Source organism: Bradyrhizobium sp. HKCCYLRH3059, from assembly GCF_051168035.1.
GTDB lineage: Bacteria > Pseudomonadota > Alphaproteobacteria > Rhizobiales > Xanthobacteraceae > Bradyrhizobium.
Genome location: NZ_JBNPUF010000006.1, coordinates 511,164 through 554,991, shown reverse-complemented (window position 1 = coordinate 554,991; position 43,828 = coordinate 511,164). Strand labels below are relative to the sequence as shown.

The 43,828-nt window shown below is 62.3% G+C and carries 30 protein-coding genes and 1 tRNA gene; 24 read left to right on the top strand and 7 right to left on the bottom strand.

The features are described 5' to 3' along the window. Nucleotides 1–818: 818 nt before the first annotated feature. From ACQR13_RS21660 to ACQR13_RS21645, 4 genes are all read left to right on the top strand, one after another. Nucleotides 819–2,027: a tyrosine-type recombinase/integrase gene (locus tag ACQR13_RS21660; RefSeq protein ID WP_434863229.1), complete on the top strand. Its 1,209-nt coding sequence runs from the start codon at nt 819–821 to the stop codon at nt 2,025–2,027. Next, nucleotides 2,024–2,776: a hypothetical protein gene (locus tag ACQR13_RS21655; protein WP_434863228.1), complete on the top strand. Its 753-nt coding sequence runs from the start codon at nt 2,024–2,026 to the stop codon at nt 2,774–2,776. Before ACQR13_RS21660 ends, ACQR13_RS21655 begins: the two co-directional genes overlap by 4 nt. Nucleotides 2,777–2,910: 134 nt before the next feature. Continuing rightward, nucleotides 2,911–3,138 carry a helix-turn-helix transcriptional regulator gene (locus tag ACQR13_RS21650; RefSeq protein WP_434863227.1) on the top strand — a complete coding sequence of 76 codons (228 nt, stop codon included), beginning with the start codon at nt 2,911–2,913 and terminating at the stop codon, nt 3,136–3,138. A 105-nt stretch (nt 3,139–3,243) separates the two neighbouring features. Continuing rightward, nucleotides 3,244–4,254: a helix-turn-helix domain-containing protein gene (locus ACQR13_RS21645; RefSeq protein ID WP_434863226.1), complete on the top strand. Its 1,011-nt coding sequence runs from the start codon at nt 3,244–3,246 to the stop codon at nt 4,252–4,254. A 452-nt stretch (nt 4,255–4,706) separates the two neighbouring features. Here the strand turns inward: ACQR13_RS21645 and ACQR13_RS21640 are convergent, their stop codons facing one another. Then, on the bottom strand, nt 4,707–5,372 hold the full coding sequence (locus ACQR13_RS21640) for a hypothetical protein (protein WP_434863225.1): 666 nt from the start codon (nt 5,370–5,372) through the stop codon (nt 4,707–4,709). A gap of 405 nt (nt 5,373–5,777) precedes the next feature. Here ACQR13_RS21640 and ACQR13_RS21635 point away from each other — a divergent pair, with 405 nt between their 5' ends. From ACQR13_RS21635 to ACQR13_RS21600, 8 genes are all read left to right on the top strand, one after another. Next, nucleotides 5,778–6,044 carry a helix-turn-helix domain-containing protein gene (locus ACQR13_RS21635; protein WP_434863224.1) on the top strand — a complete coding sequence of 89 codons (267 nt, stop codon included), beginning with the start codon at nt 5,778–5,780 and terminating at the stop codon, nt 6,042–6,044. A gap of 435 nt (nt 6,045–6,479) precedes the next feature. Continuing rightward, entirely contained in the window at nt 6,480–9,992 is a 3,513-nt protein-coding gene (locus tag ACQR13_RS21630; protein WP_434863223.1) for a helicase-related protein, read from the top strand. Continuing rightward, nucleotides 9,989–12,898, top strand: a complete 2,910-nt coding sequence (locus tag ACQR13_RS21625; protein ID WP_434863222.1) for a DUF1156 domain-containing protein — start codon at nt 9,989–9,991, stop codon at nt 12,896–12,898. The genes ACQR13_RS21630 and ACQR13_RS21625 overlap by 4 nt, the downstream gene beginning before the upstream one ends. A 9-nt stretch (nt 12,899–12,907) precedes the next feature. Continuing rightward, nucleotides 12,908–15,742: an ATP-binding protein gene (locus ACQR13_RS21620; protein ID WP_434863221.1), complete on the top strand. Its 2,835-nt coding sequence runs from the start codon at nt 12,908–12,910 to the stop codon at nt 15,740–15,742. Between the two features lie 60 nt (nt 15,743–15,802). Next, a complete protein-coding gene (locus ACQR13_RS21615) occupies nt 15,803–17,158 on the top strand; it encodes a hypothetical protein (RefSeq protein WP_434863220.1) in 1,356 nt (451 codons plus the stop codon). Nucleotides 17,159–17,184: 26 nt separating this feature from the next. Beyond that, the gene (locus ACQR13_RS21610) at nt 17,185–18,342 is read left to right on the top strand and encodes a 3'-5' exonuclease (RefSeq protein WP_434863219.1); all 1,158 of its coding nucleotides are present in this window, start codon (nt 17,185–17,187) and stop codon (nt 18,340–18,342) included. A 148-nt stretch (nt 18,343–18,490) separates the two neighbouring features. Beyond that, a complete protein-coding gene (locus ACQR13_RS21605; protein WP_434863218.1) occupies nt 18,491–19,168 on the top strand; it encodes a hypothetical protein in 678 nt (225 codons plus the stop codon). A gap of 230 nt (nt 19,169–19,398) precedes the next feature. Beyond that, nucleotides 19,399–20,576 (top strand): IS3 family transposase gene (locus tag ACQR13_RS21600; RefSeq protein ID WP_434863217.1). Its coding sequence is split into 2 segments (ribosomal slippage): nt 19,399–19,713 and nt 19,716–20,576, totalling 1,176 coding nucleotides; the frame shifts between segments, so codons are not numbered across the junction. A gap of 427 nt (nt 20,577–21,003) precedes the next feature. On the opposite strand, the gene ACQR13_RS21595 is transcribed toward ACQR13_RS21600, so the two are convergent. Then, nucleotides 21,004–21,093, bottom strand: a tRNA-Ser gene (locus ACQR13_RS21595). Between the two features lie 927 nt (nt 21,094–22,020). On the opposite strand from ACQR13_RS21595, the gene ACQR13_RS21590 reads away from it, so the two are divergent. Beyond that, a complete protein-coding gene (locus tag ACQR13_RS21590) occupies nt 22,021–22,938 on the top strand; it encodes a septal ring lytic transglycosylase RlpA family protein (RefSeq protein ID WP_315751571.1) in 918 nt (305 codons plus the stop codon). Between the two features lie 87 nt (nt 22,939–23,025). Here ACQR13_RS21590 and ACQR13_RS21585 read toward each other — a convergent pair whose 3' ends face one another. Next, nucleotides 23,026–27,660, bottom strand: a complete 4,635-nt coding sequence (locus tag ACQR13_RS21585) for a beta strand repeat-containing protein (RefSeq protein ID WP_315751570.1) — start codon at nt 27,658–27,660, stop codon at nt 23,026–23,028. Nucleotides 27,661–28,061: 401 nt separating this feature from the next. On the opposite strand from ACQR13_RS21585, the gene ACQR13_RS21580 reads away from it, so the two are divergent. The 4 genes from ACQR13_RS21580 (at nt 28,062) to ACQR13_RS21565 (ending at nt 30,345) form a co-directional block, all read left to right on the top strand. Next, entirely contained in the window at nt 28,062–28,604 is a 543-nt protein-coding gene (locus ACQR13_RS21580; RefSeq protein ID WP_315751569.1) for a phage tail protein, read from the top strand. A gap of 83 nt (nt 28,605–28,687) precedes the next feature. Next, the gene (locus tag ACQR13_RS21575; protein WP_315751568.1) at nt 28,688–29,215 is read left to right on the top strand and encodes a phage tail protein; all 528 of its coding nucleotides are present in this window, start codon (nt 28,688–28,690) and stop codon (nt 29,213–29,215) included. 49 nt (nt 29,216–29,264) lie between these two features. Continuing rightward, entirely contained in the window at nt 29,265–29,813 is a 549-nt protein-coding gene (locus ACQR13_RS21570) for a phage tail protein (protein ID WP_315751567.1), read from the top strand. A gap of 55 nt (nt 29,814–29,868) precedes the next feature. After that, entirely contained in the window at nt 29,869–30,345 is a 477-nt protein-coding gene (locus ACQR13_RS21565; RefSeq protein WP_315711946.1) for a GNAT family N-acetyltransferase, read from the top strand. Here the strand turns inward: ACQR13_RS21565 and ACQR13_RS21560 are convergent. Further along, the gene (locus tag ACQR13_RS21560; protein ID WP_315751566.1) at nt 30,342–31,295 is read right to left on the bottom strand and encodes an alpha/beta fold hydrolase; all 954 of its coding nucleotides are present in this window, start codon (nt 31,293–31,295) and stop codon (nt 30,342–30,344) included. The two genes, ACQR13_RS21565 and ACQR13_RS21560, sit on opposite strands and share 4 nt — an antisense overlap. A gap of 179 nt (nt 31,296–31,474) precedes the next feature. Between ACQR13_RS21560 and ACQR13_RS21555 the strand changes: the two genes are divergently transcribed. The 7 genes from ACQR13_RS21555 (at nt 31,475) to ACQR13_RS21525 (ending at nt 39,006) form a co-directional block, all read left to right on the top strand. Beyond that, entirely contained in the window at nt 31,475–32,734 is a 1,260-nt protein-coding gene (locus ACQR13_RS21555) for a D-alanyl-D-alanine carboxypeptidase family protein (protein ID WP_315827618.1), read from the top strand. Nucleotides 32,735–32,738: 4 nt separating this feature from the next. Further along, nucleotides 32,739–33,419 (top strand): dTMP kinase, encoded by a 681-nt coding sequence (tmk, locus tag ACQR13_RS21550; protein WP_315827617.1) that lies wholly within the window; start codon nt 32,739–32,741, stop codon nt 33,417–33,419. Continuing rightward, a complete protein-coding gene (locus tag ACQR13_RS21545) occupies nt 33,416–34,456 on the top strand; it encodes a DNA polymerase III subunit delta' (RefSeq protein ID WP_434863216.1) in 1,041 nt (346 codons plus the stop codon). The genes tmk and ACQR13_RS21545 overlap by 4 nt, the downstream gene beginning before the upstream one ends. A 70-nt stretch (nt 34,457–34,526) precedes the next feature. Beyond that, on the top strand, nt 34,527–36,611 hold the full coding sequence (gene metG, locus ACQR13_RS21540) for a methionine--tRNA ligase (protein WP_434863215.1): 2,085 nt from the start codon (nt 34,527–34,529) through the stop codon (nt 36,609–36,611). Continuing rightward, entirely contained in the window at nt 36,611–37,402 is a 792-nt protein-coding gene (locus ACQR13_RS21535) for a TatD family hydrolase (RefSeq protein WP_434863214.1), read from the top strand. Before metG ends, ACQR13_RS21535 begins: the two co-directional genes overlap by 1 nt. Then, a complete protein-coding gene (locus ACQR13_RS21530) occupies nt 37,399–38,196 on the top strand; it encodes an MBL fold metallo-hydrolase (RefSeq protein ID WP_316172039.1) in 798 nt (265 codons plus the stop codon). The genes ACQR13_RS21535 and ACQR13_RS21530 overlap by 4 nt, the downstream gene beginning before the upstream one ends. Before the next feature lie 180 nt (nt 38,197–38,376). Beyond that, nucleotides 38,377–39,006 carry an antibiotic biosynthesis monooxygenase family protein gene (locus ACQR13_RS21525; protein WP_316172038.1) on the top strand — a complete coding sequence of 210 codons (630 nt, stop codon included), beginning with the start codon at nt 38,377–38,379 and terminating at the stop codon, nt 39,004–39,006. Between the two features lie 119 nt (nt 39,007–39,125). Here the strand turns inward: ACQR13_RS21525 and ACQR13_RS21520 are convergent, their stop codons facing one another. The 3 genes from ACQR13_RS21520 to ACQR13_RS21510 form a co-directional block, all read right to left on the bottom strand. Further along, nucleotides 39,126–40,769 (bottom strand): acyl-CoA synthetase, encoded by a 1,644-nt coding sequence (locus ACQR13_RS21520; RefSeq protein WP_316172037.1) that lies wholly within the window; start codon nt 40,767–40,769, stop codon nt 39,126–39,128. A 28-nt stretch (nt 40,770–40,797) separates the two neighbouring features. Beyond that, nucleotides 40,798–42,684, bottom strand: a complete 1,887-nt coding sequence (locus ACQR13_RS21515; protein WP_316172036.1) for a TRAP transporter large permease — start codon at nt 42,682–42,684, stop codon at nt 40,798–40,800. Between the two features lie 88 nt (nt 42,685–42,772). After that, complete coding sequence (locus ACQR13_RS21510; protein ID WP_315711928.1) at nt 42,773–43,801, bottom strand: TRAP transporter substrate-binding protein; 1,029 nt, start codon at nt 43,799–43,801, stop codon at nt 42,773–42,775. Nucleotides 43,802–43,828: the final 27 nt, after the last annotated feature.

Sequence of the window (43,828 nt, the reverse complement as noted above, 5' to 3'; positions counted from 1 at the left end):
CCGCTACGACCGCCCGGATGGGCACATCAAACCGCCCGAACGAACTCAGATCTGGATAAAACTTGGGGGCAAGGTCACGGGTACTCAACCTCGCAGCCAACGGCTCCATTTGACACGCGGTTGATCAAACTTAGCACTGAGCCGGCCGGCGTTCTATGGTCGCCGCCAGTGACGATGGTATGCTTGGCGGAACGCTCACTTGAGACCATCGAGCCGAGCTTGGACTCGTGGAACGGACGTTAGAGCCGTGGCGAAAGCTTGCGCCCTGGTCGCTAATTCGGCATCAGGACCGACGACTATGAACCAGCGCTGGCGTTGCACGTAGGAACGCTATCCCGCTGTGCGGGCACGGAGACATTTGTCCGCAGAGTGATGAGGTTTCCGGCATCCGCCTTGTTGGAGAGCCAATCACCACAACGGCGCTACACAAATTCGCTGCTACGGTCCGTAAGCGGATGCGAATCGAAGGCGGGATATCGCCGCGATCGTCTTCGCGCCTAGCCCAGCGGGTTGAGGTGGACGACCGGGAGGCCCGAATCATGGGTCCAAAGAGCAACTTGCTCAGAACGCTCGCCGCCATTTCGGGCGTAGAATCGGCTTACAGGCGGGGTGCGCAGTTCTGTTCCGGACTGGCGGAAGGGGTGTCCGCCGATCTGGTGTCCAGCGACGTTTGGTGATGTACAATTTATCCCCATTTCTCAGGCACTTCATGAATTCGGTCGGTCAGCATCGTCTTGCCAAATGCTGCACGATCCCACATAAAATGTGGGGTTAAATGTGGGGTCTTAGCTCTTGCGAGCTAGGCGGGAACGATAGGCATGCGAACTCGAAAGAAGCATCCGGAAAAGGCGCTGACTGCGTTGAAGATCAGGTCACTGAAGAAGCCAGGCCGCTACGCGGACGGGAATGGCCTCTATCTGAAGGTAACTGAGTCCGGAGCTAAGCGATGGGAGCTGCGCACCGTTGTGCGTGGTAAGCGCTGTGACATCGGTCTGGGAGGTTTGAAGCTCGTCTCGCTGGCCGAGGCCCGCGAGCAAGCTGAGAAATACAGGAAAATCGCCCGCGACGATGGCGACCCCATCGCCGAAAAGCGCCGGGCCAAGCGAGTGGTGCCGACCTTCACTGAGGCGGCAGAATCCGTCCACAAGGATCATACAAAAGCTTGGAAAAATGCCAAGCACAGCGACCAATGGATCAATACACTCTCGACCTACGCCTTTCCGGTGTTCGGCGACCGCAAGGTCGACCAGGTTCAGACGCCGGACATTTTGAAGGCGTTGACACCCGTCTGGCTGGCCAAGCCGGAGACCGCGCGCCGCGTGCGCCAGCGCATCAAGACCGTGCTCGACTGGGCCAAGGCCGCCGGATTCCGGTCGGGGGACAATCCGGTCGACGACATCAACCGGGCATTGCCCCGGCAGCCCGACCGCAAAGGTCATTTTGCGGCGCTGCCGTACGCAGACGTGCCGGCGTTCATCCGGAAGCTGCACGATCCCGAGCCGACGATTGCCAGCCTAGCCTTCGAGTTCTTGATCCTGACCGCAGCGCGCACCGGTGAGGTGCTCGAAGCGAAGTGGAGCGAGATCGACGTCGACCGGACGGCCTGGACCATTCCGGCGAACCGAATGAAGGCGGGCCGGGACCACCGGGTGCCGTTAGCAACCCGCTGCGTCGAGATCCTGGAGCGGGCCAAGGTCCTCGCTGCTGGCAGCGACTTCGTTTTCCCTGGCAGGTCGAACGACAAGCCGATGTCGAATATGGTCCTGCTGATGATGGTGCGCCGGCTGAAGGTAGACTGCACGGTGCATGGTTTCCGATCGGCTTTCAGGGACTGGGCATCGGAGCGCACCAACTTCGCGCGTGACATTTGTGAGGCCGCCCTCGCTCATATTGTGAAGGACAAGACCGAGGCGGCATACCGACGAGGTGACTTGTTGGAAAAGCGGCGCGAGCTGATGACGACTTGGGCCGCATTTGCAACCGCCGCAGGCGCCGAAATCATTCCGTTGCGCCACTTGAGCTCATGAGCGAGGTCGATCCGGAGTTCCTGTTGATCTCCGAAGCGGTCGCACGCCTCGAGCGCGGCATGTATGGTGGTGACCTTAAGCGCCCGAAACCTGTTGAGATCGCAAAGAAATACTATCGCCGAGCATCAATTGGATTCGGCGTTCAAAAGCAAACGGCCGCTGCGGCGGTCAATGCAGCGATTACGTCCGGCGTTCTCTCTGTAAATGTATTCGTCCCTCTAGGTACGAATGAAGGGCATCGGCCGCTTCAGGTCCCGCTCGATGTTTTGGGCCAGTTGCTTAGGATACGCGGCAGTCTCCCGGATGAAGCGATCCGGCCCCCGGTTGGTCTTCTCCGCAACAGTGTTGTCGCGCCCGAGTTGTTTGCTGGGCTGTCCAATTCGCCGATGTACCTGAAAAAAAGTGAATTCGACGCCTGGTACGATAAGCAAAAAAGCCGGGGACGATGGCCGTCTCAGCGTGGAAGTAAAAAGTCCCGCATCGGGAGACCATCGAAGCAGAGGGACGGACTGCGTACGTCTATTATTGCGCGCATTGAGGAGGGGAGCTGGTCCGCCACGATGACCGTCGCCACGTTAGCGGATTTGCTCGTTTCAAAGGGTGTACCAACAAAGCGCAACACGCTGAAGCGTGCAGTCGATCAGCTGTACAACGAAACCGGCGATCCTCGGTACCGCATTGTCCAGCGACGCCGGACGCTTGCCACACCCACCAAGCACAACAAAACTGGTGCAAAACCATCTGAATAGAGGTGTTTCGTATAGCTCATAAGCACTTGTAATTACAGCGAGAATTTTTTGTTTTCCCCATTTTCAGCAATGGGTCCTCTGCCTGGGGCTTGAATGAGCGATCCGCTGACCTTCATCTCCAAGAGGGTTCAGCAATGTCTGACATTAAGCAATCCCGTCCAGCCGAGATCTGGTCCAATCGCGTCGGCTACGTGCGGTTGGCCGATATCCTGGCTCCTGTGGGGCCGATCCCCGTAGGAAGAAGCACTTGGTGGAAGGGAGTCCAGGAAGGACGCTATCCAAAGCCAGTTAAGCTTGGGCCGCGCATCACTGCTTGGCGTGTCGCCGACATCCAGAATCTGATCGAGCGGGGCGCCGACTAACATGACACAGCTCGCAAAGGAGGCGATCACCGCCCAAGTGACGATCTCTCTGCTAGAGAGCTCCCGTCCAGCTGAGTGCTCCCGAAGCGCAGGGGAGAGGCTGACATGAGCTGGTTAGTCACAGCCAGGGTCCAGAAGACGCGGATTGGCGGGTCTAGCGCCAAGGCCGTTCTCCTCGCGTTGGCAAACTTCGCAGATGATACGGGCGGAAGCTGCTTTCCGAGTCAACGCGTTGTCGCAGAGATAACGGAGCTTTCGCCGGATACCGTCCAACGCCAGATCCGGTTCCTGGTGGCCAACGGATTCATTCAAGCCGAGAAGGAGCGCCGCAAAGGCCATTGGGCTTCCTTGTCCTACCGAATCAACTTGGAAGCCTTAGCCAACCCGACCGCACCGTGCGGCACGGTCAACCAAGCCGCAAATTGCGGCAAGCTGAAAGAGGAGGATGCCGCATCATCCGAGGCGGCCGGGCCGCGTCGCGCGGCGCAGCCAAGCCGCACAATGCGGCAGAATCCTTCCAAAGATCCTTTCATTGAACCTGCAGAGGAGACGCTCGCGAAGGCGACGCCGATACCAAAGGATTTCAGACCGACCGAAGAATCCCTGGCCTTCGCAATCAGCCAGCTAGGATCCGGCGATGCCGCCGAGCGATCTCTGGAGCGGTTCCGAGCTCACCATCGTCAGGTTGCGGGCAAGCAAGCGCTTAGCCGCGACTGGAGCTCCCGCTTTCGGCTTTGGGTTGACGAGGATGCCAATCGGCTAGCCGCTCGATCGCAACCTCAACGTCTAGGTCGGTCCAACGTAGAGGAAGATCAGAGCCAAATTAGCGAAAAGGCTTGGGACGATGTGTTGGCAGTCTTTCTAAGTACCGGACATTGGACGAAACACGTGGGCACTTTCGGCGGCGAGCCCGGATCGAATTCCTGCCGTATACCCCCTCGCCTGATGATGAAGTACGGATTTATAGCTGCTGAAGGACCAAACCACGGATGTCGCCTTAGAGGGCGTTTGCAGCACCGTCTCGCCCCATGTGAAGGGACCAACGTTCGGATCGACAGACCCGGAACGGCACACGTGGCCCGTGGGACACAAAGCGATTCCCATGTCACACTGTGACATGTCACAACGGTTGACTGTGTCAGGAGCAAGATGGGCTACTGTAGTTGCTCATCTCGTCTGCACACTGCTCTAGATCGTCAGCTCCTCAGCTGTGCCAGGGCGATGTCCATCGGCCTTCAGATTTCGTGGGCCGAATGACAGACCAGCAGACCGGACTATGCTCGAAGCGCGACGCATTAAGTCAGGTTTGCTTCGCGTATGCTTGGAGCATTCCGGACGGATGCTAGTGCGTCCATCGGAGCGGCCCTCAGACCTTCTCCGCTGGAAGCTTTGAAACGTAAGCATCCGGCGTAGGCCGCCAGCAGTCCAGCAGTCAGCGTCATGCCGCTTGTGCGGAGCGCAATCGTCAAACAAGCTCGCGAGCAAGCCGGCAGTTTGCTACCCCATGATCACCGTCGGCTTGTTCGGTAAGCTTGACCGAAAGGTTGGCTGTGCGGACAATTCATGCTCTAGTGCGAAAAAATGGCCAAAAAAATGGAAAGAAAAATCGCTCCAACCAAAGCCATCCTGAAAAGTGATTCCGAAATCGTATACATTAGGGTCGATGGATCAAATATCTTTGCAGATCCACCTAATAGCTTCCCAGCGTATTGGATCTCTTCCGGGCTGAGATAGCCCACGGTATAGATTTCGTGGACCTCCGTCCTTAAGAAAAGCGCGCTGAGCTGACGTATAATAAACGCGTGAACAGAACGGGGACGGATCTCATTATATCGACCTCCGTCCAGGTAGATGTCTCTATATCCGAGGAGCATCGCCGTTAGATCAACCGCTTGCTCGGAGCCATGCAATGGGTGGCTTGTGCTGTCCAATACAAGGTGCGCGAGCTCGTGCGCAATGGCCATCGTGACCACTGCGCAACTGCTCTGTTGAAGAAACGACCGCCTAAGATAGATGGTGGCAGTAGTCTGCCGGAACTCGGGCGTTCCAAACGAAGGCATCGGCACTGGCCGTGACACCCATGCAGGCGCTTTCGATGGCCCACCCGAGCTAACAAGCCCGACGCGGACGCGCAATTCAAGCTTCATGCTGTTGCGCACGAACTTGACCATTTCGATATAGTCTTGGTCGCGGTGCTGTCGCTTCAGTTGATCGAGCGCGATCGGCATCTGCATGGGAAAGCTGCGCGTGAGCTGATCCAAATGAGCTCGAATCATTTCCCTTCTGATCGGCCGGTTCTTCATCCTTCGCTTGCGGGACTAGTCGCACATTGATGATCCTCAGCGCTCTGCCGAGATCGGAGGCTCCCAAGAAGGCCGACGATCGTCAGGCAAAGGAGCCACCCAGGTCCGGCGGCGAACCCGAAGATGACGGCCGCCCCCAAGGAACGGCCATCGATCAGAGCTCCACAGACGTTTAGGGCCATTACGATCGAAGCTATGGTCCATAAGCTTCGCCACGGAACGCTGCCTTTGGATATCGCGTAGAAAATCTTCATTGTTGCTTGCGGTCTGGACGGCGGCTAAATAGTAGCACTATTGTCCGTGGTTTGATAGTCCCCGCAGCAGTTTCTTGCGCCGATGAGGGCGCAGGCGCTGGTTGCCAGAAACATCAGACGGTTACGTGTTCGGCTCGGGCTCTCGCAGGAGGCGCTGGCCGTCGACGCTGCGATCGATCGGACTTACGTCAGTCGTCTTGAGCGAGGGTTAGAAAACCCATCGGTGCTGATTCTCGAGAAGCTAGCGGGAGCACTTCAGGTCTCAATACCCGAACTGTTCGTCCCTCCAGTCAAGGGAGAGGCGGCGCCGCAGCCGTTGAAGGGGGGCAGGCGGCCTCGAATGCGATGAGGGGCTCTCGCAAGTGGACGGCGAATCGCCAGAAATAGGGAGCGGGTTCGGCGGCCGATCGCCTTTCGGCGTCTCTGGCGACGCTCTTTGGGTGGAGGACCCGAAAGTGGCAGTTGATGGAGCTGCTTTTGCGAAACGTCCTCACCCACGTCTTCGAAGCTAGTGATTCCGACCGAAATCCATGCAGCGGAAGGTCCAAACTGTAGCTTTCTGAGCATCGGTTGGGCTAGCCTGCCTCGAACGCACGAGAAGTCTCCTGCAATCAAAGGCTAGACCGAAGTGGTTGCGGCAATGGTCAAATTTTCAGTTGAGTGACGTTCGCGGTCAGGTTTAATCATTCGAATCATTCTAGGTTGTGTTGATGTCTAACGAAAGCGAGATGGATACCCTTGTCCGAAGTTTGCGAGACTGGGTCTGGCAAGGGAGGTGGAGCGCATGAAGCTTGAAGAGCTTGCTGCCGGGCAGAGCCTCTCGGGAATCGAACCCGCAGATGTCGTATCAGTGGTCGCCCTGGTTCCGCTCGCGGAAGACTCGGTACAGCTTATTTACCGCACACCTGACGGCGCGATGAAGGAACGCCTGCTGGGCCGCGTCGACGAATCCGCAATCGGTATTGCCATCGCCGAGCGCCCGTTTTCCTTTGACGGCGATGGCGGTGCATTTCAGCTCGCATGCGAGGCCAAGCGGATCGACCTCGCCTTCCTTTTTGATCCGATGATGGCGGTGCACAGCTCGAACGTCGAGCCGTTGCCGCACCAGATCACCGCCGTTTACGAGTCGCTACTGCCAAGGCAGCCACTCCGGTTCGTCCTCGCCGATGATCCGGGCGCAGGCAAGACCATCATGGCGGGTCTTTATATCCGCGAGCTGATCATGCGCGCAGACTCGCACCGCATCCTGATCGTCGCGCCAGGTAGCCTAGTCGAGCAGTGGCGCGACGAGCTGTTCGAAAAATTCGGGCTGGAGTTTCACGTCTTTTCCACGCTGCTGGAACAGACCTCGCCGAGCGGTAATCCATTCGATGACTTTCCGCGCCTGATCGTCCGCCTGGACCAGATTTCCCGCAACGAGGAACTGCAGGACAAGCTCTGCGCGCCGGGCTGGGACTTGGCCGTGTTCGATGAAGCTCACAAGCTGTCCGCGCACTATTTTGGGTCCAAGCTCGAGAAGACCGCGCGCTTTCGCTTCGCCGAGAAGCTGGGCACCCATGTCCGCCATCTGCTGCTGATGACGGCCACGCCCCACAACGGCAAGGAAGCAGATTTTCAGCTTTTCATGTCGTTGTTGGATTCGGATCGGTTCTACGGAAAGTTCCGCGACGGGGTACACAAGGTCGATCCTTCCGACCTCATGCGTCGCATGGTCAAGGAAGAACTCCTGAAGTTCGACGGGACGCCGCTGTTTCCTGAGCGTAAAGCGTACACCGTCAATTACGAACTCTCACAGATTGAAGCAGCGCTGTACGATGCCGTCACGAATTACGTCCAGACAGAAATGGGTAAGGCCGACCAGCTCGAAGGCGCGCGCAAGGGCTCGGTTGGCTTTGCGCTGACTGCCCTGCAACGGCGTCTCGCCTCTAGTCCCGAGGCGATCTTCCAGTCGCTCAAGCGCCGTCGTGAGCGGCTAGAGAACCGGCTGCAAGAACTAAAGCTGGGCATCAGAGGTCGCCAGCCTATCGCGGAAACGCTTCCCGATGTTCCCGAAGACGATGACGATCTGAGCGCCGAAGAACAAGAATCACTTGAAGAAGATTTGATTGATGAAGCGACCGCGGCTAAGACCGTCACCGAGCTTGAGGCCGAGATAATCATCCTGAAGGGCCTTGAGAAGCAGGCCAAATCCGTGGTCGGATCGGGGCAGGATCGCAAGTGGGATGAGCTGTCCAGGATTTTGCAGAATAATCCCGAAATGCACGATGCTTCGGGGCGGCAGCGCAAGATCATCATCTTTTCGGAACATCGCGATACGCTGAACTATCTTCACGCGAAGATTGCCGGCGTCCTTGGCAATCCTGATGCCATCGTCACCATTCACGGCGGCACGCATCGTGACGAGCGCCGCCGCTTGCAGGCGCTATTCCGATCAGATCCCGATGTCCGCGTGCTGGTGGCGACCGACGCCGCCGGTGAAGGCGTGAACCTTCAGAACGCGAACCTCATGGTCAATTACGACCTGCCGTGGAATCCGAACCGGCTGGAGCAGCGTTTCGGCCGCATCCACCGCATCGGGCAAACCGAAGTCTGCCATCTGTGGAATCTGGTGGCCAAGGAAACCCGCGAAGGCGCTGTGTATCACCGTCTTCTAGAAAAACTCCGAGTGGAGAGCGACGCGCTCAAGGGCCGCGTGTTCGACATTCTCGGCGAAGTTTTCGAGGGCACCAGCCTTAAAGACCTACTGATCGACGCCATTCGTTATGGTGACCGGCCCGACGTGCGCGCTCGCCTGACGCAGAAAATCGACCAGGTGCTTGACCGCGATCATCTGAAATCCTTGCTCGACCGCAATGCGCTGGCACAGGAAACGATGAGCCCCGAACGGCTGTTCGCCGTGAAGGAGGAAATGGAAAAGGCCGAAGCAAGGCGCCTTCAGCCCTTCTTCGTCCGCGCCTTCTTCACGAAGGCGCTCGACGCCCTTGGCGGCACAGCGCACCCACGGGAGGCCGGGCGTTATGAAATCACCCACATACCGGCGGCGATCCGCGAGCGCGACCGCCGCCTGACCGGACGGAATCGCCGCGAGCATGAGCCAGTGCTACGGCGTTACAGCCGAATCTGTTTTGAGCGGAAGGCTATCCAACCGCTCGATAAGCCGGGGCTTGAACGCGCGGTTCTCATGCACCCCGGCCATCCTCTCATGCTCGCCATGTCGGACATAATTCTGGAACAACACGCTAACCTCCTGCGGCAGGGTGCAGTTCTGGTCGATCCGGCGGATGAAGGGCTCGCCCCAGCGCTGCTGTTTCTTCTCACCCACGAAATCAAATCCGGCGACGGTACCGTGCTGTCGAGGCGGTTGCAATTTGTCCGCGTCGGGCCGGACGGCAAGGCCGAATTCGCCGGATGGGCTCCGCATCTTGATCTTGAGCCGCTGGCCGAGAGCGCGCGCAGCTTGCTCAAGGATACGCTCAAGGCGCCGTGGCTTGCCTCGGGTCAGGAACAGCGCGCCTTGTCGCTGGCTGCGACGACGCTGGTGCCGGAGCATTATGGAGAAGTGGCGCAGCGGCGTATCGCCCATGTAGAAAAGACGCTTAGCGCCGTCCATGAGCGCCTGAGCAAGGAAATTGCCTTCTGGCAGGACCGCTGGCTTAAGCTCAAGGAGGATGGCGAGGCCGGCAAGGATGTCCGCCTCAATCTTCAAAATGTCGAGCGCACGCTTGCCGACCTGCAAAGCCGCCTTGAGAACCGCAAGAAAGAGCTGCAAGCCATGCGCCATGTCGTCAATGGCACCCCGGTTGTGCTGGGCACGGCGCTGATCGTTCCGGCCGGACTCATGAACAAGCTCCGCGGCGATGAGCCGGTCGATCCAGCCGCTACGACCTTCGCCGCCGATCCGGCGGCGCGCTCGCGCATCGAGCAGCTTGCCATGAAGGCCGTGCAGAAAGCCGAGGAGGCGCGCGGCTGCCGCGTCGTCGATGTGTCGGCCGCCAAGTGCGGGTGGGACTTGAGTTCATATCCGCCGTTGATTGATGGCAAGCAGCCAGATCCGCGCCATATCGAAGTCAAGGGCCGCGTGAAGGGGGCCAGCACTGTCACCGTCACCCGGAACGAAATGCTCTACGCTTTCAATCAAGGCGATAAGTTCGTCCTTGCCATCGCCCTCATTGGCGATGACGGCGCGATCGATGGCCCACATTACATTTGCAACCCCTTTGACCGCGAACCTGGCTGGGGTATTGCTTCCATCAATTTCAGCTTGGGCGATCTGCTCGCCAAGGCAGAGGGGCAATGATGGTAGCTATCAAAGCTCCTAAGAAACTGATCGAAGTCGCGCTGCCGCTGGACGCGATCAATGCCGCCTGCGCTCACGAAAAGCAACCTGGCATTGGCGCACATCCTCGCGGTCTGCATCTATGGTGGGCACGGCGCCCGCTGGCGGCAGCACGCGCTGTGATCTTTGCGCAGATGGTCAACGACCCTTCCTGGAAGTGGGAGCTTGAGCATCCGGGCGAAGTTCCGCCCAACAATATCAAAGCAAGCTGGGCCGCGAGCCGTAACCGGCTGTTCGCCATTATCAAAGACCTAGTGAAGTGGGAGAACACCACCAACGAAGCCGTACTCGAAAAAGCTCGCGCCGAAATCCGGAAATCTTGGCGCGAAACCTGCGACCTCAACAAGGATCATCAGCAGGCGGCGGAATGGTTCAATCCGGACAAGCTACCGGCCTTTCACGATCCCTTTGCCGGCGGAGGCGGGCTGCCGCTTGAGGCGCAGCGCCTGGGGCTGGAAGCCTATGCGTCTGACCTCAATCCGGTTGCGGTTCTTATCAACAAGGCGATGATCGAGATTCCGCCGAAGTTTGCAGATCGTCCGCCGGTGAACGCGCCAGCACTCGGCAAGCCAGATCTAGTTGGACATCAATGGAAGGGCGCTAAGGGCCTTGCTGACGACGTGCGCTACTACGGCCAATGGATACAGGAACAAGCAAAGAAGCGCATTGGCTACCTTTATCCCCCGATCGAGATCACGGCGGATATGGCCAAGGAACGGCCTGATCTGAAACCTCTCGTCGGCCAAAAGCTCAATGTCCTTACATGGATTTGGGTAAGGACCGTCAAAAGCCCCAATCCAGCATTTCGCCACGTCGATGTACCGCTAGCCTCGACATTTATCCTGGCAAGCAAAGCCGGGAAAGAAGCCTACGTCCAGCCTGTCATCAAAGGTGGCGGTTACGACTTCACCGTAAAGGTTGGGAAAGCTCCGCCCGGTGCGAAAGAAGGAACTACTGCTGGTAAGCGTGCCGCTTTTCGCTGCCTGCTGTCCGGCGTGCCCGTTGACTACAATCACATCCGATCTGAGGGGAAAGCCGGTCGGATGGGTACACGATTGATGGCGATTATAGCGGAGGGTGCGAGGGGCCGGGTGTATCTTTCTCCATCACCAGCCCATGAGGCTGTGGCTCTCGAAGCATGCCCAGAATGGAAGCCGGAGATTGCACTTCCAGACAATCCTCGCGATTTCAAGACACCCAATTATGGCCTGACTACCTTTGCCGATCTCTTTACACCTCGCCAACTCGTGGCGTTGACTACGTTGGGCGATCTCGTAGTGGAGGCAAATAGTAGAATTACCCGGGATGCTATCGTTGCGGGAATGGACGAGGGCATTGCTCTCAACGCCGGCGGTTCGGGTGCTCGCGCCTACAGTGAAGCAGTGGGAGTGTATCTGGCCTTTGCAATAGACAGATTAGCAGATTACGGAAGTTCAATTGCGACCTGGAAGCCTTCTGGCGAACAGGTCATGCAGACATACAAGCGGCAGGCTTTGCCGATGACTTGGGACTTCCCAGAGTCCAATCTTCTGGGGACTAAGGCGATATGCTGGGGGAACGCCGTCAAGTACACCTACGAAAACCTGCTCTCCGCCGCGGGTGCTATGAGCAGAGCCAGTGCGCATGCAGTACAAGATGATGCGCAGAACCAATCGCTAAGTGCTGGTAAGGTTGTATCAACTGATCCACCCTATTACGACAACATTGGCTATGCCGAGCTGTCTGACTTCTTCTATGTCTGGTTAAGGCGTACCCTTAAGCCGGTTTTTCCCGAACTATTCGCCACCCTTTCTGTGCCGAAAGCGGAAGAACTTGTAGCGACACCATACCGCCATGGCGATAAGGCTAAGGCCGAGGCATTCTTTCTCGATGGTATGACGAAGGCGATGCGGGGGCTCTGCAAACAGGCGCATCCTTCGTCTCCCGTGACCATCTACTACGCCTTCAAGCAAGCCGAAACTGAAACCGCCGAAGGAACTTCGAGTACAGGCTGGGAGACGTTTTTGGATGCCGTAATCCGCTCGGGATTTGCTCTCACTGGCACTTGGCCAATGCGAACGGAGCTTGAAAACCGCATGATCGGCGCAGGAAACAACGTCCTTGCGTCCAGCATTGTTCTTGTATGTCGTCCACGCCCGGCGACGGCCGAGACAATCTCGCGACGCGCCTTTCTGCGCGAACTGAATCAAATACTACCTGAAGCGCTTGATGAAATGACGCGTGGCTCCGGCGATGACCGCTCGCCAGTGGCGCCGGTGGATTTGTCGCAGGCGATCATCGGTCCCGGCATGGCAATTTTTTCCAAATACGCCGCCGTGCTCGAAGCGGACGGCACACCGATGACCGTGCAAACGGCTTTGCGCCTTATCAATCGCTTCCTGGCCGAGGACGACTTTGATCACGATACGCAATTCTGCCTGCACTGGTTTGAGCAGTTCGGGTGGAAAGAGGGTAAGTTCGGCGATGCCGACGTTCTGGCACGCGGGAAAGGCACCAGTGTTGATGGCGTGAAGCGGTCGGGCGTGCTGTTCGCCTCCGGCGGCATCGTGCGCCTGTTTAGGTGGAGCGAATACGATTCCGAGTGGAATCCGGCCGACACTGACCGGCTGCCGGTGTGGGAGGCTCTGCACCGCCTGATTCAGGTGTTCAGGATGGAAGGGGAAAGCGGCGCGGGCAAGATGCTGGCGTCGGTCGCGGACAAGGCTGAAGCAACACGGCAGCTCGCCTATCGTCTTTATACCTTGTGCGAGCGCGCAGGCTGGGCCGAGGATGCTCGCGGCTACAATGAAATCGTAACGAGCTGGAGCGCCATTGAATCCGCGGCCGCAGCGGTCCCGAAGGCGAGCCAGGCTGAGTTGTTCGGCTGAGGGGCTGATATGAAACCTTGGAGGGAAGTTGCTGTTCCCCATCAAGACGTTCTTGAAGGGACTTTCCAGCAATCGGAGTTCGCCGCCGACATCACGGCTGTCAGTACCGGCAAGGCCAGCCGCGAGTATCAGGATGCGGTCGCCTTCTTTGACCGGACATTCATTACCGAAGGCATGGCGCTTCTGCTGACGCAGGTGGCGCAACGGCTTGTCGGCAAGGCCAGCGAGCCGGTTATCCAACTTCAGACCGCGTTTGGTGGTGGCAAGACGCACACCATGCTTGCCGTCTATCATCTTGCCACGCGCAAATGCGCATTATCAGAACTTGCCGGCATCCCGGCGCTTGTCGACAAAGCTGGGCTGATGGAGGTGCCGCAGGCGCGCGTCGCCGTGCTTGATGGCACTGCGCATGCGCCGGGTCAGGCGTGGAAGCGCGGCAGCCAGTCCATCAAGACGATCTGGGGCGAACTCGCCTGGCAGCTTGGCGGCGCTGAAGCCTATGCGCTTCTGGCCGATGCGGACTCCACCGGAACCTCGCCCGGTAAGGATGTGCTGCGTTCGCTTCTTGAGAAATGTGCGCCTTGCGTCGTGCTTATCGACGAGCTTGTGGCCTATGTCCGGCAATTCCCGGAATCGCAGGCGATCAGCGGCGGCAGCTACGATAGCAATCTTTCTTTCGTGCAGGCCCTCACCGAGGCCGTGAAGCTGGTCCCGCGCGCCATCGTGCTTGCGTCGCTGCCGGAATCCGATCTTGAAGCCGGGAGCCAACGTGGCGTTGCCGCTTTGCGCGCTCTTGAGAAGACCTTTGGGCGTGTGCAGGCGCTTTGGAAGCCGGTCGCCACGGAGGAAGCGTTCGAGATTGTGCGCCGCCGCCTATTCGAACCGGTGCGAGATGAAAGGGCCCGCGAAATCGTCTGCCGCGCCTTTGCCGACCTCTATGTCGGCGAAGGCGTGAAGCTTCCCGCCGATACGCAGGAACGGCGCTATTACGAGCGGCTGTTGAGAGCCTATCCTATCCATCCTGAAGTGTTCGACCGGCTGTATGAGGACTGGACGACTGTCGACGGATTTCAGCGCACACGCGGCGTCCTTAAGCTCATGGCCAAGGTTATCTATCGCCTGTGGAAGGACGACAACAAAGACCTTCTCATCACGCCCGGAAGCCTGCCGCTTCATGACGGCAGCAGCCGCAACGAACTCACATACTACCTCCCCGCCGGCTGGGATGCCGTGATCGAGCGCGACATTGACGGTGAGCGCTCGGAAACTACCGCGCTTGAGAGCCGAGAACCGCGCTTCGGTCAGGTTGGCGCGGCGCGGCGTATCGCGCGAACAATATTTCTTGGCAGTGCACCATCGTCCGTTGTGTCCAAGACCGTCGCACGCGGGCTTGACCGCGCCCACATTATCCTTGGCTGTTTGCAGCCGGGACAGACTTCATCCGTCTTCGCTGACGCGCTTAGCCGGCTTGCCGACCAACTTCATTACCTCAACGCTTCGGGCGACAAGAGCCAGGACGCAACGCGCTTTTGGTTCGACACCCGTGCCAATCTTCGCCGCGAAATGGAAGACCGCAAAAGGAGGTTCGACGACAAGACCGAAGTGCGCGGTCGGATTGCCGAGGCCGTAAAAAAGGCCGTCGGCAGCGTATCGTTTTTTGACGGCGTCCACACTTTCACACCGCATGCCGACGTGCCAGACGACAGCGCCTTGCGTCTGGTCGTCCTACCGCCCGAGGCTTGGTACTCCAAGGAGGAAACCCGGCTCGCCTTCGACACCGTTCTCGGCTTCATCACCAAGAATGGACCGAAGCCGCGCTATCGAGCCAATCGCTTGATCTTCCTTGCCCCGGATCACGCCACGCTATCGCGCTTAGCCGACGTGGCCCGCGTGGTGCTCGCATGGGCATCCATAGTCGACGACGTGAAGGAGGGCCGTCTTAACATTGACCTTTTACAAAAGAATCAGGCCGAAAAAGAACTCAAGAGCGCAGAGGACGTTCTGCCCCGCGCTGTACGCGAATGCTACAAATGGCTTCTCTGCCCGGTGCAACATGCGCCGACAGACCCCAAGCCTGAGATCGAGGCGTTCGCCCTCAATACGACCGGCGCGGCCGGCACTGAGATTGAGCGAGTCTGTACGGACAATGAACTAGTTATCACCGCGTGGTCGCCCATCCATCTGCGAACCAAGCTCAAGGAACTTTATTGGAAAAGCGAGCAGATCGCCAAGGCCAGTGTGTTCTTAGAAGACACGCTGCGTTACCTATACATGCCGCGCCTGAAATCGAAGGAGGTTTTGGCGCAGGCGATCCACGCCGGCGCGAAGACTAAGGACTTCTTCGGCACAGCCTACGGCCAGACCGATGGCAAGTTCGATGGATTCGCTTTGGGCAACGGCCACGTTGTCTTTGATGACACGCTGCTTCTGATCGAACCTGAAGCGGCGCGTGCCTATGCCGAAGCGATCCGCCCGACACCGCCTCCCGGCGTTTCCGGTCCCGGCCAAGCCGTAACGAGTCCTGCCGCAACGCCGGAGTATCCGCTTCCCGGCAGTTCACCCATGGGAGGAGCGTCCGAGCCGGGAGGAAAGCCACTCGTGCCACCCCCAGCGAAGGTGAAGTCGTTTTTCGGTGCAGCCGACGTTCCGGCGGCCACAGCTAAGATGCGGCTGGTACAGCTTGCTGACGAGATCGTGTCTGTGCTCGCGTCGGATCCTAGTGCGCACATTCGGCTCACCGTGGAGATTTCAGCCGACTTTCCTGATGGGGCGAGTGACGCCGTCAAGCGAGCAATTTCCGAAAATGCGCGCAGCCTTGGCTTGAAAGCAGCAGACTGGGAATAAACGACAACAGGGCGCCTGTTTCTCGACGCTAGGGAGAATATATTGGGGGGTCGTTAATTAATGCCCATTTCCTATTTCAGAACAAAAGATTTCGATCGATCGCTTAGCTCAGCGACACAAGCCGGCGGTAGAAGCCAAAAGATCGCGAACAAGGTGAAGGCGATCTTGGGCGGCATCGCCTATCCAGATCCTTTCACCGGATATCCCGTTACCAATCACGGCGAGACCCGACTTCCAAGCTGTGTAAAATACGATCTCGGTGACGGATGGCGATTGGTTACCCAACAAACTAACAACGCTTGTTTCTTCCTTTTCGTCGGCGACCATGAGGATGCAAACCGTTGGTTGAATGGTCACAAGAATCAGCTGTTCGGGATTAAGGATGGTAGGACCATCCTCGTTCCCGGCTTCGGTGGCGAAACCCTGGCCGCGACCCATCATATTGCAGATCACCAGTACCAGCCGCTAGTCGACCGTCTCGGAACCGATGAGATGGACTATCTCCTGGATGGAGTATCTCGGAGTATTGCTCGCCAGCTTGAGGCGTTGGACGGGCAAAGCACGTCTCAAAAAGTTGCCTCAATTGCAGCCTCCATCAAAGACGTACAGAAGGCAGAACTGGTGCAAGCCGTGTTCTCGTTACTATTGGCAGGCAACTATGATGGCGCCCAAGCTCGCATTGGCCTCAGCATGGGACGCATCAAGAGCTTCGAGGATTGGGATCCGGCAGAGAGCATTGAGGTCCTTGATGGTGAAGATGTTCGAAGAATTCGGATCGGGTCTGCCGAATACGAGACGTGGCTGCGCACTTTCGAGAAGCAAAATGCCTGGTACGAGTGGTTCCTATATTTGCATCCAGAGCAAGAGAAGGTCGTCAATAAAGATTATCCTGGTGTTGCTCAGCTCTCTGGCGTCTCAGGTTCCGGCAAGACATGCGTCTGCGTGCGTCGCGCCCTCCGGCTCGCTCAGTCTGTCGGCTCGAATGTATTGGTGCTAACCCTCAACCGGAGCCTTGCCGGCTTGCTTACCTTGCTGATCGATGCTGCTTGCATTGATCCTGAGGTTCGATCACGCATCACCGTCGTTTCATTCTTTGAGCTTGCACAAAATCTATTGATCAAGTTTGAGCCCCAAAACGAGAAGCTGTACGCAGATGTGACGTGGAAACTTGGCGAGCACGTGGACGAGGTGTTTAGGGAATATTACCGCTGCTGGACCAACAACCGCGATGCAGAGGTATTGCTTCCGGTACATCGCATTATCACCGCGCGCGGGATCAGTGCGGAAACGTATATCCGCGAAGAGTTCGATTGGGTTCGGAGCGCAGTAGAGCCGCACAGCCGCGAAGACTATATAGCGATTGAACGAAAGGGCCGAAAATTCCCGATCATCGAGGAGCGGAGGAGGATGTGCTAACGGGACTGGCCGGCTGGGAGCGGAAAATGCGAAATGTCGGCGTTGTTGATTATCTCGGGCTAACCTCGGCTCTTAGCAATCATCTTTCCGACATCGCACCTGAGTACACAAACATTCTTGTCGATGAGGCTCAGGATTTCGGCACCACCGAGCTTGGAGTTGTAAGACGTCTGGTGCCATCTGGTTTGAATGATATTTTCCTCTGCGGCGACATCGCACAAACGATTCTGCCGAAACATCGGCTAATTGCAGAGGCCGGATTATCGCTGGTAACCCGAGAGCGGATCCGTCAAAACTACCGAAATTCGAGAGAGATACTGCGCGCTGCATACGACGTGCTCAAAAACAATCTGCATGAAGAAATCATTGGCGATGAAGACCTTGAGATCTTGGACCCGAAGTTTGCGAACTTTAGTGGGCCTATCCCAATGGCTCTCGCAGCGAACACGCTGGAGGAAGAGATCGCATATGCCTACAAATACGCCCAGACCCGTCTTAGCGACACCGCGAAATCCGCGTGCATCGCGTTCGCGGGCTTTTCGGCGCGAGATGTCGCGATGTTCGCGGAAAAGTACGGGGTGAGTGCGTTGGACGGGACCTACAATCCAACCCTGGTCCCCATCGTTTTTTGCGATCTTGAGCAGACCAAAGGATATGAGTTCGATACGCTGATCATCATTCAATGCGCGGATGGCGTGTTGCCGCCGCGTGACGCTCCCAAAGAAGAAGAGTTCCGCACCTCGTGCAAGCTCTACGTCGCGATGACCAGGGCAAGAAAGGAGCTCATCCTATCTTTTCACGGCGCCATTAGCTCCTGGATCAAGGCCGTTTCGACAACGATCGGTACCGGTTTTTGGAATGAATTCGAGGTCCTGGATCCGCAATTGATGCGTGGGATTCCGGACAGGCTCCCTGAATGCGAGCCGACTAGAGAGCTTGAAGATACAGGAGGTCTTACGGGCCGAGAGTTCATCTATACTTCTCAAGCGATCGGCCTCTCTTCGGATGCCCAGGATAAGCTCATTGAGGTAGTCGATGGGCGTGGTCTACGAGCAGCCGGTACCGGTGCCAGATTGAAATGGCCTGATATGAAATCGTTCTTCGAGGACTTGCGAGCCAGCAGACGAAGCGACCGGATTATCGGTTCAACCGTTGCCGACGAGCTAAGGCGGTTAACGTCTTAATACAGCCCGATCCTTCATCCACGAGCACGCCGAAGAGTCGATCGTATGTGGTCGTAGTGGCCTAATGTACCAAATTTTTGGCGCTCTCCGTAAGACCGTCAGCCGCGGGTTGAAGGTGGATGTGCCCAAACTCTTCGGGAGACGGAAGGTGAACGCTGACATCCCGGCAGACAAGGACGTCCTAAGCTTTGGGTCGGCGCACAATCCTGCGGTGTGGGAAAAGCATAGGTCGTTACTTTCCGACCCCCCGGGGCTAGATGCGGTGTTGCAGGTAATTCGGTCAAAAGCTGGGAAGGTGTCCCGCGGTGATATTTTTCATATCGTTGACGCCAACAGTAAGCTTGCCGCTATCGCCGCGATTGTTTGGGGCTTTCCTCGTGGCAGCCGGCCCGGAGGTGATTGGAAAAGTTTTGCGCATGCTTTCGAGGTTTCGTCTCAATTTGTTGTCCTGCTCGAAGAACTAAGGGGAAGCCTCGTTCCAGGTTCCGAGGGAATAGCACGTCTGAACGAAATTGTCGCGGGGGTAGGGTACGCTACTACAACGAAGATCGCCTACTTCTCCCGGATTGTTTTCCGCGAGGGGCCGGCGTTGATCTTGGATTCGAATGTCATTAAGGCGATCACAGCTCCAAACAGCCGTTGGACCGCCAATTTCCCGCGAACTCGCGCAATCCTTGGGTCGTCAAACTTCAACTCAAAAGCACTTACGTCGTACGGCGTCTATATAGAAGAAGCCGCACGCTGCGCAGCGAGAATGGGCGCACTGCCGCACTCTGTCGAATTGGCATTGTTTCGAGAAGCCGTAAGGCCAGGTTCTTGGAGTTAGTACGCTGCTGGTCCACTTTAGCGTTTTTCCCCACAGTCCCGATGAGGGCGCAACGGCCTAGCCTGTTATCCGAAGCCACTGCATGACTTTGTTTGCGACACCGGGGGCTGCTTACTCTAGGGGGCGCGTTTCAAACGGCCCATCATCAAGAGTTGCGCGAGATCCAGATTCTGAACCTCCTCCGAATTGATGGACACCTGTAGTAGGCTCGAGGAGCCAGGAGGTGTCGGATGGAAGGACGTCAACGTCGGTCGTTTACGGACGACTACAAGCGGCAAGCGGTTGATCTCGTGGCGTCGAGTGGCCGCTCGATCGGATCGGTGGCCAAGGAACTTGGCCTGCGCGATTCCGTGTTGCGGCGCTGGGTGGAGTTGCGTGGGGCAGGCCGAGAGCCGACGGCGGCGGCGCGGCGCCCCACAACGCAGGCGACGCTGCCGTCGGCGGACCACGCGGCGGAGGTCGCTCGTCTGCAGCGAGAGAACGAGCGGCTGCGCATGGAGCGCGACATTTTAAAAAAGTCGATCGCGATCTTTGCTGGAGTTCCGAAATGAGATTTCGCTTCATCGAAGATCGCCGCACTGATTACCCGGTGAGGATCCTGTGCGAGGTGCTCGAAGTGTCGCCGGCCGGCTATTATGCCTGGCGCTCGCGCCCGGAAAGCCAGCGCTCGGCCGCCAATCGCGAACTTGTCGACGACATCAGACGGGTTCATCGCGACACCTGCGGACGCTATGGCAGCCCGCGTATCCATCGCGAGTTGAAGGATCTGGGCCGCGGGGCGAGCCGCGGCCGCATCGAGCGATTGATGCGCCATCACGGGATCAGGGCCATCATGGCCCGGCCACGGTGGGTGCGGACCACCGACGGCCGCCACGACCTTCCGATCGCCCCGAACCTGCTCGATCGCAACTTCGTCGCCACTGCGCCGAACCGGATCTGGCTCGCCGATATCACCTACATCGAGACCGATCAGGGTTGGCTCTATCTCGCCGTGGTGATGGACCTCTTCAGTCGCAAGATTGTCGGCTGGGCGATGGCGGATCATTTGCGAGCCGACCTGCCGTTGGCAGCCTTGCGGATGGCGATATCGGCGCAGCGACCTGCTGTCGGCCTGATCCACCATTCAGATCGCGGCGTTCAATATGCCTCGGCCGAGTATCGCAAGCTGTTGCAATCCGTCGGGTTCAAGCCGTCGATGAGCCGCAAGGCCGACTGCTATGATAACGCCCCGATGGAGAGCTTCTTCCATACGCTCAAAACCGAGCAGGTCTATCAAACACATTATGCAACCCGGGCAGAAGCCGCCCGTGACACCTTTGCTTATATCGAGGGCTTCTACAATCGGACCCGTCGTCACTCGGCGATCGGCTATATCAGCCCCGTCGAGATGGAACTAAAAGCAGCTTAACCCTGTCCATTTTTTCGGGGGAAGATCATTCCGCTCTCGCCGCGAGCCCACTGGGCAAAGCGGAAGCAGGGTAATCAATAGCCGTCATCGAGCGTCGGTGATCAGTGACGAGAGCGGCGCCGCCACAGCGCTTGATGGCGGAGATCGCCGTCGAAATCGTCGCTGTTACCGAACTGAACACCGGAGAGCTGAGTTCAGTAAGTAGAGTGGCGGGTGACGCCCAAGCGCCAGAGGATAGAAGCTATCGACCCGATCGAGCGGGGTGCATCCTAGCGCATGTGTAAGCCGACCGCATTGCCTCAGGAAAATCGGCTTCTTCTGGCGCCGTAATCCAAGCGCCAGCGAAGAAAAATCGTGGGGCGCAATGTGGGGTCATACTAGAACGGCGATAAATGCTTCAATGAAACCAATGGATTACGTCACCATTTGGCGGAAGGGGTGGGATTCGAACCCACGGTACCCTTGCGGGCACGCCGGTTTTCAAGACCGGTGCCTTAAACCACTCGGCCACCCTTCCATCCGGCGTCGTGTCCGGGACGTCGGCGACGTCCACGCCACGGCAGCGCGGTATCGACGCGATCCTTGTTTAGGGTGCGGGCTTGCGGCTCGTCAACGGCGCATTCACGCCTGCCCGGACGGCCTCAGCTCAAGGCCCGCGCTCACCTGAGCGCAAAAGCCATCAGGCCGGAGCACAAGATTGCGGTGCTCAGCGCTGCCAGGGCGAGAAAGCTCCCCGAGAGCAAGTCTTGGTGTCGCAACGCTTGATGTCGTAAATCTTGGTGTCGCATGGGCCACCTGCTGCGGCTGCGCTACCGGTCCGATCTCGCACCGGCCGGAGAAAACCGAGGGCCGGGCGATGAGCGGTCTGGATGATCTGCTGGTCGAAACTGCCAGCTTCAGGGATGCTCCTGAAGTGTCGTTATTGAAGCGGACGCAAACATCGACGCGGACGAGAGCCGACCATGGCGTCGGCTGTCCGATATGTCCGGACTCAGGCCCGCGAGCGGACGCCTTCAAACGCATGAGCAAGGAAGATCCCGGCGCCAACCAAGCCCATCACTGCCGTCATTGCTTCGATCATAGCGAACACACCCTGTTGCGCCCCACGTGAAGCAAACGACGTGCAGCCCTGCACAGTCAAAATGATTCAGGTCCCGGGAAATGAGAACACTCGTAGGTGAGGATTTCACGCAACATATGTGTCCAAAAAGGTGCACTCGCAACACGGAGGCACAGCGGAGGTGCACGCCTGGGCGGCCACCGTCCACGTCACAACCGCAGGAAAGCTCCGGTTAACCACGGCGGGGCCCACCCCATTTCCGCCGTCTTCGGGTTGCGTTATCCTTGTGCATTGAGTTGCGGGGATGCGACTCGGGGACAAGCCGGGACGCGCGGGCCTGATGGGAGGGCTCGGCTGCGACCGGCACATTGGTAATTGGGGTCGATGGGGATTGGTCAAACAGATCCGGTCGAGAGAGCGGTGCGCAGTGCCGTCGCCGTCCTCGCCTGCCTGATGGTCGCGAACTGCGCCTCGTCCAACAAATTCGCCAGCAAGGTCGATCCGAAATACGGCGTGTCGTCGAGCCCGCGCGTCGTCGGATTCGGCGAGCCGGTGCCGAAGGGCGGTGGCGTCTACCGCATCGGCAAGCCCTATACCGTCGCCGGCAAGACCTATGTTCCCGAGGAGGATACCAACTATCGCGCCGAGGGCATGGCCTCCTGGTATGGCGATGATTTTCACGGCCGGCTGACCGCCAATGGCGAGGTCTTCGACATGACGTCGCTGACGGCTGCCCATCCGACGCTGCCGCTGCCGAGCTACGCCCGCGTCACCAATCTCGCCAACGGCAAATCGCTCATCGTCCGCATCAATGATCGCGGCCCGTACCACGGCAACCGGCTGATCGACGTCTCCAACAAGGCGGCCGATCTGCTCGAGTTCAAGGGCAACGGCGTCGCCCGCGTCCGCGTCGAATATGTCGGCCGCGCCCCTCTCGAAGGGTCCGACGATACCCAGCTGATGGCAACCCTGCGCACCGGCATCCCGGCGCCGGCGCCTTCTCTCGTCCGCGTCGCCTCCGCCCGGCCGTTCGTTCCCGAGATCGGCGCAGGCCGCCCGATTCGCGGCGAGGTCCCGCTGCCCGAGGGGCGTCCCTACACGCTCGGCAACACCTCCGCCGACCTGGCATCGGTTGCCGCGACGTCGGAGATGTCGGCCTCCAGCCGGACCCGCGGACGGAGCCTCGAAAACCCGCGCGCGGTGTCCTACGATCAGGGCGGCCGATACGTGCCGTCATCGAGCGGCGCGGCGGACGGCGCTGACGAGGCCCGCGAGATCCTTGGCGGCCGCGGACTGTACTGATCTTCCATACGATCTCGCACGTCGAACCAACCGCCCCAGCCGGGGCGGTTTCGATTCGAGTGCGCCGCCAACGGCTATTGGGAATGCCTATTGGGCGCTGAACGGCACCCGCGCCTTGGCCGAAAACGTCCAGACGCGGGTGTTGCTGCCGATGCCGCCGAGCTCGGCACCGAGGCCGACACCGATGCCGCCGGCTGTCTGGATGCCGAGACCGCCGGTGGCGCGGGCCGACCAGCCTTGCAGCAGCGGCGTCGAGGCCAGCGCGCCGGCGGCAAGCGTGTTGGCATCCTCCCTGGTGAAGTAGTAGTCGCCGTACAGGCCGACGAACGGCGTCAGAAGAAGCCCGCTATCGAGCCAGACGACAGGGTAGGCGGCGCGCAGGCCCCCCGACGCGCGGCCGCTGGCGAAATCATTGGTGCCCTGCCGCGTGCCCAGCGAGTCCGTATAGGCGTTCTGGTGTTCCCACAATGCGTAGACCTTGGTGGACGGCTCCAGCACCAGGCCGGCCCATTTATACGTGCCGGTCAGACCGGTGGAAACCATCCAGCGCTGGCCGCTGAAATTGCCCTGGGCGGTTCCGGCACTGCCGTCATAGCCGATGCCGGAATAGGCCACGGCTGCATCGAAGCGCAGCGTGGGAATGATCTTCCAGCCGAGATAGGCGCCGGTGGTCCAGCCGTCGCCCTTCAGCTTCCCGTTGATGTCCTGCTGGGTGTAGCTGAAGGTCTCGTAGCCGCCGAGCACGCCGACGAGGAAGTTCGGCGCGGCGCGGTAGGTCAATCCCATCGTGGCGTTGAGCTGCTGGCCATAGATCGAGGCTTGGCTGGCCTGGGTGACGCCGCCGATGCTGGTGCTGCCCCAGCGGTCGACGCCAGAACCGCGCACATCGGCCCACAGCAGCCACTCCTTCTGCTCGTGCCATTTCGGCGCGGCCTGCTTCCTGTCGCCGCGATCGATGGCCGCGAACGCATCGTCGATCCGGCCGCGACCACGTCCACGTGGCTGGGACGCGCCCGGCAGCAGCGAGGAATAGGCGTTGCTGTCGCCGCTGCCGGCGCGGTCGCCGGCCGGGGAGCGCTCGTCCTGATCGCGCGGATCGGCCGAGAAGTTGAAGCGCATGCGGGCATTGCCGGGCGTCAGGAACGAACCGCCATCGTTGAAGCCGTCGGCGATGGCGTCATCGATCGCGCCGGAGATCGCCTGCCCGGAATTCTGCGCGACCAGCTTGCTCACGGTCTGCTGCAGCGAGCGCAGCCGAACGCTGTCGACCGGCACGTTGACGGTCTGGGCAAGGCCGGGCGAGGTGCTCGCCGTGAACAGCGTGGTGCCGGCATAGCTCGCCGTGATCGTGTGGCTGCCGACCGCGAGCGTCGAGGTGGCGAACGTCGCAACGCCGCCCGCCAGCGTCGCCGTGCCGATCGGCGTGCCATTGTCGTTGAAGGTGACCGTTCCGGTCGGGGTGCCGCCCGACGCTGAAACCGTGGCCGTGAAGGTCACGGGCTGCCCGAACTGGCTCGGGTTCTGCGACGAGGTCAGCGCGACCGTCGTGACCAATTGGCCCACCGACAGATTGAAGGTGGCATTGGCCGAGGCACTGTTGGTGTCGGTCACGCTCACCGTATACGTGGTCATTGCCGCCGGAACCGTCGGCGTGCCGGTGATCTGGCCATTGCTCGTGTTGAAGCTCAAGCCGGCCGGCAGGGCCGGTGAAACGGCAAACACCAGCGTGCCCGTACCGCCCGAGCCCGTGACCGGCGTGAATGGCGTCACCGCCTGGTTGATCGGCAGCGAGCTGGACGGCACGGCCGTCGTGGCCGTCACCGCACCATTGATGGTCAGGCTGAATGTGTTGCTCGCGGTCGCGTTGGCGGCGTCGGTCACGGTCACGGTGAATGTCGTCGCCGCGCTGGTCACCGTGGGCGTTCCGGAGATGCTGCCGTTGGCCGCATTGAGGGACAGTCCCGCGGGGAGCGTCGGCGAGACGGAATAGGCGAGCGGCGCGGTGCCGCCGCCGCCCGTGACCGGCGTGAACGGCGTCACGGCGTGGTTCGCAGTCAGGGTGGTCGACGCGATCGCCTGGGTCGCGCTGACCGCGCCGTTCACCGCCAGGCTGAACGTATTGGTCGCCGTCGCAGTGTTGGCGTCGGTGACCGTGACCGTATAGGTCGTGGCGCCGCTGGTGGCCGTCGGCGTGCCCGTGATCGCACCCGAGGTCGTATTGAAGGCGAGCCCTGCGGGCAGCGCCGGCGCGATGCCGTAGCTCAGCGGCGAGGTGCCGCCGGCGCCGGTGATCGGTGTAAAGGAGGTCACCGCCGTGTTGACGGTCAATCCTTTGGACGCGATCGCCTGGGTCGCCGTCACGGCACCGTTGACGGCCAGGCTGAACGTGTTGCTGGCGCTGGCACTGTTGGCGTCGCTCACGGTGACCGTATAGGTCGCGGCCGTGCTGATCGCGGTTGGCGTGCCCGTGATGGCACCCGTCGAGGTGTTGAAGCTGAGCCCGGCGGGCAGTGTCGGTGCGATGCCATAGGTGAGCGGCGACGTGCCGCCGCCCCCGGTCACCGGGGTGAAGGATGTCGCGGCGACATTGACGGTCAGGGACTTGGCCGGGATCGACTGGGTGGCGCTGACAGCGCCGTTGACTGTCAGGCTGAAGGTGTTCGTGGCGGTCCCGTTGTTGGTGTCGGTGACGGTCACGGTGTACGTCGCGGTCGCCGCGCTCGTCGAAGGCGTGCCGGAGATCGCGCCCGTGGAGGCGCTGATGCTGAGGCCGGCCGGAAGGGACGGAGAGATCGAATATGTCAGTGTCCCCGTGCCGCCGCCACCGGTGACCGGGGTGAAGGCGGTGATGGCCTGGTTGGCGGTGAAGGTCCGCGAGGCGATCGCCTGCGTCGCGGTGACCGCGCTGTTCACCGTCAGGCTGAACGTATTGCTGGCCGTGGCAGTGTTGGCGTCGGTGACCGTGACCGTGTAGGTCGTAGCGCCGCTGGTCACGGTCGGTGTGCCGGTGATCGCGCCGGTCGAGGTGTTGAGCGTCAGGCCCGTCGGCAGCGCGGGGGCAACGCCGTAGGAGAGCGGCGGCGTGCCGCCCGATCCGGTCACCGGCGTGAACGACGTCGCTGCGGCATTCTGCGTCAGCGTCTTCGAGGCGATCGCCTGCGTCGCGCTCACCGGCCCATTGACGGTGAGCTGGAAGGTGTTGCTGGCGGTGCCGCCGTTGGAATCCGTCACCGTCACCGTGTAGGTGGTCGTGCTGCTGGTCACCGTCGGCGTGCCGCTGACCTGGCCGGTGCTGGTGTTGAAGCTGAGTCCGGTCGGCAAGGTCGGCGCGATGGCATAGGACCGCGGCGTTGTGCCGCCACCGCCGGTGACAGGGGTGAACGTCGTGATGGCCGTGTTCACGGTCACCGTGGCCGAGCTCACCGACTGCGTCGCGGTGACGGCGGTGTTCACCGTCAGGCTGAACGTATTGCTGGCTGTGGCACTGTTGGAATCGGTGACCGTCACCGTGTACGTGGTCGCGCCGCTGCTTGCGGTCGGCGTGCCCGTGATCGCGCCGCTGGAGGTGTTGAGCGAGAGGCCGGCGGGCAGCGCGGGCGCGATGCTGTAACTGAGCGACGGGGTGCCGCCGCCGCCGGTGACCGGCGTGAACGATGTCGCGGCCACATTCTGCGTCAGCGTCTTCGAAGCGACCGATTGGGTCGCGGTCACGGCCGAGTTGACTGTCAGACTGAACGTGTTCGAGGCGGTCGCGCTGTTCGCGTCGGTCACGGTCACGGTGTAGGTCGTGGCGCCGCTCGCGGCCGTCGGCGTGCCGGTGATCGCGCCGGTCGATGTGTTGAGCGTGAGACCGGTGGGCAGGGACGGTGACACGCTGTAGGTGTAGGCCGGGGTGCCGCCGCCGCCGGTGACCGGCGTGAAGTTGGTCGATGGTTGATTCTGCGTCAGCGTCTTGGAGGCAACGGACTGCGTGGCCGTCACCGCGCCGTTGACCGTGAGGCTGAAGGTATTGCTGGCGGTCGCGGAGTTGGCATCGGTGATCGTGACCGTGTAGGTGGTCGCGGCACTGGTGACCGTGGGCGTACCGGTGATGGCGCCCGTGGACGTGTTGAAGGACAGACCGGTCGGCAGCGTCGGGGCGATGCCATAGCTGAGCGGTGCGGTGCCGCCGGAGCCGGTGACCGGCGTGAAGGATGTCGCGGCGGTATTGACGGTCAGCGACTTCGACGCGATGGCCTGCGTCGCGGTCGGGCCGGGCAACGTGACGGTGATCGTGAACGAGGTGTTGGTGGTGCCGGCGCCGCTACAATTGCCGGCGGTGTGCGAGCAGTCGCTCGCATAAAAGAGCGTGATGTTCTCGGTTCCCGATCCGGACAGCGAATCGATCCGGATAGTGTATTCCGGCACCTGCGTGAAGTCGCCGCCGATCGGCACGGGAATCAGGGTGTAGGTCGCCTTGGCGCCGGTGTAGCTGAGATTGGTGTAGCTCAGGCCGCCCGCCGTCATCGGGAGATTGTTGAACGCATCAATCGGCGGGCTGTTGGTGCCATTCGAGTGTCCGTAGAGACCCCAGAGCACCACGTCGTTGGTGACGCACAGACCGACGGCATTGCCGGCGCCCGTTCCGTTGATGGTGATGCTGGTGCTGGTGGTCGAGCCGGTCGTGAAGTTACAGGCCGCCTGCGCGCCCACCATCGAGGCGAGCATCAAGGCAAGAACCACCGAAACAAAACCCAGCGCACGCCGCAGAGGCGTGCATGCCGCATGAAAATTCCGGCGCCAAGTCCCGGTTGACAATTTGGTCGTGCCCCTTACGGCCCCTCATTGGCTGAGAGTGCCGCTGAAAAAAATTGGTTCGAAGAAATTTTGGTAACGCAATCGTAACCTTGGAGAAGCAGCGCCTTCCGGGCAAGTCGATTCAACCAGACCGGGCACGACTTCTGCTTGGCGTTGCATAGCGGCAACAGCGCAATCTACGGAACTTTATTGTCTTGACGGATCCGAGCGACGCAACCTAGACTTCTCCTACAGGTTGTTTCTCACGCTCTCAAAAATTTCAATGCGGAGGCTGTTTGATCAAGCCGCCGCCATTCGTTTCAAAATGACATTGGGGAGAGACGCGCATGCCGTTGACGCCTGTGTTGGGGCAGATCATGCCTTTTGCGGGATCTCAGCCGCCGAGAGGGTGGGCGTTCTGCAACGGCGCGCTACTCGCCATCCAGACCAACCAGGCGCTGTTCTCACTGCTCGGCACCTATTACGGCGGCAACGGCGTGACGACATTCGCGCTGCCGGATCTGCGTGGCCGGGCCATCCTCGGATCGACGGGCAGCTCCGGTCAGTTTCCCGCAGGGATGGTCAGCGGCGAAACGACCGTGACGCTGACCCTCGCTCAGATGCCGGCTCACAATCACCTGGTGCAGGCCTCGACGACCAATGGTGCCGGCCGAAGCGCGGGTCCCACGAACAATCTGTTCGGGACCAATACGCTGCCGGCGGACGATCCCAAGAAGATCTTCGCGACCGCAGGATCGGGCGAGGTCCCGCTGGCCGTGGGCACGAACATTCCCGAGATCGGCGGCGGGCAGGCGCACAACAACATGCAGCCCTACCTCGTGATCAACTACCTGATCGCGATGCAGGGCGTCTTCCCCTCGCGCAACTGAGCGTCTTCGGATCGATCGAATCCCCCCAGTTCCGCGCCGCGCCTGCTCTCACGGCGCCCACGGCTCAATGAAAGGATGTCGGGATGTCAGACCCGTTTCTCGGTGAGATCAGGCTGTTCGCCTTTCCGCGCATACCGGACGGCTGGCTGGCCTGCGACGGCAGCTCGCTGTCCATTTCAAACTACGATGCGCTCTATACGATCCTCGGAACGACCTATGGCGGCGACGGCATCCAGACGTTCAACCTGCCCGATCTGCGCGGCCGCGTGCCGCTCGGGCAGGGCACGCCGCCCGGTGGCGCGACGTATGTGCTTGGCGAGGTCGCGGGCGAGGACGAGCACCTGCTGATCACGACCGAGTTGCCCGCGCATAGCCATGCCCTGCTGTCGTCGACGGTCACGGCCGACACGGCGATCCCCGGACCCACGGTCCATCTGGCGACCGCGTCCACCGGGAATCTCGATGCCCCCATCGCCGATGCCGGCACCTACTCGGTCATGGCGCCCTGCGTGGCCGCCGCGGGACAGAGCGTCCCGCACAACAACATCATGCCGACCGTCGTGGGCAACTACTGCATCTGCATCAACGGCGTCTATCCCTCGCCAGGCTGAGGCGTCGCGGTTCGACCGGCTTCATCGCACATTCTCGAGGAGAGACGACGTGTCTGATCCCTTTGTTGGCGAAATCCAGGCTTTTCCCTTCACTTTTGCAACCGGCGGCTTCAATAGTGCGTGGTTGCCGTGCTTCGGCCAGCTGCTTCCAATTCAGCAATACACGCCGTTGTTCGCCTTGATCGGCACCTATTTCGGCGGCAACGGCACGACCAACTTCCAGCTCCCCAATCTGAGCGGCGCGATCACCAACGGCCAAGGCGACGGACCCGGCCTGCAGCCCCGCGTGATCGGCGAGATGATGGGCAGCAGCACTGTCGGGCTGGTTTCGGCCGAAATGCCCGCGCACACGCATAACCTGCAGCTCGGCAGCAGGTCCGCGCCGAACGCGGCCCCCGGGCCGGGGACGCCCGGGACGATGGTGGCGATCGATCCCTCGTTCAACGGCTTCGTGGCGCCGCCGGCGAACGTCAACCTCGCTCCCAACGCGGTCACGACGTCCGGGCAGAGCATCCCGCACGACAACATGCAGCCGACCCAGGCACTGATCTGGTGCATCTGCTATGCGGGTATCTTCCCGTCGTTCAACAACTCCTGAGCCGAGCAGGCTCGGAGTGACGACCGGGAGCGAGATCGTCTCGCGGGATGTTCGCTTGCGGCTGCGGCCCGCCGAGACCGCCGACGAGCCGTTCCTGCGCGACCTATTTGGCTCCGTCAGAGGTGCGCAGCTCGCCGCGGCCGGTCTGCCGCCGGCGATGCTCGATCTCGTGCTGGCGCAGCAATATCGCGCCCAGGTCGCGGGCCACGCGGCGCAATGTCCGGCAGCGCAGTCGCTGATCATTCTCCGCGATGCCGCGCCGGTCGGGCGGCTGCTGCTCGACCGCGCGGCGTCGCGATGGCACGTGGTCGACCTCGCGCTGCTGCCGGGCGCGCGCAACGCCGGTGTCGGACGCGAGATCATGCAGGCGGTCGCAACGGCGGCACGGGAGCAGGGCGCCGACGTGCTCTCGCTCGCGGTCGCGACGACGAATGAGGACGCGATCCGGTTCTACGTGCGGCTGGGGTTCCGCGATGTGGCGGACGAGGCGATGGCGTCGCATCGCATGATGGAGCTGCCGCTCGCGCGCTAGCGAGCAGGAGCCACCTCGCGCAGGAACGCGATCAGCGCCGCATTCACCTCGGCAGAGCGTTCCTGCTGGATCCAGTGCCCGGCCCCCTCGATGATCAGCTTGCGCCGCAGATCCGGCAGAACTCGCGCCATGTCCTGGACGCGCTTGGCGCCGATCAGCCCGGTGACGACGGCGTCCGCGCTGCCGGCGATGAACAGCGACGGCTGGCGGATCTGCGCGTCCTGCCACGGCGCGGTGAGCTCCCAGTTGCGATCGATGTTGCGGTACCAGTTCAGGCCACCGCGGAAGCCGGAGGCGCCGTAAGCCGCGACGAACTCGGCGAGATCGTCCTCGCTCAGCCACGCAGGCAAAGGCAGATCGGGGGCGACGTCGCCGAGAAAGCCTTTGTCCGGTGCGACGAACAGCGACTGCGGATCGGAGAATCCGCGCGCCAGCATCGTGCGCATCGTCAGCGCCACGTCACGCTCGAGCTCGGCCTCCGCCACGCCGGGCGTTTGAAAATACTGCCAGTAGAAGTTCTCGATGCCGCCGGCACTGAGCGTGTCGAGCGGCCGGGCGCGACCGCGAAACGGGGGAGGGACGCTCAAGCCCGCGACGGCCGTGAACACGTCCGGCCGGAACAGCGCCGCATGCCAGGCCACCGGCGCGCCCCAGTCGTGGCCGATGATGACGGCCTGACGCTCGCCGAGCGCCCCGACCAGTCCGACCATGTCGCCGACCGTGTCGAAGATGGTATAGGCGCCGATATCCTCAGGCGCCTGCGAGCGGCCGAAGCCGCGCATGTCGGGCGCCACGACGCGATAGCCGGCGGCGGCGAGGGCCGGGATCTGGTGCCGCCACGAATAGGACAGTTCGGGCCAGCCGTGGCACAGCACCACGAGGGGGCCTTCGCCCTGTTCGCGCACGAACAGCTCGATTCCGTTGGCCTTGATGATCCGCGTCGATGACACTGTTTCCACCCTCGATCGCTCGAATTTCGAGTTGGCCGTGTTGATTGCCGGCGCTCGACCTATCGCACCGCGCGACGGGCCGTGCAAATCCACGGGACAGCGGACGCATCCGCGGGATTGCCGAGTTGTTTGCGTCCCCCGCAACTGCTAGAATCCCAGTGCGCTCCAGAGCTTAGCCGATGAATTTCATGACCTTACCGCTGCGCCGCTCCGGTTTCACGTCCGGACGGGCGACGCGTGCGCTCATCGCCTTGACGGTGGCGGTTGCCGTCGGCTGGAGCGGCGCGCTGTACGCCGCCAACCAGAGCGTCCAGGGCGCGCGCAAGGAGGATGGCGGCTTCGACGGCGATGCGCCGACCGCGATCCTGATCGAGGCCAACAGCGGCAGTGTGCTGTTCGAGAAGAACGCGGACGAGCTGCGGGCGCCCTCCAGCATGATGAAGCTGATGACCGCCGAGGTGGTGTTCAACGCCGTCAAGGAGGGCACGATCAAGCTCAACGACGAATACCGCATCAGCGAGAATGCTTGGCGCCGGGGCGGGGCGCCCTCCGGCACCTCGACGATGTTCGCCGCGCTCAACAGCAAGGTCTCGGTGAGCGACCTCCTGCATGGCGCGATCATCCAGAGCGGCAACGACGCCTGCATCGCGCTTGCCGAGGGCATGGCCGGCAACGAGAAGATCTTCGCCGCCGACTACATGACCAAGCGGGCGCGCGAGCTCGGCCTCACCAAATCGACCTTCGCCAATTCCAACGGGCTGCCCGATCCCGGCAACAAGATGACGGTGCGCGAGCTCGCCATGCTCGCCCGGCACATCATCCTGGATTTCCCGGAGTTCTATAAGATCTTCGGCGATAAGGAGTTCACCTGGAACAAGATCCGCCAGCAGAACCGCAACCCGCTCTTGAACGCGATGGAAGGCGCCGACGGCCTCAAGACGGGTTTCACCAAGGAAGGCGGCTACGGCATGGTCGGCTCGGCCGTGCAGAACGGCACGCGGCTGATCGTGGTCGTCAATGGCCTGGAAGATTCCGAGGACCGCGCCACAGAGGCCAAGAAGATGCTGGAATGGGGCTTCCGCAATTTCGAGACCCGTACCCTGTTCGCCGCGGAGCAGCCGATCGGCTACGCCAAGGTGTTCGGCGGCGAGAGCCGCTCGGTCAAGCTGTCGAGCCCGGTGCCGGTCAAGGTCATGGTGCAGAAGAACGGCGGCGACAAGCTGATCGCCCGCATCGTCTACAGCGGCCCGGTCAGGGCTCCCATCGAGCCCGGGCAGAAGGTCGGGGTTGTCAGGGTCTGGCGCGGCCCCAATATCGCCATGGAGGCCCCTGTCTATGCTGCGGAGGCGGTGAGCAGGGGATCCACGATGCGGCGTGCGATCGATGGGGTCAGCGAGCTCGTGATCGGGATGTTCCGCGCCGGGGCCGAGAAGCTCTAGAGACATGGCGGAAGCAGCTTTGAAACGTGGTCCTGGCCGCGGCCGATTCGTCACCTTCGAGGGTGGCGAGGGCGCCGGAAAATCGACGCAGATCAAGATGCTGGCGGACCATCTGCAGAAAGAGGGTGTGCGCCTGGTGCTGACCCGCGAGCCCGGGGGATCGCCGGGCGCGGAGATCATGCGCCACCTCGTGCTGTCGGGCATGGGCAAGCTGCTGGGCCCGGAGGCCGAGACGCTGCTGTTCGCGGCCGCGCGGGACGACCATGTCCGCAACGTGATTCTGCCGGCGCTGAACCAGGGCAGCTGGGTGCTGTGCGATCGCTTCTTCGATTCGACCCGGGCCTACCAGGGCAGCCAGGGGAAGGTCGCGCCGGACGTGCTCAATGCGATGCAGCGGGTCACGATCGGCGACCTCAAGCCGGATCTGACCCTCATCCTCGATGTTCCCGTCGAGATCGGTCTGCAGCGTGCCGGGGCGCGGCGCGGCGCCGGAACCCCGGACCGGTTCGAAGGCGAAGACATCAAGTTCCACAAGGGACTGCGCGACGCCTTTCACAAGATCGCCGCCGAGGATCCCCGGCGCTGCGTGCTGATCGACGCTACGGCGAGCGCGGAAACGGTCTCGCAGCTCGTTTGGGACGCCGTGCGCGAACGCCTGTTCACGGAAGTGGCGGCGGCGTCATGAGCGCACGCAAGGTCGAGCCGGAGATCGCGGTCCGCCATCCACGCGAAACCACCGCCTTGTTCGGGCATCGCGACGCCGAGGCGGCGCTGCTGTCCGCCTACCGCAGCGGACGGATGGCGCATGCCTGGCTGATCGGCGGCCCACAAGGCATCGGCAAGGCCACCTTGGCCTACCGCATGGCGCGCTTCGTGCTGGCCCACCGCGATCCCACCACCGCCGAGGTGCGCGCCGCCGATTCGTTGTACGTCGACGCGGAGGACCACGTCGCGCGCCTGATCGCCTCCGAGGCTCATGGCGGGCTGCTCACCTTGGAGCGCTCGGCCAACGACAAGGGCGTGCTGCGCACCGTCATCACCGTGGACGAGACCCGCGAGACGATCTCGTTCTTCGGCTCGACGGCGGCGGTCGAGGGTTGGCGGGTGTGCATCGTCGACACCGTCGACGAGCTCAATCCGAACGCCGCCAACGCGCTGCTCAAGATCCTCGAGGAGCCGCCGCAGCAGTCGCTGTTCCTGCTGGTCAGCCACGCACCGGCGCGGGTGCTCGCCACCATCAAGTCGCGCTGCCGCCGGCTGGCGCTGCGGGCGTTGTCCACCGACGACGTCGTCAGCGCCGCGGCCGAGGCCAACGGAATGGACGGAGCCGATCCGGCGCTGCGCGAGGCCGCCAGGGCCTCCGAGGGCAGCGTCGCCCGGACCCTCATGCTGTTGGGCGGCGACGGGCTGCAGCTGCAGACCCGGACCGCGGCGCTGCTCGCGAGCCTGCCTCGGATCGACCCGGGCGAGCTGCATGCCCTGGGCGATGCGCTCGGCACCAGCGACCGCGTCGCGCTGGCGAGCTTCCTCGACAGCATCGAGCGCTGGGTGGCGGAGCGGCTGCGGGCCGCAGATCCAAACGCGGAACTGCCGCGCCTTGCACGGCTGGCGGAGGTATGGGAAAAGATCGTCCGCGCCGCGCGCGACACCGAATCCTATAATCTGGAGCGAAAACCGCTGGTTTTCTCGGTGTTCGGGATGCTCGCCGAAGCCACGCGGTAACCGCGCCGACCATCATCCCGGGATCATCAGGATCAATCCGTCGACCGACGTCGTCAAAGAGGAATCTGCCGTGGCGAAGGCCAGCAAGACAAGCGTGAAGAAGGGCAAGCCCGCGAGCAAGAGCGGCGCGAAGAAGGCTGCCGCCAAGGGGCCTGCGAAGGGCAAGGCCAGCGCCGCCAAGGCGAAGGCGGCGAAGGACAAGGACGCCAAGAAAAAGACCGCCAAATCCAAGACGGCGCCCGCGAAAGCCAAGAGCAAAGCCCCGGCGGCGAGCGCGGCCAAGAAAGCGTCGAAGAGCGCCGCCAAGAAAGCGGTCAAGAAAGCTGTGAAGGCTCCGGCCAAGAAGGCCGTGGCAAAGCCCGCCACAGCGCCGGTCAAGAAGACGGCCGCCAAGCCCGCGGCAGCAACGAACAAGCCTTCGGCCGCGAGAAAGCCCGCCGCTCCGAAACAGCCGGCTGCACCGAAGAAGGTCGCGCCGGCCATCGTTGAAGCGCCGAAGCCGCCACGCGCCGCGAAGCCGAAGGCACCCCGCAAGCCGAAGGTCGAGGCCGTGGTCGTCGAGATCGACGAGATCGACGAGATCGTAGCGCAGGTCGCGGTAGCTCCCGTCGACAAGAACACCTTCTACGTCACGACAGCGATCGCCTATCCCAACGGCAACCCGCATATCGGCCACGCCTATGAGGCGATCGCGACCGACGCCATCGCGCGCTTTGCGCGGCTCGACGGCAAGGACGTGTACTTCCTGACCGGCACCGACGAGCACGGTCTGAAGATGGTGCAGACCGCGCAGAACGAGGGCATGACGCCGTCCGAACTCGCGACCCGCAATGCCGGCCGGTTCCGCGAGATGGACGAGCGGCTGAACGTCTCGTTCGACCGCTTCATCCGCACCACCGAGCCCGCGCATCATCGCTCCGTCCAGGCGATCTGGAACCGCATGCGCGAGAATGGCGACATCTATGCCGACAGCTATGCGGGCTGGTACTCGGTACGCGACGAGGCCTATTACGCCGAGGATGAGACCGTCGTCGGCGAGGACAACGTCCGCCGCGGACCGCAGGGCACGCCGGTGGAGTGGGTCGAGGAGAAGAGCTATTTCTTCCGGCTGTCGGCCTATCAGGACAGACTGCTCGCTCTCTATGAGAGCCAGCCCGATTTCATCGGGCCGGATGCGCGCCGCAACGAGATCATCAGCTTCGTCAGGGGCGGGTTGAAGGACCTGTCGATCTCGCGCACCACCTTCGACTGGGGCGTCCGTGTGCCTCACGACGACGAGCACGTGATGTATGTCTGGGTCGACGCGCTGACCAACTACATCACCGGCGTCGGCTTTCCCGACGAGAGCGATGCGAACTGGAAATACTGGCCTGCCGACGTGCACGTCATCGGCAAGGACATCATCCGCTTCCATGCGGTGTACTGGCCGGCGTTCCTGATGTCGGCGGGCGTGCCCGTGCCGAAGCGGGTCTATGCCCACGGCTTCCTGTTCAACAGGGGCGAGAAGATGTCGAAATCGGTCGGCAACGTCGTCGATCCGTTCAATCTTGCCGACCAGTATGGCGTCGACCAGCTGCGCTATTTCTTCCTGCGCGAAGTGCCGTTCGGCCAGGACGGCAACTACAATCACGAGGCGATCGTCGCGCGCATCAACGCCGATCTCGCCAACGACCTCGGCAACCTCGCACAGCGCTCGCTGTCGATGATCGCAAAGCAGCTCGGCGGCGTGCTGCCGGAGCCCGGCGAGTTCTCGGCCAATGACAAGGCGATCCTGGCGGAGGCCGATGCGATGATCGGCGCGGCGCGCAAGGCCATGGCGACGCAGCAGATCCACCAATGGCTGAATGCCGTGTGGTCGGTGGTCGCGGAGGCCAACCGCTATTTCGCGGGCGAGGCGCCGTGGGCGCTGGCCAAGACCGATCCGAAGCGCCAGCACACCGTGCTCTACGTCACCGCCGAGGTGATCCGGCAGGTCGCGATCCTGACCCAGCCGGTGATGCCCCAGGCGTCGGCAAAGCTGCTCGACAGCCTCGGCATCCCCGAGGGTGAGCGGACCTTCGCGCGGCTCGGCGGCGAGGTCCGGATTGCGGCTGGCACGCAGCTGCCGCCGCCGCAGGCGGTGTTCCCGCGCTACATCGAGCCGACGGCGGCGTGATGCTGGTCGACAGCCATTGCCATCTGGATTTTCCGGATTTCGCAGAAGATCTGGATTCCATCGTCGCGCGTGCCGCCGCCGCCGGCGTCGGCCGCCTGGTGACGATCTCGACCCGGGTGCGCAGGCTGCCCGAGCTGCTGGCGATCGCCGAGCGGTTCGACAACGTGTTCTGCTCGGTCGGCACCCATCCGCACAATGCGGATGAGGAGGACGGCATCGCGGCCGAGGAACTGATCGCGCTGACCAGGCACCCGAAGGTGGTCGCGCTCGGCGAGGCCGGGCTCGACAATTTCTACGACCACGGCTCCAAGGACGCCCAGGAACGCGGCTTCCGCGCCCACATCGCAGCAGCGCGCGCGACCGGCCTGCCGCTGGTGATCCACACCCGCGAAGCGGACGAGCAGTGCAGCCGCATCCTCGAGGAGGAGATGGCGCGCGGACCTTTCCAGGCCGTGCTGCATTGCTACACCGGCGGGCGTGAGCTGGCGATGAAGGCGATCGACCTCGGACTGCACATCTCGTTCACGGGCATCGTGACGTTCAAGAAGTCGGACGCACTTCGCGCGCTGGCCGCCGAGGTGCCGGCCGACCGCATCATGGTCGAGACCGACGCGCCGTATCTCGCGCCCGGCAAGTTCCGCGGCAAGCGCAACGAGCCGGCCTACGTCGTCGAGACGGCGAAGGTGCTGGCGGAAACCCGCGGCGTCTCGTTCGAGGAATTCTCGCGCCAGACCACCGAGACCTTCTTCAAGCTGTTCTCCAAGGTGCCGCGGCCAAAGGAGGCTGCATGACGCTGACGCTCACCATCCTCGGCTGCGGCTCCTCGGCCGGCGTGCCGCGCCCGGCGCTGGGGTGGGGCGCCTGCGATCCCAACAACCCGAAGAACCGCCGCAGGCGCTGCTCGCTTCTGGCTGAGCGCCGCGGAGCCCATGGCGTCACGCGGGTCGTGATCGACACGTCGCCGGATCTGCGCGAGCAGTTGATCGACACCAACGTCGATCACATCGACGCGGTATTCCTGACGCACGAGCATGCTGACCAGACCCATGGCATCGACGATCTGCGCTCGGTGGTGATGCATCAGCGCCGGCGCATTCCGGTCTACCTGAACCAGTCGACCGCGAAAGACATCATGCACCGGTTCTCCTATTGCTTCATCTCGCCACCGGGAAGCGACTATCCGCCGATCCTGACCCAGCACGCGATCGAGGCGGGCGAGACCCAGGCGGTGGAAGGCAAGGGCGGCGAGCTGAAGCTGACGGCGTTCCTGGTCCAGCACGGCAATATCCCCGCGCTCGGCTATCGCATCGGCGATGCCGCCTACACGCCGGACCTCAACGACATCCCCGAGGAGAGCTGGGGCGCGCTGGAGGATCTCGACCTCTGGATCGTCGACGGCCTGCGCCCTGCCTCGCATCCGAGCCATTTCTCGGTCAACGACGCTCTCGCCTGGATCGAGCGCTTCAAGCCGAAGCGCGCCGTCATCACCAACATGACCGCCGATCTTGACTACGAGGTGCTGCGCCAGAGCCTGCCGGCGGGCGTGGTGCCGGCCTATGACGGGATGCGGCTGGAGGTCGGGTAGGGCGATCGTCCGTCGGCCAAGGCCGTCATTGAGAAAAGCCGAAGGCGACGAAGCAATCCAGAGTCGTCGGAATGCTTCTGGATTGCCTCGCTTCGCTCGCAATGACCTTCATGCGCGGCCGGCTGCGATGGCCACCGCGTTTGAAGTTCAGCCGACGTCCAAAAACACGGAGACGCTGCCATGCTGTCGCTGTTCTTCGAGGTCGAGGTCAAGCCGGGCCGCCTCGACCAGTATCTGCAACTCGCCGCGGCGCTGCGGCCCGAGCTCGATGCGCTCGGCGGCTGCCTGTTCCTCGACCGCTTCCGGAGCCTGTCGCGCGACAATCTGATCCTGTCCTACCAGATCTGGCAGGACGAGGGCGCCATGACCGCCTGGCGCGTCCATGCCCATCATCACGACATCCAGACCCTCGGCCGCGACAAGGTGTTCTCGGACTACCGCCTGCGTATCGCCGAGTTGGCCCACGAGGTAAAGCCAGGGCAGGCGGCCTGGCAGCCGGAGCGGCGAGGCACCTACAATGATCCGAAGCGGCGTGCGCCGACCTATGTGCTGGCCGTCGAGACGGCGGCCCCGCAATTGAGCGGCGTGAAGGACCTGCCGGTCGCGAGCTTCTCCAGCGTCTACCGGGAAGGACGCTTCGCGCATCTCGTCGAATTGCCGAACGAGCCGACCGGCGTCGCACTGAGCACGCAGCTGCTCGCCGAACCCGGCGCCGACAACATCCGCGTCGTCGAAGTCACCCGCGACTACGGCATGTACGACCGCCGCGAGGCGCCGCAATACTATCCGGAGAAGAGCAGGGGCTCTTGATCATTTTCGTCATTGCGAGCGCAGTGCGTAGCGCGGATTAGCGGAGCGCAATCCGCCATTCTGGCGTCAAGGACGGCGGGTTACGCGCCGAGGCGCTAACCCGCCCTACTCATGGGCACCTACGCCGAGATCGCCTTGGCCGAGTTCACCTCGTTGCGCAGCAGGAATTTCTGGATCTTGCCCGTCGACGTCTTCGGGATCGGGCCGAACACCACCACCTTCGGCGTCTTGAATCCGGACATGTGGCTGCGGCAATAGGCGATGATCTCCGCTTCCGTCGCCTGCGCGCCGTCCTTCAGCTCGATGAAGGCGCAAGGCACCTCGCCCCATTTCGGATCGGGCTTGGCGACGACGGCGGCGAACAGCACGGCAGGGTGCTTGTAGAGGATGTCCTCGACCTCGACCGAGGAGATGTTCTCGCCGCCGGAGATGATGATGTCCTTGGAGCGGTCCTTGATGATGACGTAGCCGTGCTCGTCGAGCACGCCGAGGTCGCCGGTGTGGAACCAACCACCGGCAAAGGCTTCCTGCGTCGCCTTCTCGTTCTTGAGATAGCCCTTCATGACGATGTTGCCGCGGAACATCACCTCGCCGATGGTCTCGCCGTCGCGCGGCACCTCCTGCATCGTCTCCGGATTGAGCACGGTGACGGCTTCCTGCAGCGGATAGGGCACGCCCTGGCGCCGCTTCAGCCGCGCGCGCTCAGGCGCCGGCAGGTCGTCCCAGCCGGGCTGCTCGGCGCAGACCGAGGCGGGGCCGTAGACCTCGGTCAGGCCGTAGACATGGGTCAGCTTGATGCCGATGCTCTCGGCACCTTCGAGCACGGCGACCGGCGGCGCGGCGCCCGCGATCAGCCCCACCACCGGCTTGTCGCGCTTGCCCTTGGGCGCGTCGGGCGCGTTGATCAGGACGTTGTAGACGATCGGCGCGCCGCACATATGCGTCACGCCGTGGGTCTTGATCAGCTCGAAGATCCTGGTCGGCTCGACCTTGCGCAGGCAGACATTGACGCCGGCCGCAGCGGCCATGGTCCAGGGGAAGCACCAGCCGTTGCAGTGGAACATCGGCAGGGTCCAGAGATAGACCGGATGCTGGCCGAGCCCGCCGGCGAGGATGTTGCTGACGGCGTTGAGGTACGCGCCGCGGTGATGGGTGACGACGCCCTTGGGATTGCCCGTCGTGCCAGACGTATAGCTCATCGCGATCGCGTCCCATTCGTCGGTGGGACGGCGCGGCTCGAAGCTGGGATCGCCCGAGGCGACGGCTGCTTCGTACTCGATCTCGCCGATGCGGCTACCGCCGGCATAGGAGGCGTCGTCGACGTCGATCACGAACGGCTTTGCGCCGCTCATCAGCTTGAGCGCCTCGCTGATCACGCCGGAGAATTCCGGATCGACCAGGATGATCTTGGCCTGGCCGTGGTCGAGCTGAAACGCGATCGAGGACGCATCGAGCCGGATGTTGAGCGTGTTGAGCACGGCGCCGGCCATCGGCACGGCAAAATGCGCCTCATTCATCGCGGGGATGTTCGGCAGCATCGCCGCCACGGTGTCGCCGACCCCGATGCCGCGGCCCGCGAGGTACGACGCGAAGCGCCGGCAGCGGTCATAGGTCTGGCGCCAGGTGAAGCTGCGGCCTTCATAGACCGTGCTGACGTGGTCGGGATAGACGGCCGCGCTGCGCGCCAGGAAGCTGAGCGGGGTCAGCGGCACGTAGTTGGCCGGCGTCTTGTCCAGACCGAGCTGATACTGGTTCGTGCTCATCACCACCCTCCCTCGTCATCTGAAGAGTCTACAGGAACCCGATCGAAATCCACGGAAAAATCGCAACGATGACGAGGCCGATGAGAAGCGCCAGCAGGTAGCCCCAGATCGGGCGGATGCCCTTCGCGGGATCGACCCGGCCGATCGCGCAGGCGGCGTAATATCCGACCCCGAACGGCGGTGCGAACAGACCAATTCCCATCGCCAGGATGATCACCATGGCATAATGCACCTCGTGCACGCCGACGGCACGCGCGATCGGAAACAGCAGCGGGCCGAACAGCACGATCGCCGGAATGCCCTCGAGCACGCTGCCCAGGATCGTGAAGGCGACGATCGAGACCGCGATGAACGTCGCCGGGCCGCCCGGCAGCCCGGTCATGGCCGCCGCCAGCGCCCGCGAGAAGCCGGACTGCGTCAGGCCCCAGGCCATGCCGGTCGCCGTCCCGATGATCAGCAGGATGGCGCCGGACAGCGCCGCCGTCTCGATCAGCATCGGCATCAGGCGGCGCCAGTCGAAACGGCGATAGACCAGCAGGCCCGCCAGCACGCCATAGACGATGCCGATGGTCGAGACCTCCGTCGCCGTCGCGACGCCCTCGACGACGGCAGCGCGGATCACGAAGGGCAGGGCCAGGGCAGGGAGCGAGACGATGAAGGCCTTGCCGATCTCGGCTCCGGTCGCGCGGCGGACACCGCTCATGTCCTCGTTGCGGTAACGCCACCACACCAGCGCGCACAGCGTGATCGCCAGCACCACGCCCGGCAGCAGGCCGCCGGTGAACAGCGCCGCAATCGACACGCCAGTGACGGAGCCGATCGTGATCAGAACCAGGCTCGGCGGAATGGTCTCGGTCTGTGCGCCGGTGGCGGCGAGCAGGGCGACGAGATCGCCGGGCTTGGCGCCGCGCGCCTTCATCTCCGGAAACAGCACCGGCGCGACCGCCGCCATGTCGGCCGCCTTGGCGCCGGAAATGCCCGAGACGAGATACATCGCGCCGACCAGCACGTAATGTAGCCCGCCGCGGACGTGACCCAAGAGGCTCGCCAGGAACGCGACCATGGCGCGGGCCATGCCGGTCATTTCGATCAGCAGGCCGAGAAAGACGAACAGCGGCACCGACAGCAGGATGAGATGGCTCATGCCCTCGTCCATGCGCCCGACCAGCACCATCAGCGGCGTGCGCGTCGTCAGCGCCAGATAACCGAAGATCGCGAGCCCGAAGGCGAACGCGATCGGCACGCCCGCGAAGACGCACAAGCCGACCACGCCGACGAAGAAGATCACGAGGTTGATGTTGCCGAGCGGCTTCAGCAGCGGCTGTGCCACCCAGAACAGCGCGATGACGGCTGCGACGGAGACGACGGCCAGCAGCATCGTCCTGACGCTGGCCGTGCGGGCGAGACGGATGAGGGCGAACAGCGCCATCAGTCCGATGCCGACCGGCAGCGCGGCGGCGCGCCAGATGTTTTCGATCTGCAGCGCCGGCGTCGTGATGAAGCTTTCCTCGTAAGCGTACTCCCAGGACGGCCAGGCGATCATGACAAGGAACGCCAGCGCCGCGGCAGTGGCGACCAGATCGAGATAGGCGCGCAAGCCGGGGCTGGCGCGCGCCACCATTGCCGTCATCCGCATGTGCTCGCCGCGGCGGAACGCAACCGCAGCGCCGAGCATCGCGAGCCACAGGAACAGGATCGAGGCCAGCTCGTCCGACCAGATCAGCGGCCGGTGCAGGACGTAGCGCGCCACGACGCCCGCGAACAGGATGACGATCTCGGCCACGACCAGCAGCGCGGCTGGGATCTCGACCAGGAGACCCAGCAAGGCATCCAAGCCATCGAGCCAGGACCGGCGGCGAGGGATCTCGATGACCACCTCGCTGATCGCAATTTCCGTGAACTCGGCATGCGCCATGACGTCACCCGAACGCGTCTACGTCATTCTTGTTTTGAGCATGATCGTTTCGGAAAGCCGGTCCCACGTTTCCGGATCACGCTCGAGGTTACGACAGCTTGCCGACGGCCTTTTCCAGCAGCGCCCAGGCCTCGTCGCCATACTTGCCCTTCCACTCGGCATAGAAGCCGGCGGTACGCAGCTTGTCGCGGAACGGCGCGACGTTGGGCTGATTGAAGGTCAGGCCCTTCGACGCGAGCTCTGCTTGCAGGCCGGCATTGAGCTTGGCGACGTCCTCACGCTCCTTCACGGCGGCCGCGTTGATGTGCTTGGCGACGATCGCGCGCATGTCGGCCGGCACGGCCTCCCAGGCGCGGCGGTTCGCCAGGAACCAGAAGCCGTCCCACATGTGGTTGGTCAGCGAGCAGTATTTCTGTACCTCGTAGAGCTTGGCGGTCGAGATGATCGCCAGCGGGTTTTCCTGGCCCTCGACCACCTTGGTCTGCAGCGCCGAATAGACCTCGCTGAAATTGATCGAGGCGGGCGCGGCCTCGAACGCCTTGAACATCGAGGTCCACAGCGGCGACACCGGCACGCGGATCTTGAAGCCCTTGAGGTCGTCGGGCCCATTGATCGGCTTGGTCGACGACGTCGTCTGACGGAAGCCGTTGTCCCAGATCTTGTCCATGACCACGAGGCCGGCCTTGTTGATCTGGCCGCGCACGTAGGCGCCGAGATCGCCGTCCATGGCCTTCCAGACCGTGTCGTAGTCCGGGAACGCGAAGCCGATGCCGTTGATCGACGCGGCCGGCACCAGGGTCGCCAGGATCAGGCCGGACAGCGTGAAGAACTCGACGCCGCCGGAGCGGATCTGGCTCAGCATGTCCGTGTCGGAACCGAGCTGGTTGTTCGGGAAGATCTGCAGGTCGAACTTGCCGGCGGTCTCGGCCTTGATCGCCGCCGCCATCTCCTTGGCGCGGACGTTGAGCGGATGGGAGTCGGGCAGGTTGTTGGCGTATTTGTAGGTGAACTCGGCGCTCTGCGCGCGCGCCACATGCGGCACTGCGACGGTGCCAATTCCACCCAGTACGGCTGTCGCCGCGGAGGCCTTCAACAGCGCGCGTCGTGACAGGCTCATTCTCGTTTCTCCCTGGAGAAGCTTCTT

What these genes read in the sequence shown, in the direction of transcription:
- ACQR13_RS21610 (WP_434863219.1), top strand. Translation starts at nt 17,185, where the DNA reads ATGCGAAATGTCGGCGTTGTTGATTATCTCGGGCTAACCTCGGCTCTT.
- ACQR13_RS21580 (WP_315751569.1), top strand. Translation starts at nt 28,062, where the DNA reads ATGCCGTTGACGCCTGTGTTGGGGCAGATCATGCCTTTTGCGGGATCT.
- ACQR13_RS21645 (WP_434863226.1), top strand. Translation starts at nt 3,244, where the DNA reads ATGAGCTGGTTAGTCACAGCCAGGGTCCAGAAGACGCGGATTGGCGGG.
- ACQR13_RS21525 (WP_316172038.1), top strand. Translation starts at nt 38,377, where the DNA reads ATGCTGTCGCTGTTCTTCGAGGTCGAGGTCAAGCCGGGCCGCCTCGAC.
- ACQR13_RS21660 (WP_434863229.1), top strand. Translation starts at nt 819, where the DNA reads ATGCGAACTCGAAAGAAGCATCCGGAAAAGGCGCTGACTGCGTTGAAG.
- ACQR13_RS21640 (WP_434863225.1), bottom strand. Translation starts at nt 5,372, where the DNA reads ATGCAGATGCCGATCGCGCTCGATCAACTGAAGCGACAGCACCGCGAC.
- tmk (WP_315827617.1), top strand. Translation starts at nt 32,739, where the DNA reads ATGGCGGAAGCAGCTTTGAAACGTGGTCCTGGCCGCGGCCGATTCGTC.
- ACQR13_RS21520 (WP_316172037.1), bottom strand. Translation starts at nt 40,769, where the DNA reads ATGAGCACGAACCAGTATCAGCTCGGTCTGGACAAGACGCCGGCCAAC.
- ACQR13_RS21555 (WP_315827618.1), top strand. Translation starts at nt 31,475, where the DNA reads ATGAATTTCATGACCTTACCGCTGCGCCGCTCCGGTTTCACGTCCGGA.
- ACQR13_RS21535 (WP_434863214.1), top strand. Translation starts at nt 36,611, where the DNA reads ATGCTGGTCGACAGCCATTGCCATCTGGATTTTCCGGATTTCGCAGAA.
- ACQR13_RS21650 (WP_434863227.1), top strand. Translation starts at nt 2,911, where the DNA reads ATGTCTGACATTAAGCAATCCCGTCCAGCCGAGATCTGGTCCAATCGC.
- ACQR13_RS21590 (WP_315751571.1), top strand. Translation starts at nt 22,021, where the DNA reads ATGGGGATTGGTCAAACAGATCCGGTCGAGAGAGCGGTGCGCAGTGCC.
- ACQR13_RS21630 (WP_434863223.1), top strand. Translation starts at nt 6,480, where the DNA reads ATGAAGCTTGAAGAGCTTGCTGCCGGGCAGAGCCTCTCGGGAATCGAA.
- ACQR13_RS21545 (WP_434863216.1), top strand. Translation starts at nt 33,416, where the DNA reads ATGAGCGCACGCAAGGTCGAGCCGGAGATCGCGGTCCGCCATCCACGC.
- ACQR13_RS21515 (WP_316172036.1), bottom strand. Translation starts at nt 42,684, where the DNA reads ATGGCGCATGCCGAGTTCACGGAAATTGCGATCAGCGAGGTGGTCATC.
- ACQR13_RS21615 (WP_434863220.1), top strand. Translation starts at nt 15,803, where the DNA reads ATGCCCATTTCCTATTTCAGAACAAAAGATTTCGATCGATCGCTTAGC.
- ACQR13_RS21620 (WP_434863221.1), top strand. Translation starts at nt 12,908, where the DNA reads ATGAAACCTTGGAGGGAAGTTGCTGTTCCCCATCAAGACGTTCTTGAA.
- ACQR13_RS21530 (WP_316172039.1), top strand. Translation starts at nt 37,399, where the DNA reads ATGACGCTGACGCTCACCATCCTCGGCTGCGGCTCCTCGGCCGGCGTG.
- ACQR13_RS21625 (WP_434863222.1), top strand. Translation starts at nt 9,989, where the DNA reads ATGATGGTAGCTATCAAAGCTCCTAAGAAACTGATCGAAGTCGCGCTG.
- ACQR13_RS21635 (WP_434863224.1), top strand. Translation starts at nt 5,778, where the DNA reads ATGAGGGCGCAGGCGCTGGTTGCCAGAAACATCAGACGGTTACGTGTT.
- ACQR13_RS21510 (WP_315711928.1), bottom strand. Translation starts at nt 43,801, where the DNA reads ATGAGCCTGTCACGACGCGCGCTGTTGAAGGCCTCCGCGGCGACAGCC.
- ACQR13_RS21575 (WP_315751568.1), top strand. Translation starts at nt 28,688, where the DNA reads ATGTCAGACCCGTTTCTCGGTGAGATCAGGCTGTTCGCCTTTCCGCGC.
- ACQR13_RS21655 (WP_434863228.1), top strand. Translation starts at nt 2,024, where the DNA reads ATGAGCGAGGTCGATCCGGAGTTCCTGTTGATCTCCGAAGCGGTCGCA.